Raw genomic sequence first — 55,355 nt, 5'->3', positions numbered from 1 at the left:
CCGAGCGCCTCGGGGGTGACGGCGTCGCGCAGGTGCACCACGAACGGGACCCGCAGCACCGACGCGGTCAGCGCCGTGTACACGGCCGAGCGTGCCGAGTTGGCGTACAGCACGTCCGCGCCGCGGACCTCCCGCTCCGCGACGAGCGCGGCGACCTGACGGAGGACGGCGCCGGCGTTGCGGGCCTGGGCGAGCGCGGCGCCGCCGATCGCTCCGGGCCGGTGCGGCGGCCCGGTCTGCCGCACGACCTGCCCGCCCAGGCCCGCGTACGCGCCCAGCGGTCCCCGCGGGACCACCACCGTCGCGTCCCAGCCGGCTCCGGCGGCCAGGAGCCTCGCCAGGGCGAGCTGGGCACCGCCGTGGCTGGTGGTGTGGTCCAGGAACACCACCCGCAGGGTCATCGCGCCGCCAGGCGGTCGAGCACGGCGCGCATCTCCGTCACCCGGGTGCTCCAGGCACGCACCGACGCCGGCTCGCCGGCGCCCGCGGCCGCCGGGGCGGCCGGGCCGCCGGCCGGGGCCGCCCGGCCGGGAGCCGGAGCGGGCGGGTGGGGAGCCGCCGTGAGGGCGGCACGGACCACCTCCGGGAAGGCCGCGCGGTCCGCGACGGTGACCTGCGGGTCGTCGCTCCCGCGGAAGCCGGCGACCGGCGTGCTGACGACCGGCCGCCCCGCCGCCCGGTACTCGTAGAGCTTGATGGGGTCGAGGCTCTCGGTGAACGGCGTGACCACGTGCGGGACGAGCAGGACGTCGGCGTGCCGCAGGTAACCGGGAACCTCGCGCCGGTCCTTGGCGCCGAGCAGGACGACGCCGGAGCGGACCAGACGCTCCCGGTCGCCGGGCGGGAGCGGGGCCGGGCCCACGAGGACCAGACGGCCCCGGCCGAGCACGCGGGCGACGTCGAGGCACAGGTCGACGTCGATCCGGTCCGTGTGGATGGTGCCGACGTAGACGGCGACCGGCCCGGGCGGCAGGTCCGCCGGCCTGTCCACCGGTGCGCGGTACGGGGCGAGGTCGACCGCGTTCGGCACGAGGGTGACCGGGCGGGCCGTCCCCTTGCCGGCCGCCAGGTGCGCCGAGCACACGACGACCTCCTCGCACGTGAGCAGCAGCGTGGCCTCGTCCTCGCGCAGGCGCCGGGTCTCGGCCGGCGTGCGCACTGCGGCGAGCCAGTCGTCGGTGACGTCGTACAGCGACCGCCACCCGGTGCGCGCGAGCACGCGCGCCCCCGCCGGGTCGTTGATCCACAGCACGGGCTCGTGCATCCGCAGCCGCCGCGCGGCGCGGACCACCGCCCGGGCGCGGCGCCGGTCCCCGCCGGGGTCCGCGGCGCGGGGCAGGACCTTGGTGGGCTGGTAGAGCCAGAGCCGCTCGCGGTCCGTGGCCCCGCGCAGGCCGGCACCGGCCCGGGCCCGCCGCCCGGACCGCAGGGCGTGGAGCGGGTCGGCCGCCGGCTCGACGAACAGCACCCGGAGCCGCTCGTCCTGCTCCAGCAGGCCCGACACGAGGTGCTGGTTGCGTCGCCACACGGCGTCCCAGGCCTCCAGCGAGAGCACCACCAGGTCGGTCACAGCACGCTCCGGTAGACCGCGTCGGTGCCGGCGACCTGGGCGGCCAGGGTGAACCGCGTCCGCTGCGCCAGGCGCAGCTCGGCCGCGTACGCGTCGCGCCGCGCGGGGTCGGCGGCGAGCGCGGCGAGTGCCGCGCTCGCGCCCGCGACCTCCCCCGGCGCGAACAGCGCCGCCCCGTCCACGGTGCCGACGGTCTCGAGGTGGCCGCCGGCGGCCGCGGCCACCACGGGCAGCCCCGCGGCCATCGCCTCCAGCACGGCCAGCCCGAGGCCCTCGACCGGGCACGGGGCCAGGAGGACCCCGGCGCGCGCCATGAGCTCGCCGACGTCCGAGCGGGGACCGAGGAAGGTGACGGCATCGGCCACGCCGAGCCGGGCCGCGAGCCGCTCGAGTGTCGCCCGCTCGGTGCCGCGGCCCGCGACGTCGAGGCCCCAGCCCCGCGCGGCCAGGCCGCTGAACGCGAACGCACGCACCGCCGTGGCCCCGTCCTTCTCCGGCGCCAGCCGCTGGGCCAGCAGCACGGTGCGGGCCCGGTCCACGGCGGGCCGGCCGTCCGGACGGTCAGGCACGCCGACGGGGACCACCGTGCTCGGCCCGTCGACGTGGTCGGCGACGTACCGGCTGATCGCGATCTGCGCGGCGATGCGGCGGCGGAGCGCGGGCTCCGCGAGCCGGCCGGCCCGGCTGGCGCCCCGGGTGCCGGCGAAGTGGCGGGTGGCCACGACCGCCCGGGTGGGGGCGGCGAGCGCGACGGCGATCTCCGCCGCCGTCATGTGGGCGTGGACGACGTCGCCGCCCCGCCACCCCCGGACCGCCGCGGCCACCTCGGCGACCGTCGCGGCCGGCCGGTGCGGGATCCGCGGGCCGAGCGCGGCGCGCATGGCCGTGGGATCGCCGCCGACGACGGCGACCCGGTGGCCGGCGCGGGCCTGCGCCGCCGCGAGGGAAGCGACGTGGCGCTCCACCCCGGCGAAGGCGTCCGAGCGCACCGCGTGCAGGATCCTCATCGCGGCCGTCCCGCGCTCACGGCGCGACGCGCCGCGAGCCGGTCCACCACGGCGAGGTACTCCCGCGCCACGCAGGCCCACCCGTGCGCCTCCGCGGTGCGGCGGGCGGCCCGGCCGAGCGCCACCCGGTCGGACCCGAGCAGGGCGAGGACGCGGTCGCGGATCTCGGCGGCGCTGCCGTCGACGACGTAGCCGTTGACGCCCTCGTCCACGACGTCGCCGACGCAGCCGACCCGGGTGGCGATCACCGGCAGGCCGCTCGCCATCGCCTCGAGCACCACCAGCCCGAACGACTCGTACGCGCTGGGGAACACGAGAACGTCGGAGGCGTGGAAGTAGCGCTGCGGCTCGGGGTCGGCGCCGACGGCGTGCAGCCGTCCCTGCACACGGTTCCTGCGGGCGGTGCGGACGAGCGCGGCGACCATGTCCGCCGATCCCCCGACGACGACGAGGTGGACCTGCGGCGGGAGCTCCGCCAGGGCGGCGAGGACGGCGGGCAGGCCCTTGCGCTCGAACTCGTGGCCGACGAAGAGCATGGCGACGTCGTCCTCGCCGAGACCCAGCCCCGCCCGCGCCGCGCGTCGTTCGTCGGGGGTGGGCGGCGCGAAGCGGTCGAGGTCGACGCCGTTGCCGATGACGACGGTGCCCGGCCGCAGGCCCGGGTAGGTGCCGCGCAGGTCGCGGTCCTCCTGGCGGGTCAGGTTGACCACGAGGCGGTGGGTGCCGGAGCGGTAGCGCAGATGGTCGCGGAGCGCGGTGAACAGGTGCAGCGGGTTGCGCACCATGCGCCCCGCGTAGCGGCCGCGGGCCCGCATGGCGACCTGGAGGATGCCGTGGTTGACGTAGACGTCTCCGGTGAGGGCGTCGTTGTGGCAGATGGCGACGGCGCCGGGGTTGCGGGCCAGGTAGCGGCGGGCGAGGACGGTGCCCACGGTCGAGAACCAGGCCACCCGGAGGGCGTGGCCGGCGCGGCCCCTCATCCCGCCCCGGGGCTCGGGGAGCCAGTCGCCGCCGGCGTCGGACAGCGTGAACCTGTCGACCCGTGCGCCGGCTCGCCGGAACTCCCGCTCGAGGTGGTGCGCCACGGCCTCGACGCCGCGGCCCGGCTCGATCGCCGGGGCGATCTGGACGATGTGTCTCACGGATGCACCGCCGTCGTCGCCCGCTCCGCCGCCTGCCGCTGCGCCGCCTGCCGCTCACCGGCCTCCCGTTCCGCGTGCCACGCCTGCGCGCCGAGGCACACCCCGGCCACGGCGAACGGGACCGAGACCTGGACCGCCGACCAGAACAGGTCGAACTGGGCCTGGACGATGCGGACCAGCACCACGGAGAACGCGAGCGTCCCGAACGCCGGGTCGAGCCGCCACAGGACCACCAGCACGCCCACGACCAGGACGAGGAAGCCCGCGAGCCCGACCACCCCGGCGGAGGTCAGCACCTCGAGCTCGGCGTTGGGAGGCTGCACGCCGGCGCCGCCGTTCCACCACCGCAGCCCGCGGCCGAAGAGGGGGTCGGCGAGCCAGACGTTCCAGGCGTCGGCGAGGTAGCTGATGCGCTGGAAGACGGAGTTGTGGCGGTTCCCGGACTCGACGTCGTCGCGGACCATGGAGGCGACGAACAGGACCACGGGCACGACGAGGAAGAGGACGAGCTTGGACCTGCGACGGTGCAGGTCGCGGCGCAGGGAGACGACCAGCAGCGCGACCCCCAGCCCGACGAGCGCCTGACGGGACTGGGCCAGCAGGATGCCGGCCAGGGCCAGCCAGAACACCGCCAGCGTCCAGCGCCGCGACCACCCGAGCCACACCGGGCGGGCGTAGGCGACGACCGCGGCGAAGGCGAGCACCGTGCCGACGAAGTTCTTGTGCATCTCGTACGGCCACGTGGGGTAGACCGGGCCGAGATCGCCCGCGGCGAGCTGGCCGGCCCCCTGGACGACCGTGCCCACGGCGAGCAGCGCGGCCGTCCCGAGCAGGAGCCCCAGGCCGAGCCGGGCGCACCCGTGCCGCCCGACCGCCCAGCCCACCACGAGCGCGCCGGCCACGAGCAGCCACGCGTGGAACCACTCGACGGTGTTCGCCACCGAGGGGTTGGCGACGACGGTGAACAGGGTGGCCGTCTGGTAGGCGGCGGAGAGCCAGAGCAGCGTGCGCAGCGGCGGCGGGTACGGGCGCGGGGCGAGCAGCACCGCCGGCCAGAACGCCACCGCCAGGACCAGGTCCGACGCCGACAGGTCAACGCCGCCGGCATCCACGCGGGCGACGACCAGCAGCGCCGGCATGGCGATCACCGGCAGGGCGGCCGGCTCGACGAGCGACACCCCGACGCCCAGCACCACGAGCGCCGCACCGACCACGAGCAGCGGCCGGCTCGGCACCGCCAGGCCGGCGAGGACCAGGCCGGCGACGACCGGCGGGCCGACCAGGAGGATGAGCAGGGTGCTCCGCAGGCGGCCGGGAAGGACCGGGCCGTTCATCGCGGCCGCCCGAGGCTTGCCTCGACGCGCACCGGGCCGCGGAGGTAGAGGCGCAGCCGGTCCCGCGCCCCGGCCCGCGCCGTCCCGCCGAGCAGCACGGCGCGTGCCCCGGCGCCGAGCACCTGCCCGGCCCGGGCGAGCTGCCAGCCCGCCGCGCCGTGGTGCTTGCGCAGGTAGCGCTCCTGCGACGCGTGGAAGTGCACCTCGCGGCGTCCGGGGTCCGTGCTGGTGCCGGCGCCCTGGTGCAGCGCGGTGACCGCGGTGACCTCCCGGTGCCGCCAGCCGAGCAGCGAGGCGCGGTACGCCCAGTCGGTCTCCTCGGCGTAGAGGAAGAACCGCTCGTCGAACGCGCCGACCTGCTCGAGCGCCTCGGCGCGCAGGAGGAGGACCGACCCGACGACGAAGCCGGGCCGCCGCCGCAGGCGCCCCAGGCCGACCGCCTCCGCCCAGGTGCCGGCGGGCGAGGGGAACGGCCAGGCGACCCGTGCCCGCCGGCCGGCGGCGTCGACCTGCGCCGGAGCAACGCTCCCGAGCCGCGGGTCCGCCAGAAGGTGGCGGTGCAGCCGGGCGACGGCCTCCGGCGTGACGACGGCGTCGGGGTTGAGCAGCAGGACGTCACCGCCCGGGACGAGCCGGTCCGAGAGCGCGGCGTTGACCCCGGCGGCGAACCCGCCGTTGCGTCCGGGGTCGACGTAGCGGGCCCCCGCCTCCGCCGTGACGGCGGCCACCCGGGGGTCGGAGGAGTTGTCCACCACGGTCACCGGCAGGCCGGCGAGCGGGGCGAGGGCGCGCGCGAGGAGCTCGGGCGCGCCGAACGCGACGACGACGATCTCCGGCCCGTGCTCCGGCCGCCCACCGTCGTGGCGCCGGGCGACCCGTCGGTACATGGCGGCGTACCGGTCCGCCACCGCCTCCCAGTCGCACTCGCGCGCCCGCCGGAGCCCGGCCGCCCGCATCCGGCCCGCGAGCGCGGCGTCCTCCCCCACGCGCACGAGCGCGGCCCGCAGCGCGGCCGGGTCACCCGGCGGGACGAGAAGCCCGGCCCCGCCGACGACGTCCGGCAGGGCGCCGCTGTCGCTCGCGACCACCGGGACGCCGCTCGCCATCGCCTCCACCGCGACCCGGCCGAACTGCTCGAGCCAGGACGGCGTCGTCAGCGACGGGACGGCGAGGATGTCCAGGCCACGGTAGAGGTCCGGGAGCCGCTCGTGCGGGACGTGCCCGGCCATGACCACCCGGTCGGCGAGCCCGAGGGTGGCGATGCGGTCGCGGACCCGCCCGGCGTCCGGGCCCGACCCCGCGATCGTGAGCGTCAGCCGCGGGTCGCCGGCGACCGCGTCGAGCAGGACGTCGACCCCCTTGTGCGGGGCGAGCCGGCCCACGTACCCGGCCCGCACCCGGGGGGCGGCCCCGCCGTCGTCCGGTCCGTCCTCGCCCGGGGCCTCCGCCGGCCCGTCCCCGCCCGGCGCGTCCGCCGGCCCGTCGTCGTGCCCGACGGCGAAGGCTGCGGTGTCCACCCCCAGGGGGACGATGTCCGCCGTGCCCGGGAAACCCTTGCGCCGCACGATCGCTCCGGCGGCGGAGTTGCAGACGCTGACCGCGGACGCGCCTGTCAGCGCGCGGCGTTCGAGCAGCCGGAACGGCAAGGGGTAGCGCTTGTCGATGTTCTGGGCGGAGTAGAGCAGGTACGGCGGCCGGCGGCGCCGCAGCGCACGCAGGAGCAGCACCTCCGCGGTGGCCAGGGCGAACGGCTCCTCGTGGATGTCGAGGACGTCCCAGTGCTCCCCCAGCGCCCGCCACACGGGGCGGGGGTCGTAGAGGAACAGCGCGGGGTGGCGGCCGAGGGTGGCGACTCCTGCCACGTCCTCGCCCGCCCGGGGGCCGAGCGGCACCTGTGCACCGCCCCCGTCCCACCGGCGCGCGGAGAGCAGCCGGACGTCGATCCCCCGGCGGCGGACGGCGCGCTCGCGCTCGCGCCAGGCGTCGACGACGGCACTGTGGGAGATGCGAAGGACCCGCACGGACAGGCCTCCTCCGTCGGTGGCGCGGCGCTCCCGAGGGTAGCGAGGAATGCCTCCGAAAACCGGCCGTTGACGGCCGCCGCCGTGGGACGATTCGGTGACGCACCGCCCCCGACGCGCCAGGAGTTGCGCCATGCAGATCCGAGACTTCCTGGCGGTGCTGCGGGCACGCTGGTTCACCGTCGTCTGCTGCACCCTGATCGTCCTGGCCGCGACCTCGGCCGCCACCCTGACCGTCACGCCGGTGTACACGGCGACCACCCGGGTGTTCTTCTCCGCCGTCGCCCCGGCCGACGACGAGGAGGCCGGCGGCGTCTACGTCATCACGCAGGCCGACCTCGCCACGTACGTCGACGTCGTTGGCTCCCCGGTGGTGCGCGAGCCGCTGGTCGAGGAGCTCGGGATCGACGGCGGCTTCGGGCTCTCTGCGCAGGTTCCGGCCAGCTCGCCCATGCTCGACATCACCGTCACCGCGACCGACCCCGACGTGGCCGCGGAGATCGCCAACGCCGTCGGGCCCCAGCTGGCCGAGGTGGCCGGCGAGTTCTCGCCGCTGCTCGCCAGTGCCGGGCAGGACGTCACCGCGACGACCATCACGCCCGCCACCGCGCCGTCCTCCGCCAGCTCGCCGGACGTGCCCCGCAACCTCGCCCTCGGGCTGCTCGCCGGCCTGGTGCTCGGCGTCGGGATCGCGCTCGCGCGGCACGGCCTCGACACGCGGGTCCGCGGCGAGGCGGACGTCCGGGCCCTCTCGGACCGTCCCATCCTGGCGACCGTCGGGCTCGACCGGGCGGTGCGCCAGCAGCCCGTCGTCATGGAGTCGGACCCGCACGGCGCCCAGGCGGAGGCGGTCCGCCGCCTGCGGACCAACCTGCTCTTCGTCGACGTCACCACCCGCCGGCACTCCTTCGTCATCACCTCCGCCGTCCCGGGCGAGGGCAAGACCACGACGACGGTCAACCTCGCGATCGCCATGGCCGACGCCGGGTCCCGGGTGCTGCTCGTGGACGCCGACCTGCGCAACCCGTCCGTCGCCACGACGATGGGCCTCGAGGGCGGCGCCGGTCTGACGACGGTGCTGCTCGGGCGGGCGAGCGCCGACGAGGTGATCCAGCGCTGGCGCGAGACCTCTCTCGACGTGCTCCCGGCCGGGCAGGTCCCGCCGAACCCCAGCGAGCTGCTCGGGTCCGAGGCCATGCAGGAGCTGTTCACCGAGCTCTCCGCCCGGTACGACTACGTCCTGGTCGACAGCCCCCCGGTGGTGCCGGTGATCGACGCCGTCATCATCGACCGGCTCACCGGCGGGCTCGTCATGGTGGTCGCGGTCGACCAGGTGGGCAAGCGAGAGCTCGGCGCCGCGCTCAGGTCCCTCGAGACGGCCGGCGTCGACGTCGCGGGCTTCGCCCTGAACAAGGTGCAGGGCGTGGCCGGCCGGAACTACGGCTACCACTCCTACGGGTCGGGGAAGACGTCCCCCCGCGGCTCCCGGCGGGCGCCGGGGTCCGGACGGTCCGACGTCGTCGCCAGCATCGCGCTCCCGGACGAGAGCGGGCGACGGGCGGCGCGCGCGGACGAGAGCGTCCCCGGCGGGGTCGGTCACCGCTGACCCCCGGGCGTCGGGAGCGACGCTACGTCGCCTCGGTCGGCACGAGAAGCCCGAGCGAGACCAGCTCGGCGACGCACCGACGGACGTCGCCGGCCACCACGTCGGGGTCCAGAGCGGTGCGCATGGCGACACGCGCCACGAGGCCGGCCTCGTCCTGGCCGCACGCCTCCTGCCAGATGACAGCGGCCGGACCGTCGAGGCGGTAGAGCGGCCCGTCCGGCAGCAGACCGACGTACACCGCGGCCGAGACCTGCTCGTCCGAAGCCGGCTCGTCGTCCACGACCGCGACATGGCTCGGGCGCTGGAGCACCACGGCAGTCACCCTGTCCTCCCCACGCCGCGTCGCTCGCGCCGCACCGTGATCTCCTCGGCGATGCCGCGCACCGGGCGCGCCACGAACTCGCGGAGCACCTCCAGGCGGTTCGGCGTCCGGCCGAGGCGGGCCTCGAGATGAGCGACGTTCACCAGTGGTGCCCTCAGTGCGAGGCGCACCGCCTGCCTGCCCGTCCCCGCCGCAGCGATGCGGGCGCGCCACTCGGCGATGCGGGTTCCGCCCTGGGTCGTGACGCGCCAGAGCGCGTACTCACGGTCGCCGCGGTGGTCCTCCAGAGCGCCCGTGGCCGCGGCGAGGGCGACCTCGGCGCCGAGCTCGCCGACCAGGGCCCTGATCTCCCGGCGCCGCTCCGGCCCGGCGTCCTGCCAGACGGCCTCGAGATCCGCCCGTCCGTGGGCGTGCGAGCGCGCGGCGTTGAGCGTCAGGATCGTCGCCTGCGCGGCCTGGCTCGGCACCGGGCACGACCGTCCGGCGATCACGTGCTCGGCGCGCCCGGACCACAACGTCTCGAACGCCCGGTCCGGCGGTGCGGTGATGCCCGGGAAGATCCGGTGGACGTCCGCGAAACCCCACACGCTGTGCGAGAGGGTGGCCGCGTGCTCGAAGGGCGACCCGTCCCGAAAGGTGGTGCGCAGCACCCAGCCGTGCCGCTGCATCTGCCCGAGCAGCAGGCTCACCTGGGAGGGTCGGACGAGGACGTCGGCGTCCGTACCGGTCCGGCTCTCCACCGGTAGCGCGGGGTCGATCGCGGCGCCCTTGAGATGGAGGATGTCGGCCGCGCACGCGTCGGCGACGTGCTGCACCGCGGCGTGCGCCAGGCGGACCCGCGCGCGCCGGGGCACGTCGGTCGTCGGCTTCACGGCCCGTCGTCGCTCCCGAGGGTGCAGGTACCGGCTCGGCCGCGCGCGGTGGAGCGGCCGGCGAGCACCTGGCCGGCGCTCTGCGGCACGCCGTGCCCGAGGACGCCGGACTCCTGCATCGTCGTGATCGCCGCTCCGACCAGGCGATCTGCGTCCGGGTGCTGCCCGTGGAGCTCGACGACGTGGTCGAGCGCCTCTGCGCGCGACGGTGCGCTCCGGGCCCAGTGCCACAGGGTCCGCCCGATGCCGCTCAGTCGCACCGGTCGCCGGTCGAGGAGCACGAGGGTCTCGTCGCCGACGTCCACCGCGTCGGTGCACGGCACCTGGCGGACCCGGCCGTCGCGCAGGCCCCACGCCACCGCGTCGTCCGTCAGGGGCGGCGGGCTCGGCGTCCAGGGGGCGGCGCCCGTCGGCCGGCCGGCGCCGAGAACCGGGCGCAGGAGGTCCCGGGTGTCCTGGACGTCGCGAAAGGTCAGGCGGAAGACGCCGCAGCGCTCGGTCAGCTCCGCCAGCGCCTGGAGCGGCCGGTCGACGGACGTGAGGAAGGAGGTGTGCGGGACGAGGGCGGTGACAGCGTCGAGCAGCGACAGGCGTTCGAGCCGAGGGGGGTCCCGCCGCTCCGGCACCCGGTGCAGCAGCACGATCGCGCCGAGGGTGAGCTCGTCGGGACACGTCCGGAGCCCCAGCTCGTCAGGCCCACGCTGGGACTTCCCGCCGACCGACTCCGGGTCGGCGACGGCGAGCGGCCGCGGAAAGCCGACGACCCTGCCGTCCCGGTCGACGGCCACGGTCTCGTCCGTGACGTACCCGAAGTCGTCGCTCGCCAGGGCCAGCGCCGCCGTCGTCTTCCCGCTGCCCGAGGCTCCCACGAGGGCGAGGACCCTGCCGGTGCCGTCGGAGAGCCCGCACGCGTGCAGGCTGACGAAGCGGCCGGCGAGGTTCTCGATCGCCCGGTTCGTCAGCCTCGACGTCAGGGGATAGCGGAAGGTGCCGAGACGGGACGGGTCGCTGTCGTCCACCGCGACGGCCGCCGCGCCGTCGGACGAGGGCAGGACACAGCGCGACCAGTGCCGCTGCAGCTCCTCGCGGGCGTGCCCGGCGGCGAAGGTCAGGGCGAACTCCGACTCCAGGAGCCGCAGGAACAAAGGCTCGTGCTGTGCTGTCGATGGCATCCGACGCTCCCCCGTGGTTCGTGCAGGACCGGCCGAGGGCCGGTCCGGCCAGGTGCCTCCTCCGTCCGTCCCGCGGTCAGGGCAGGTTGTTGGCGCAGGGCGGCGTGTTCCGGGCGCCGCCGGTCCCCTGGAAGTACTGGATGCCGTCGATGGTGTAGGCGATCGTCACGTCGGCGTTGGCGCTGTCGGTCGTGCGGCCCACGTGGAACTCGACGATGTAGTCGTTCGCGTTCGCGGGGATCGTGAAGGACAGCGGGTCCACGCCGGTGTCGGTGGGCGACGAGTAGTCGAGCGGGCCGCTGAAGGTCACGCCGTTGACGATGACGTAGTCGATCGTCACGAGCTTGGCGACGTCGAACGTGCTGTCCCACGAGACCGACAGGTGGTACAGGCGGTACTTCGGGTCGTTCTGGTTGTTGCCCGGGTGCTTGCAGAACGGCCCCCACGTGTCGACGAAGACCGGGGGCGACGCCGCCATCGCGGGCGCCGCGCTCGCCACGGCGATCACCGGGACCGACCACGCGGCCGCGGCCACGACCGTGCGCCGGCTGAGCCCCCGCGGGGCCTCCTCCGGCTCCAGACTCGGCTTCTCGGACATCTCGGTCCCCTCTTCAGCGCCTCGCGCGGTACCGCCCGGCGCGCACTGTCGTCGACGTGGTCCCTACCGCTGTCCAAGCACAGCACCGTCCGGCCCGGCTCCGCAGCGTTTCGGAGGTGAAAGGGCGGATGAGGCAGGCCGAAATGCCGCGGGGCGGGGCCGGGGTGAGGGCAGCGGCGTCAGGGTGAGACGGGGAGCGGACGGGGAGCGGTGCCTGCGCCGCGTGGGCATCAGCTGTCGAGCAGCCCCGCCGCCAGGGCCGGCGCGATCGCCGGGGCCACCGGCAGCCGCGGCAGCAGCGTGGCCTGCAGCGCGTGGTAGACGTCCGGCTTGCCCGGCCACGTCCGGGCGCTGGGCGCGTTCCCGGGGTCGAGCTCGTGCCGCCAGGCGCCGGGTGCCTCGATCACGTGCTGCGCGGCGTAGTCCCACCACCGGCGGTACCAGCGTTCGTACCGCTCCTCCCCCGTGACGCGGTGCAGGGCCGCCGCCGCGCCGATCGCCTCGGTGACCACCCAGTGCATCCGCTCGCGCACCACGGGGACGCCGCCGGGGTCGACCGTGTAGACGAACCCGTCCGCGCCGTCGACCGCCCACCCCTCGGCCGCGCCGGCCTCGAACAGCGCGCGGGCGGCGTCGAGCATCCAGGCTCCGGGCCCGCGGCCGCGGGCCGCCAGCGCCTCGCGGGCCTGCAGGATCAGCCGCGCCCACTCGAACCAGTGCCCCACGGTGGCGCCGAACGGGCGGAACGGGTGCGCCGGGTCCTCGCGGTTGTAGTCCGGCAGCGGCCGCCACGCCGGGTCGAAGTGCTCGGGGATGCGCCACGAGGCCGCCTGCGCGAACGCGGCCACGCGCTCGACGATGCGCACGGCCCGGTCGAGCCAGGCCTCCTCGCCGGTGACGTCGGCGGTGGCGAGGTACGCCTCGACCGTGTGCATGTTGGCATTGACGCCGCGGTAGGGCTCCAGCTCGGTGAAGGCGCGGTCCCAGCCCTCGACCGCCATGCCCTCGTCCTCACGCCAGAACCGCTCGAGGGAGACCCGCTGCGCACGGTCGAGGAGGTCGGCCGCACCGGGCCGGCCGGCCGCCGTCGCGGAGGAGGCGGCGAGGAGGACGAACGCGTGCGGGTACGCCTCCTTGCGGTCCGCCGTCGGCCCCTCCGGCCCGACGGCGGGGAACCAGCCGCCGTGCTCGGGATCCTCGAACGCCGTGGTCAGGGCCTCGAGGCCGTGGTCGACCAGCGGGGCGCACCCGGGCCGTCCCAGGAGGGTGCCCAGGGAGAAGGCATGCACCATGCGGCAGGTGATCCACAGCTCGGTCGGCCGGGCCGGGTCCACCGCACCGGCGGCGTCGAGGTAGCCGAAGCCCTGGGGCGTGCGGGCGGCGCGGGCGAAGCGCAGCAGCGCGTCGGACTCGGCCTCCAGCCAGCGCGCGTGCGCGGGTGAACCCAGCCAGCTACCAGCGGTCACGGCGCCCTCCCCGGCCCTCACGTCGCGGACGGGCCGACGGCCCCGTCCGCAGGTCAGCGTATCGACGCCGGCGCGCCCGTCCACGCAGGCGTGGCCGCCCTCACCGGACAGGCCCGGAATGAAGTCCGGGGCGGTCCGGTTGACCCGGGCATGAGCGAACCCATCACCGTGCACGTCTGGTCCGACATCGCCTGCCCGTGGTGCTTCATCGGCAAGCGCCGCTTCGAGAAGGGTGTCGAGCAGTTCGGCGGCGACGTCACGCTCGAGTACCACTCCTTCGAGCTCGCGCCCGACACCCCGGTGGACTTCGAGGGTTCCGAGGTGGACTTCCTCGCCGGACACAAGGGCATGCCCACGGAGCAGGTGGCCCAGATGCTCGACCAGGTCACCGCGCTCGCCGCTGCCGAGGGCCTGGACTACGACTTCGACGCGGTCCGGCACACCAAGACCCTCAAGGCGCACGAGGTCCTCCACCTCGCCAAGGCGAAGGGCCTCCAGCTCGACGTCGTCGAGAGGCTGTTCTCCGCCTACTTCGAGCAGGGCCGGCACGTCGGCCACGACGAGGATCTCGTGGCGATCGCCGTCGAGGCCGGACTCGACGCCGAGGAGGTCCGCACCGCCCTGGCGGACGGGACCTACCGCGACGCGGTCGAGCAGGACATCGCCCAGGCGCGCGCGTACGGCATCAACGGGGTGCCGTTCTACGTCATCGAGAACAAGTACGGCGTCTCCGGAGCACAGGCTCCCGAGACCTTCGCGCAGGTGCTGCAGAAGGTGGCCGAGGAGAAGGCCGGCGCGGCGGAGCCCGCCCGATGACGTCTCCCACGGCAAACCGCGCGGCGGACGGGACGACGGCGGCGCCGACGGCACCGGCGTCCCCGTTCGTTCTCGCCCAGGTCCCGGGGCTGGAGGCGGTCGGGGCGGACGCCGTCGGGTTCTGCGGACCGGACGGGTGCTACCCGGAGCCGAGCGCGACACCGGCCGACTAGGGACGGCACGAGCCTGCGCCGCGCCTCGGGGCCCCGGCGGTCCCGACCGCGCGCCGCCTTCAGGCGTGCGAGGGGGCCGGCGGAGCCCCCACCAGCTCGAACGTCAGGTCGTCCGGGTAGCAGTAGAACCACCCCTCACCCGGCTCGTAGGAGCGGACCACCGGGTGCCCGACCTCCAGGGCGTGCCCGCGGGCGTGCCGGTTCGGTGAGGAGTCGCAGCAGGCGATGTGCCCGCAGGTCTGGCACGCCCGCAGATGCACCCACCGGCCGCCGGCAGCCAGGCACTCCTCGCACCCCGGTGCGTCCGGGTCGACCGCGTCGTAGTCGATGAGGTCGAGGTGGGAGCACAGACTCATTGCCCCATCCCCTCGCATCTGCGCTGGCCCGTCAAGGGGCTCTTCGCCCGAGGTTCGCACCACGTTCGGCCCCCGGACATGTTCACCCGGACGCGATCGGGCCGTTTTCTCTCTCCGGCGGCCCTCCGTGGAATGCTGCACGCACGAGCGACGTGGAGGAGACATGGAGTTTCTGCAGCCGGGCCCCGGCGACGCCGTGGACGCAGCACCCGTCGAGGACCTGCGCGCGCGCCTGCGGGCCCTGCCCACCTTCCCGGAGGACCTGCCCGCGCTCGACCCCGGAGCGGCCCCCGACGACCCTGCCATGCTCTTCCTCCGCTGGCTCGGCGACGCGGCGGCCGACGGGACCCCGGCCCCGCACGCGACGGTCCTGGCGACGGCGGACGCGCAGGGCCGCGTCAGCGCGCGGAACGTCATCCTCACCGACCTCGACGACGACGGCTGGCACTTCTCCACGCACCGGTCCAGCCCGAAGGCGGCCGACCTGGCGGCCAACCCGCGGGCGGCGCTGACGTTCTTCTGGCCGGCGCACGGCCGGCAGGTGCGGCTCACCGGCGTCGTGCGCGACGTGGGTGCCGAGGCCTCGGTGTTCCTCGCCCGGTCGGAGGCGTCGCGGGTGGGCACGCTCGTCGGCCACCAGAGCGAGCCGCTCCCGAGCCTGGAGGACTACGCCGCCGCGTACGCCCGCACCGAGGAACGGGTGCGCGCCGAGCCCGGGCTGGTAGATCCCGACTGGGCGGACCACGCCCTGGCCCCCGACGCCGTGGAGTTCTTCCAGGCGGCGAGGCCGGGGAACATCCGGCTGCGCTACCGGGCCGAGCGCGACCGTGCGACCGACCAGGGCCCCGGTGAGGGCCTTGACCGGCGGGTCCGGCGCGGCGCGGGCAGAGCCCGATGGGTCAGGGAGCTGCTGTGGCCGTGACCGGCGAAGGCGGGCCGCCCCGGCCCGGTGCCAGCGCCTCGCGGCACTGACGCACCGTGCCCCCGGTCACCCGGCGCACGTTTCGGACGGGCACCGGCCGCCGGGAACGTGCTAGGACGGACGCCGACCGAAGGAGGGTCCATGACCCAGACGGGGACCACGCCCCGGGCCGAGCTCGTCCGTCGGCCCGGCCTGCTGCTGCGCGCCTGGATCCGGCACCCGCGCGTCGCGCTGGCCGTCCGCGGCGCGCTGGCCGCATCGATCGCCTGGTACGTCGCGGGACTCCTGCCCGACCCGGCGGGCGAGTATCCCTACTACGCGCCGCTGGGAGCCGTGGTCGCCACCACGTTCACCCTCGCGGGCTCGGTGCGCGAGTCGTTCCAGTCGGTGGCGGCCATCGCGCTGGGCGGGGTCATCGCCTACGTCGGCGACCTCGTGGGCGTCGAGCAGAGCCCGGTCACGGTGGCGGTGGTCGTCGCCCTCGGCGTGCTCGCCACCGGGTGGCGCCCGCTGGGCGCGATGTCCAGCTGGGTGCCCACCGCCGCCCTGTTCACGCTCGTCATCGGCGGCGGGGAGGCGTTCTTCGTCGGCGTGTACGCAGGCCTGGTGCTCCTGGGCGCCGCGATCGGCATCGCGATCAACGCCGCCTTCCCGCCGCTGCTGCTGGCCCCGGCGCAGCGCACCGTCGAGGTGGTGCGCCAGGAGCTGGCCGACCAGCTCTCCGACGTCGCCGACGCGCTGGACCGGGACGAGCCGCTCGACGCGGAGGACTGGGACCGGCGGCTGCACGAGATCTCGCCGAAGCGCTGGCGCATGCGCAACGCCGTGCAGGAGGCGGACGACGCCCGGCGTGGCAACCGCCGCGCCCGCCGCTACGCGGACCAGCTGGACGACCTCGACCGTCAGGCCCGGGCGCTGGACCGCGTCGCGATGCTCGTCGTCGACCTCACCGACGTCCTCTCCACCGAGGAGCGGGCGGACCGGGAGGAGGTGCCGCTCGGGCCCACGCTCCGGCGGCCGGCGGCCGAGGCGCTGCGCCGCCTCGAGGACGTCGTGCGCCATGTGGACCGGGCGAGCATCGACGACGACACGGTCCTCGCCACCCGGGAGGCGCTCGCCGACTACGCGACGGCGGTCGACCGGGCCCGGACCGACGCTCCGGGCGGCGGCACGATGGTCGCCGGCTCGCTGGCCGTGACGATCCGGCGCTGCCTCGACGAGCTCCTGGCCATGCGCGCACCGGTCGACAGGGCCTGACCGGCGCGTTAGGCGCTCACTCGCTGACCGGCGCGTTAGGCGCTCACTCGCTGACCGGCGCGTTGGGCGCTCACTCGCTGACCGGCGCGTTGGGCGCTCACTCGCTGACCGGCGCGCCGTGCGCTCACTCGCGAATCTGCCCGTCGCCCTCCACGATCCAGGTGGTGGTGGTCAGCTCGGCCAGGCCCATCGGCCCGCGGGCGTGCAGCTTCTGGGTCGAGATGCCGATCTCCGCGCCGAGCCCGAACTGACCGCCGTCGGTGAAGCGGGAGGACGCGTTGACGATCAGCGCCGCGGAGTCGAGCTCGGTGGTGAAGCGCTGCACGGACCGCGTGTCCGTGGTGCAGATGACCTCCGTGTGCCCGGACGAGTAGCGCCGGATGTGCTCCAGGGCCTCGTCGAGGGAGTCGACGACCCGCACGGCGAGGTCGAGCGAGAGGTACTCGGTCTCCCAGTCCGTCTCCGTCGCCGGCTCGAACCGCATCCCCTCCGGGACCGTGGCCGCGACAGCGTCGTCACCGTGGACCGTGACGTCCTTGCCCCGCAGCGCCTCGAGCACCGCCGGCAGGAACGTCGGCGCGACCTCGCGGTGCACCAGCAGGGTCTCGGCGGCGTTGCACACCCCGGTGCGCTGGGTCTTGGAGTTGAGCACGATGGGCACGGCCTGGGCGACGTCGGCCGAGGCGTCGACGAACACGTGGCAGTTGCCCACGCCGGTCTCGATGACCGGCACGACGGACTCCGTCACCACGGTGCGGATGAGGTCCGCTCCGCCGCGCGGGACCAGGACGTCCACGAGACCGCGGGCGCGCATGAGCTCGACGGCACCGGCCCGCCCGTAGGCGTCGATGGACTGCACCAGCTCGCGCGGCAGCCCCCGCGCCTCGAGCGCCTCGCCGAGCACGGCGACGATCACCTCGTTCGAGCTCGCCGCCGCCGAGCCGCCGCGCAGGACGACGGCGTTGCCGGACTTCAGCGCGAGGCCGGCCGCGTCGACAGTCACGTTGGGGCGGGCCTCGTAGATCATCCCGACCACGCCCATCGGGACACGGACCTGCCGCAGCCGCAGCCCGTTGGGCAGGGTCGAGCCACGCACGATCTCGCCCACCGGGTCGGGCAGCCCAGCAAGCTCGCGGAGCGCGTCCGCGATGCCGCCGATCCGGCCCTCGTCGAGCGCCAGTCGGTCGAGCAGGGAGTCCTTCATGCCGTTCTCGCGGCCGCGCGCGAGGTCCGCGGCGTTGGCTGCGACGATGCGGCCGGCGTTCGCCACGAGCGCGTCCGCCATCGCGTGCAGCGCGGCGTCCTTGGTCGCCCGCGTCGCCGTCGCCAGGCTCCGCGAGGCGGTCTTGGCCGCCCGGGCGATGGCGCGGACGCCCTCGCGGGCGTCGTCGGCCCCGGAAGGACCCGGCGTCCCGACGGCGAAGGCCCCTTCGCCGGGCCGTGCGTTCGTGGGGTAGGTGATCTCCGTCATGCGGCACAGGGTAGGCCGCGGCGCCCACGTCCGGGAGCCCCGTCCGCCGCGGCTGCACCCTCCGGCCGTGTGCGAGCCCGGCTCCGGCGCGGCGCGGGGCCGGCTCGGCCCGGCGCGGGGCGGGCTCCGGCCCGGCGCGGGGCGGGCGTGCGGTGGCGACCCGGCCCGGACGCCCGTAGCGTCGAAGCCCCCAGTCTCGCGCGGCCGGTGCCGCGCACATCAGAGAAGGAGCAACCCGATGCGACTGTTCCGTGGAGCCCTCAAGGGCGCGCTCGCGGCCAAGGCGATCCAGGTCGTCCGACGCGAGGCCGCCAAGCCGGAGAACCAGCGCAAGGCCCGGGAGTTCGTCCAGAAGCTGCGCACCAGGGGCGCCCGCTGACGGCCCGGTCCCGCGCCCGCTGAGCCGCCGCCTGCGGATGCTGCGCCGCCGTCCCGCACCCGCCGAGCCGCCGGCTGCGCGCCCGCTGCGCCTTGGCCCGCGGCCCGGGCTGCCGGGCGCGCGCGGGGCGCCGACCCCCGGGGGAATGAAACGGTACGCCGGGCGTTGTATCACCAGAGCAGCCACGAGACAGGAGAGACGACACATGGCGACCAAGAACATCACCACCGCAGAGTTCGAGCAGACGATCAGCGGCGAGGGCATCACGCTCGTCGACTTCTGGGCCGACTGGTGCGGCCCGTGCAAGCAGTTCGCGCCGATCTACGAGAAGGTCTCGGAGGCGAACCCGGACATCACCTTCGCCAAGGTGGACACCGAGGCCGAGCAGCAGCTCGCGGCCGAGCTCCAGATCACCGCGATCCCGACCCTCATGGCCTTCCGCGACGGCATCCTGGTCTTCTCCCAGGCGGGTGCGCTGCCGGCGAAGAGCCTCGAGCAGCTCGTCGACGGCGTCAAGGGCCTGGACATGGACGACGTCCGCCGCCAGGTGGCCGAGCACGAGGCCAGCCACCAGCACTGAGCGTCAGGGGCACTGAGCGGGCGCTGAGCCTGCGGGCACCGACCGGGCCGGCCGAGCAGTCGCCGGCGCCGGCGCCGTCGGAGCGTAATCAGCCCCTTGCGCCGACGTGATTTGGTGCCATTGCGTCGGGTGATCGCCCCGTGAGGCGACGTGATCCGGCGCCGGCGCCCCATCCACCGCACGATCCAGGGCCCGCCCCGACGGGGCGGGCCCTGCGGCGTTCACAGCAGCGTCGCCTCGGGACCCTCCAGCCACTCGGTCACGAACGTGTCGTTGGCGTGGATGTTCGTGGACCAGAAGGTCTCCGGGCCGATGACCGCGAACTTGTGCGGCGTGAAGCCGGGCACCACGAGCACCTGGCCGGCCGAGCCGACCAGCTCCTCGTCCCCCACCGTGAACAGCGCGCGGCCGGAGTGGATGACGAACGTCTCCGCGTAGGGATGCTTGTGCAGGTACGGTCCGGAACCCGGTTCGGCACTCCTGGTGAAGATGACGGAGACGCCCGCCTCGCACCCGCGCCCCTCGAGCTGCTGGACCCGCCCGCCGCCGGGGCCGTCCCGGCTGAGGTCGATGACGCGCATGGGAACCTCCTCGTCGAGTCGTCCGCCCCAAGCATGCCGGGTCCACGGGCGCCCGGGGAGGCCCTCAGGAGGCCGAGGACCCCCGGCAGGGCCCCTCAGGATGCGTCGAGGAGCGCGGCACGACGCCGGTGCTCGGCGACCTTGTGCCGGTTGAGGCACGTGGCGGAGCAGAACTTCCTCCGGCCGGCGGGCGAGGCGTCCGCGAAGGCGTCCGCGCACCGGCGCCCGCCGCACACCCCGAGCCGTTCCGCGCCACGGGTGTGCAGCCAGTCCAGGAGCGTCACCCCCAGCGCGCCACGCAACGGGCTGCGCCCCTCCTCGACCTCCCAGACGACGTCACCGTTCGCGCCCAGCACGGGTGTGGGGCCGGCGGGCGCCAGGAGCGCGTTGACCGCGGGGGCGACGTCGCGCCCGTCCGCGGCCGCCACGAAGACCTCGTAGGCCGCGTCGGCGAGCGCCTGCAGCTCCCCCGTCGAGCACTCCCCCACCTGCGGGGCGAGAGAGGCGAGCACCTCGCGGAGCGGGCGGTAGCCCTTCCCCTCGTCGCCCGCGGCGGCGCGTGCACGCACCGCGTAGTGGTTCACGAGGTCCACCACGTCGGAGATGTCCAGCCGAGGCACCGCAACCATGCACAGATGGTAACCCCGATCGCAGCTTGATGAGGTTACGTGCCGGTTCGGACCCTGCGGCCACCAGAGGCAGCCCTCCGGGCGGGTTGATTCCGCCGGACGCAGGTCTATCGTCGATCCCGTCAGCGTGCCGACGACGTGGTGTTGGCGATGGACGGTGCAACGGGTTTCGCGAGGTCCCGGACACACCTTGTCGTGGACCTGGCCGACGTCGGTCCCGCCATGGGAGCGACGGTCGGCGGCAAGGCGGCGAACCTCGGCGCGCTCCTCGCGGCGGGCCTGCCGGTGCCTCCGGGCTTCTGCCTCACGACCGCTCTCTACGACCAGGCCGCGAGGGCCGCGGGCCTCGGGCCGGTTCTGGAGGCGCTGACGGCACGCGCACGCCCCCGTCCGGGCCCGGACCGGGAGGCGGAGCGGCGAGAGCCGGAGCACCCGGAGACGGAGCGGTCGAGCGCGACCCTCACCCAGGAGGCCCGGACACGTCTCACGAACGCTCCCGTCCCGGCGTCCGCCCTCCGCGCCGTCGGGGAGGCGTACGCACGTCTGGGCGATGACGTGCCGGTCGCGGTGCGCTCCTCGGCGACCGCCGAGGACCTGCCCGACGTCAGCTTCGCCGGGCAGCAGGACACCTACCTCGACGTGGTCGGCGCCGACGCCGTGTGGGACGCGGTCCGCCGCTGCTGGGCGTCGTTGTGGACGGACCGGGCCGTGGCCTACCGCGAGGCCCACGGCATCGATCACCGCTCGGTGAGCATGGCCGTCGTCGTCCAGGAGATGGTGGATGCCACGGTCTCCGGGGTGCTCTTCACGGCGAACCCGGTGACCGGGCGGCGCGGGGAGGCCGTGATCGATGCCGCCCCGGGCCTCGGCGCGGCCCTGGTGGGTGGCTCCGTCAACCCCGACCAGTGGGTGGTCGACGTCGCCGCGGGCGCGATCCTGCGCCGCTCGCCGGCCTCGGGGAGCGCCGGCACCGGACCCTGCCTCACCGACGCCCAGGTGCTGGCCGTGGCCGCGCTGGGCGCTCGGGCGGAGAGCCGCGACGGTCAGCCGCAGGACGTGGAGTGGTCCATGGACCGGCGCGGGCAGATCCTGCTGGTGCAGTCCCGGCCGATCACCACGCTGTACCCCCTGCCGGAGCCGGAGAGGTCCGACGACGGCATCCGTGCGTACCTGTGCGCAAGCCTGCTGCAGGGCATCACCCGGCCCCTCACACCGATGGGCCTGTCCCTCTTCGACGTCGTCCTCGCTCGCTATCAGCCACCGGGCGGGGGCCCGGCACCGTTCCGGTACGCCCACCCGGGCCTGCGCCTGTACATGGACCTCACGGGGGCACTGTCCAGCAAGGGTGGCCGCGCCCTCTTCGCCGGTGCCATGCGGGTGGCGGACACCCGCTCCGTCGGGCTCCTCCAGCGCCTCATGGCCGACCCGCGGTTCCCCGCGGCCGAGGGCTGGAGCCCGCGGTCGCTGCTGGGGGTGTACCGGTCCTTGCCGCAGCTGCAGGCGGTGCCCCAGATCGTCGTCGCCATGTTCCGGCCCGCCGCGGCCCTGGAACGCAGCCGGCGCGCCGAGCTCTCCGTCCGGCGCACCGTGGACTCGCTGCCGACGCGTGCCACCGCCCGGGAGCGGCTGGACACGGTCGAGCGCGTGCTCGACCAGCAGCTGATGACCGCCGTCCTGGAACAGCTCCCGCCGGCGGTGGCCGGGTACGTCTGGTTCGGCATCGCCCGGTCGCTGCTGGGGCCGCTGGCCCGTCGCGGTGAGCTGCCCGCGGTGCTCCGCGGGCTGCCGAACAACGTCACCACCGACATGGACCTGGAGCTGTGGCGGACAGCCACGACCCTGCGCGAGGACCCGGAGTCCGCGTCCCTGTTCCGGGGGACCGCCCCGGAGGAGGTCGCCCGGCGCTACGCGGCAGGGTCGCTGCCGGGCACCGCCCAGCGTGCCCTTCGCCAGTTCCTGGACTCGTACGGCCACCGGGCCGTGGCGGAGATCGACCTGGGTGCGCCGCGCTGGTCCGACGACCCCACCCACATCGTCAACGTCCTCGCGAACTACCTGCGGCTGGCCGACCCCGAGCTGGCCCCGGACCGCCAGTTCGCCCGGGCCGCCGCCGAGGCCGAGGCGATGGCCGCGGAGCTGGCCGGGAGAGCGGGGGCCCCACGGCGCCTCCGCGGCCGCGCGGTGGCGTACGGCCTGCGGCGCGCACGGGAGGCGGCCGGCATGCGCGAGCAGCCCAAGTTCGCCTTCATCCTCGTGCTCGCGGGGCTCCGCGACCAGGTGCGCCGCGTGGGCGAGGACCTCGCCGCCGCCGGACGGATCGACGATCCGGAGGACGTGTTCTTCCTCGACCTCACCGAGGCACGGGTGGGTGTGCGCGGCGCGGACCTGCACGCGATCGTGACGGAGCGACGCCGGACCTACGAGCACGAGATGCGCCGTCGGCACGTCCCCCGCCTCCTGCTCTCCGACGGGACCGACGTGGAGGCCGCCTTGGCCGCCGAGGCGGCGGCCTCGCCGGGGGCGGCGCAGCTGCCGCCCGGCACTCTCGCCGGCGCACCCGCCTCCGCCGGATCGGTGACCGCGAGGGCACGCGTCGTCCTCGACCCGGCCACCGCGCGCCTGGAGCCGGGCGAGATCCTCGTCGCCCCGTCCACCGACCCCGGCTGGACGCCGCTCTTCCTTACGGCGGGCGGTCTGGTGATGGAGATGGGGGGCGCGATGTCGCACGGCGCCGTGGTCGCCCGCGAGTACGGGCTGCCGGCGGTCGTCGGCGTCCCGGACGCCACCACCCTGATCCGCACGGGCCAGACGATCACCGTCGACGGCGCGGCCGGGACGGTCACGACGGCGCCGGAGACGGCTCCCCGGTAGCCCTCGCCGTGCCCGGGACGATCGAGCTGCTCGGTGACCGTGGGCGCCGGGCCATAGGCTCAACGGCCATGACGTCCCCCGAGCCGCGCACGGACCCCGGCGCGACCCTTCCCGACGACGCCAGGCGGGCCCGCTCCGCCGTCGCCGCGGTCTTCTTCACCAACGGCGCCCTCTTCGCCAACCTCGTGCCCCGCTATCCGGAGATCAAGGAGGCGCTGGGGCTGAGCAACGCCGTCTACGGCTCGGCCATCGCGGCCTTCCCGCTGGGCGCCCTGCTCGCCGGGCTGCTCGCACCGGCGCTGATCGCACGGTTCCGGTCCTCCCGCGTGGCCACCGTCGGGATCGTCCTGCTCGCGGTCGTCATGCTGTCCGTCTCTTTCGCCCCCTCCGTCGCGGTCCTGGCGGCCGTCCTCCTCGTGGGCGGGGCGGTCGACGCCCTCGTCGACGTCGCCCAGAACGCCCACGGCCTGCGCGTCCAGCGGATCTACCGGCGCTCGATCGTGAACTCGTTCCACGGCCTCTGGAGCGTCGGCGCCGTGACCGGCGGCCTGATGGGCGCCGGCGCGGCCGGCCTGGAGGTTCCCCTCACGATCCACCTGGGCATCTCGGCCGCGCTCTTCTCGGCAGTCGCGCTCGTGGCGCTGCGGTTCATGCTGCCGGGCCCGGAGAGCTCCGAACGCGTGCCGGCGGCGGAGGATTCCTCCGTCCCGGTGCGCAAGGGGCTTCGCGGTGTGCCTCGGGCGACGCTCACGGCCCTGGCCGCGCTGGGCGTCCTGGCCGTGTGCGGCGCGCTGGTCGAGGACGCCGGCAGCTCGTGGGGGGCGCTCTGGCTGTCCGGCTACCTCGGCACGGACGGCGCGACGGCGGGGCTGGCGTTCGTCTCGCTGTCGGTCGCCATGACCGTGGGACGGCTGACCGGGGACCGGGTGGTCGACCGGCTGGGCCAGCGCGCCGTCGTCCGGGGCGGCGGGGGGCTGACGGCCGCCGGGCTGGGCCTGGCGCTGGCGTTCCCGAGCGTCCCCACCACCCTTGTCGGGTTCGCGGCCGCCGGGCTCGGGGTCGCCACCCTCGTCCCCGCGGCGATGCACGCGGCGGACGAGCTGCCAGGGCTGCCCGTCGGCGTCGGGCTGACGGTGGTGAGCTGGGTGCTGCGGGTCGGCTTCCTGCTCTCGCCGCCGGTCGTGGGTCTGGTCGCCGACGCGACGAGCCTGCGGCTGGGGCTGGTCGTCGTCGTCGTCGCGGGGCTCGCGACGGCGCTGTGCGCGGGCGTCCTGGGCGGGCGACGTGCGCAGCCGCACCTCTAGGAGTCGCGGTCAGCTCGTCAGGTAACCATCAGACCCTTGACAGAAGGTTACGGAATATGTAACCTCAGTCATACGTTCAACCGGTTACATCAACTCGAGCAGGCCAGCTCGGTCTGGTTCCGGCGACGCGGACGTCGCCGCACGGAGGGCACCCGGGAGGTGCCGAACGGCCGGCCCACCGCGAGGTGCTGGGCCGGCCGGAGAATCGATCGAAGGATCTGACCGTGAACCCCTACGTCGGCGAGCCGCACGCGGTTCTCGCCCGCATCCGTCACGACGAGCTCATCGCCCAGGCCCAGAGGGCCCATCTGCTGCGCGAGCTGCGCCGGCAGACCTGGGAGAACGGCGGCCGCCCCGCCCCGAAGCTGCTGCGCCGCGCCCACGCTCTCCTCGCCAGGCACACCTACGAGCGTTCGCACGCCCCGCACCTGGCCCGCTGAGGGCGGAGACCGCGCGCACGCCGCACCTACCAGGTGCCGTGCCGGGGTCTCAGGGAGATCTCAGGGTCGGAATCAGGAGAATCTCCGATACCCGCGGGGACGCCGTCGTCGCGAGACTGGGACGGCCGGGCCACGGACGCGCCCGGCCCCCGCCACCGAGCAGAAGAGCCGCCGCACCATGACGACCAGAACCCTCACCGCCACCCTCGGGCTCCTCTCCGCCGTCGCCCTGCTGACGGCCGGGTGCGGCATCGCCGGCCCGACGGGGGCGGTGACCACCGAGAAGCACGACGTCGACGCCTCCGTCACCGCGGTCCGCCTGGACGGGACCGGCGACCTGCGGGTCAGGACCGGCGGCCCGGCCGCGTCCCTGAGCGTCACCGCGCACGAGAGCACGCTGGACGAGCTGACCACCGAGGTGCAGGACGGGGTGCTCGTGCTCGGCGTCCGGCCGGGGATGCGCCTGCGCGACCTCGGCCCTGTCACCTACGACCTCGTGCTGCCCGGGCTCGACGCCATCGGCGTCCAGGGCACGGGCGACGTCGCCGCGAGCCTCACGCCCGGCGACTCCCTCAGGATCGCCGTCGAGGGCACCGGCGAGGTGCGAGCGACCGACGTCGACGTCGACGACCTGCTCGTCGAGATCGACGGTACCGGCTCGGTCGGGCTCGCGGGGACCGCCCGGTCGCAGGAGGTGCGCATCGGCGGCACCGGCAGCTACGAGGGGGCGGCGCTCAGCTCCGAGAACGCGGTGGTGACCCTCAGCGGCACCGGCAGCGCCGACGTGGAGGCCTCCCGGTCCCTCTCCGCCACGGTCGAGGGCACGGGGTCGGTGACCTACGGCGGCGGGGCCGACGTCACCTCGCGCGTGGACGGCCTGGGGACGGTCCGCGAGCGTTGAACGGGCGGTAGCCTCTGGCCACGCAACGAGGAGGCAGCCATGGACGTCGTCACCGATCCCTACGCACCGGTCGTGAAGGTCGTGACCGTGCCCGTGCCCGCCACGGAGGCGTTCCGCGCCTTCACCGAGGGGCTGGAGACCTGGTGGCCGTTCGCGACGCACTCGACGGCGGACGTGGAGCACGGGGCGGTCACCTTCGGCGGCGCCGTGGGCGAGCAGGTGGTGGAGCTGCACCCCGACGGCGGCCGCGAGGTCTGGGGCACCCTCACCCGCTGGTCGCCGCCCGAGCTCCTGGCCATGACGTGGCACCCCGGCAACGACCCGGCCCGCGCCACCGAGCTCGAGGTGCGGTTCTCCGAGACCTCCGACGGCACCCGGGTGCACCTGCGCCACACCGGGTGGGAGGCGCGGGACGACGGCTCAGCCGCCCGGTCCGACTACGACTCGGGCTGGGACAAGGTGCTCGGGCACTACGTGGACAGCCAGAGCTGACGCGTGCGCCTCCGGCGCGCGCGGTGACGCGGTGGCGCGGTGGCGCGGTGGCGCAGTCGCGTGGCGGTCGGTGGCGCGGTGGCGCGGTGGCGCGGTGGCACGGCGGCGCGGTGGCACGGCGGCGCGGTGGCACGGAGGTCCGCGGAGAGCACGCAGGTCCGCGGCCATGGGGAGAAGTCCCCGTGCCCGCCGCTGGCCCAGGTGCGGGTGGCTCCGCCAGAGTTGCCCCGAGCAGCCGCGCGCCGAGCCGACGGCGCCACCAGCCTTGGGGGAAGCATGGCGGACGATCTGAGACTCGACACCGAACTGCTCCTCGCGACCGCCGACTCGTTGTCCGCGGTCCGCGACGAGTTCTCGACCGGCACCATGGGGGGCGACCCGGGTCTGGCCGACGCGATCGGCCACCCCGGCCTCTACGACCGCCTCGACTCCTTCCAGTCCAGCTGGTCGGTGCAGCGCGGCCGCATGGTCGAGAGCATCGACGTCCTCGGCAGGACGATGGTCACCGTGGCGGAGGCGTTCGCCGAGCTCGACACCCAGCTGGCCGACGGACTGGGCGGGGGCGCGAGATGAGCACGCCGCGCCCGACCGGGTGGGAGGTCACCCGCGAGTTCTGGTCCGACCCCGTGCCCGGCGACCCGGGCGAGCTGCACGCCGTCGCCGGCCGGTACCGGGACGTCGCCGAGCACATCTCCGCGGCGGCGCAGGGGCTGCGGGATCTCGGGAACCTGGACATGAGGTCCAAGGCGGTCGAGAAGTTCCGCGAGCGCGCGGCGGAGGTGGCGGACCAGATCGACCGGGCGGAGCCGCTGTACTCGGGGGCGGCCGAGGCTGTCGACGCGTACGCGACCGGGCTCGACGACGCGCAGGGCAAGGCGGACCTCGCCCTCTCGGCCGTGATGGAGACTGCCGGGCAGCTCGAGGCGGCGCGCATCGCCGAGTCGGACGCCGCGCACGCCGCGATCGTCCAGACGCACCGCGAGCTCGCCGGCCTCGACCCCCTCCCCGGTGCTCCCGCGGACCCCGCGGCGGACCTCGCCGCCGCCCGTTCACGCGTCGACGGTCTGCAGGGCGACTTCGACGCGGCCGTCCAGCGCATCCGCGACGCCGTGGCCGACCGTGACGCCGCCGCCATCGCGGCCATCGGTGCGATCGGCGAGCTGGCCGAGACTAACGCGCTCAAGGACAGCTTCTGGGACAAGGTCGGGAACTTCCTCGGCGACGTCGTCGACTTCCTCGACAAGGCGCTGAAGGTCATCTCCGACATCCTCGACAAGTTCGAGATCCTGCTCCTCGTCGCCTCCATCGTGCTGCTGTTCGTCCCCGGCGGCGGGCTGCTCGTGATGGCCCTGCGCGTCCTGAGCGCGCTCGCCAAGATCCAGCGGGTCATCAAGGTGGCGCGGACGACGATCGACGTCATCCAGGTGGTGCGCGGCAAGAAGTCCGCCGTCGAGTTCCTCACCGGCCTCGCCAAGGGCCAGGTGTCGAAGCTCGCCGGCAAGGGCGTCCAGAAGGTCGCCGGCAACGTCCTGGGCCGGGTGCTCAGCCGCACCGGGCAGGGCACCCTGTTCGCCGCCTCCAACCTCGTCCCGCCCCGGTACGAGATCGACGCGGTGCCCGCGACCTTCGCGTCCGGCAACCGCAACTACGTCCAGATGTCGATGCTCAACGACTCCTTCCGCGGCGCCTACAGCAACCGCGAGCTCGCCGGCCTCGCGACCAGGGCCGCGCTGATCGAGGGCGGGGCGCACGTGGCCAAGGAGTATGCCGTCAAGCCGGTCGTCGACGCCGGCGACGACTGGGTGAACAACAAGCTCACCACGTACAGCCTCGCCAACGGCGGCAACCCGTACCTGTTCGACTGGAACGACCCCCTCGGCGAGCCCCAGCCGTTCTCCGACTACCGTCAGCAGATGGACAAGGCCCTGGCCGACGGCGGCGCCAGGTGAGCCGCCTGTACTCCGTCACGGTCCCGCCCGGCTGGGTGCGGCTCGAGATCGACGGCGACGACGGTGCCGAGAGCAAGGTCAGCGCTCTCGTCGACCACCTGACCGCGTCGGTGCCCCGGGACAGCGCCCCGGCCCTGCGGCGCGCTGTCGAGAACCAGCTACGCGGCCTCGTTGCGGACGCACGCGCGCGCGGCGCGATCGATCTCCTGGTGCCCGTCGACCGGGTGGAGGGCCTGACGCTCCCCGCCTCGGTGATGGCCACGGTGGTCACCGTCCCCGAGGCCGGCGAGGCAGCGCACGAGGACGTCCTCGTGGCGATGGTCGCCCGCGGGGCCGGTGAGCCGGTGGCCGTCGGCGAGACGGTCGCCGTCCGTTCGCTCACGCGGCGCGACGTCACGGCCCAGCTCGCGACGGAGGTGGCCCGGGCCGAGCGCGCGCTCCAGGCCGCCGGTGCCCCGGCGGGTCCGCTGGCCGGTGCGTTCGACGACGTCGAGCCCGCCGAGGGCGCGACGAGCCGGCACGTGCGGTACCTGATCGGCATCCCCGGCCGGCCGGCGGAGTTCCTCGCCCTGACCCTCGCCGTCCTCGAGCCCGCGGACGACCCCGAGGCCGAGCTGGGCGACGCGCTGACAGAGCTCTTCGACGCCGTCGTCTCCACCCTGCGATGGTCATGACCGCGCGCGTCCACGTCTCCCCCGACCCGCGCGTCTGGGTCCCCGTCCCGATGGCCTGGCCGACGGCGCAGCATCCCTCCGCCGAGGTGTGGGCGCGCGAGGCCGGCCCTGCCCTCGTCGCCGACCAGGGGATCGACGACCCCGCGCTCGGGGAGCGGCTGGGCATCGTGCTGGCCGCCGTCGCCGCAACGGCCCACCCCGGGCACGTGCAGGCCCGCTTCCTCCACCTGCCCGACGTACTGGCCGGGTTCATGCTGCTCGAGCTCTCCGCCGTCGAGACCGACCCGTCCGCCAACCGGCACCTCGTGCACCGGGGCCTGACCGAGGCCGACCGTGACCCGGACGTGGGCGCCGTGCAGGTGCACGACGTCGCCCTCGCGGACGGGCGCCCGCTGCTGCGGGTTCTGCGCTTCGACCGTCCCTTCCCGACCGGTCCCGTGATCGGGATCCTCCGCCACGCCGTCCGCCTGCCCGCAGCCCCGGGCGTGCCGGGCGCCGTCGACCTGGTCGCGACGATCACCAGCTCGGACGTCGAGGCTCTGCTGCGCACGCTCGGCGACGTCGAGGCGCTGCTCGAGGAGGTCCGCTGGGACACAGACGATGATGGCCGGGGGCGTGACGGACGCGCCCCCGGGACGGCCGAGGAGAAGGAGAAGGCGTGGACGGCGAGCTGAGCACGGGGACCGTCGTGATCCTCGTGGTGATCGTGGCGGTCGTCATCGCCGTGATGGTGGTGGTGCAGGGTCGCCGGCAGTCCGCGTACCAGGAGTCGAAGCGGTCCTTCTCCCGCGGCGGCGGCTGGCACCGGTTCCCGGCGGACATCCTGGCGGAGGACTGGTCGGGCGGCCCGTTCCGTCCCGGCCGCGACGGCTACGCGTCGGACGTCAACGTGGCCGAGCGCGAGGGCCTGCGCACCTTCTTCCTCAAGTACGTGTATCTGACGACGGACCAGATCATGGCCGACGGGCGCAGCACCAAGAAGGAGCACCTGGTGGTCGGCGTCGACCTGCCCGCGTCCCTACCTGAGGTAGCCCTCGAACGTGGCGTGCGGGCCGGCATCGGCGCCGCCGTGGGCAGCCAGGACATCACTGTCGGGCACCCTGAGGTCGATGGTGCGTGGCGGATCACGTCCAGCGACGAGGAGTACGCCCGCGCGCTCGTGCAGGGGGCGTTCGCGCACGCCCTGACCGCGCCCGAGCTGCGGCGCGGCAACCTGCGGCTGAGCGGCTCCACGCTGGTGTGGTGGGAGAAGGGCTTCGAGCTCACCGAGGTGCTCGGGACCGTCCAGCGGGTCGAGCCCGCGCTCGTCGCGCTCGCCCGGGCCGTCCCGGCCGACGTGGTGCGGCGCTACGGCACCGAGCCGCGGCCGCTGCTCCCTCTCACAGGACGATCTGGCGGTTGACGTCCTTGTAGAGGAGGTAACGGAAGTTCGACGGCCCGCCGGCGTAGCAGGCCTGCGGGCAGAACGCGCGCAGCGACATGTAGTCGCCCTCCTGGACCTCGACCCAGTCGCCGTTGAGGCGGTAGACCGCCTTGCCCTCGAGCACGTACAGGCCGTGCTCCATGACGTGCGTCTCGGCGAACGGGATCGAGGCGCCCGGCTCGAACGTCACGATGTTGACGTGCATGTCGTAGGCGAGATCGTCCACCGGCAGCATGCGCGTCGTGCGCCACTTGTTGTCCGTGTCGGGCATGGGGGTGGGCTCGATGTCCTGCTCGTTGCCGAACACGGGTCGGACCACGTAGCCCTCGAGCGGCTCGTAGGCCTTGCGGATCCAGTGGAACTGCACCGGCACGGTGCCCGCGTTGCGCACGTGCCAGCTCGAGCCCGCGGGCGCGTAGGCGAAGCCGCCCGGCGCGAGGACGTGGGTCTCGCCCTCGATCGTCACGGTGAGCTCGCCGTCGACGACGAGCACGAACCCCTCCACGGTGCTCTGCGCCTCGGGGCGGCCGGAGCCGCCGCCGGGCTCGACCTCCATGAGGTACTGCGCGAACGTGGTGGCACCACCGGCCACCGGACGGTTGAGGATCCACGCGCGCGTGTCCGCCCAGTCCGGGATGACGCTGGTGACGATGTCGCGCAGCACGCCGCGCGGGATGACGGTGTAGGCCTCCGTCACGACGGCACGGTCCGTGAGGAGGTCCGTCTGCGGGGGCAGCCCGGCCGGGTTGGCGTAGTAGTGGGTCTGCGACATCCGAGGACCTCCGCTGCGTCGGGAACGTGTTGCCCCCCATCATGGCGCTTTCCGAGTCGCGGAACAAGACTTCCGTTTTGATGGAACCCGGCTCGCGTCCGCGCAACTGCGACCTGGTGTCAGCTCGCTGGCGTCGCCGTCGACCGCCCCTCGCGGGTCCGGGACGTCGACGCCGCGAAGCACAGGCTGAGGTCGGCGATCTCGGCGTAAGGCACGAATGGGGGGATCCGGCGCCAACCCCGTGCCTCGTAGAGCGCGACCGCCTCGGGCTGCAGCGTGCCGGTGTGCAGGACGACGGCGTCGTCGCCGGACCTGCCCGCCGCAGCCCGCAGCTCCTCCAGCACGAGCGTGGCCAGGCCGCGCCGCCGGTGGCCGGGAGCGACGTAGAGCTTCTTCACCTCGTGGCGGGCGGGAGCGCCGTCGACGTCGACCGCCTCAGCGAGGGTGCGCAACGACCCGCAGGCGACGGGCTCGTCGCCGTCCTCGACCACGAGCGTCAGCGCGATCTGCTCGGGCCCGGGTGACAGGAGCGGGCGGAGCCGAGCCTCCTGGTCGGCGTAGCGGGGGTCGAGCTCGGCGCTCATGGCCGCGCGGAGGCCGGCGGCGGCCGGATCCTCCCACGCGACCTCACGGACCTGAAGGGTGCTGGCGTGCCTGGGCATGGTGAAGATGTCTACCATCGCGGCCCGGCGACGCCACCCCCGGTCCACCCGGTGAGCCGCCCGTCCCGCGGTCCTCGCCGTTGCACCCCAGCCTCCCCGGCTGGACCATGGCATCTCCCGATGGTTCTACGAAGGAGTAGCCATGACCGCTTCGGTTGCACGCGTCACCACGATCAGCGTCCGTTCCGACACCAGCTTCGACGACGCCGTGAAGGCGGGCGTCGAGCGCGCGTCCCAGACGCTGCGTCACGTGTCCGGCGCGTGGGTGAAGGAGCAGAAGGTCGAGCTGACCGACGGCAAGGTCACCAGCTACCACGTGGTGCTGGAGGTCACCTTCGTGCTCGACGACTGACCCACGCCGTCTCCACCTCCGCCGTCAGCCGCTCGGCGCGGACCGCCGCTGCGCCCCGCCGTCCGCCGCGCACGCTCACAGCCGCTCGACCACCACGTCGCCGGGGGCCTTGTCCGGGCGCCACCCGCGCCACCGCGGGTGGCGCATCCGGCCGTCCGTCGTCCACTCCGACAGCGCGACCTCGCCCACCCGTGCGGGGGTGACCCAGTGGGCGTCCCGCGCGTCGAGCCGCGGCACGTCGGGGACCGGCGGCGTGCTGCGGGAGATGCGCCGCAGCTGCCCCACCCACTCGCGCGTCTCCCGCTCGGTGAAACCGGAGCCGACGCGGCCGGCGTAGCGGAGCTCGCCGTCGTCACCCGGCACCGCGAGCAGCAGCGACCCGACCGCGCCGTCCCGCGACCCCTGACCCGGCCGCCACCCGATCACGACGGCCTCCTGCGTGAGCAGGTGCTTGATCTTCACCCACGCCCGCGAGCGCCGTCCGGGCGTGTAGCCGGAGTCGCGCCGCTTGGCCATCACACCCTCGAGGCCCCACCGGCGCGAGGCCTCCATCGCCGCCGCGACGTCGCCCTCGAACGCCTCCGGGATCTCCACGCGGGGATGGCGCCTCGGGTCGACCAGGTCGCGCAGGTGCGCGCGCCGCTCGTCGTAGGTCTCGCGCAGGAACGAGTGCCCGTCCGCCTCGAGGATGTCGAAGAGCATGAGGTGCACGGGCGCGCTCTGGGCGAGCCGGGCGATCTCGCGCCCACGCGTGAGGTTGAACCGCTGCTGCAGCCGGGAGAAGCTCGGCCGGCCGCGCTCGTCGAGGGCGACGATCTCGCCATCCAACACCGCCCTGCCCGCGCCGGTCACCGCAACCGCGACGTCCCCCAGCTCGGGGTATAGGGCCGTGACGTCGTTGCCGTTACGGCTGACGAGCCGGACGTCGTCGCCGTCGACCGCGACGATCGCCCGCACCCCGTCCCACTTCATCTCCAGCGCCCAGTCGACGTCCGCGGCGAGGTCGCGCTCCTCCCCCAGCGTCGCCATCATCGGCGACGGCGGAGCCCCGCGCGGTCTCTGCCGCGCCAGGCTTGCGCGACCGTTTCTCTGTGCCACCGGCCCACCATCGCCCGAGCCACCCGGTTCCCTCGCAGCACGTGCACCCCCGGCACCACGCACCCCCGAGCCACCAGGTTCGCTCGCAGCACGTGCACCGGCACCACGCACCCCCGAGCCACCCGGTTCGCCGAGTGCGACGTTTCTACGGTTATGAGCGCCGCTTTCGACGAAAGTCGTCGCACTCGGCGAAGGGTCCGCACCGTCGCGCGCACCACCGCCCCCACCGTCGCGCGGCTCGCCGCCCGCGCCACCGCCCGCACCGTCGCGAGCACCACCACCGCGGCCACCACTGCGCACCGACACCTTGCGGCCGCCGTCCCTCGCGAGCCCCTTCCGTGCGCCCTCACGCTTCGCGACGCGCGCGACCCGGCTGGACTCCATCAGGTGGATGAGCCAGTGGTTCTCCTCCCCCGCGCCCCCGCGCCCGCCCGTGCGGATCAGCGCGACGCGGGCGGCGTCGCCCGGACCGTCCGGGCTCGCGAGGCCGCCGTCCGGCCGACCGGTGAGGGTGACGATGACCTCCTTCCCCTCGTGCCACTTCTCGAGCACGTAGGTGCCCTCGTCCCAGATGCGCACCTCGCCGCCGCCGTACTCCCCCTTGGGGATCGTGCCCTCGAACGAGCCGTACTCCATCGGGTGGTCCTCGGTCTGCACGGCGAGGTGGTTCTCCCGCGGGTCGGCGGGCACCCCCTTGGGCAGGGCCCAGCTGACCAGCACGCCGGCGTGCGCGAGCCGGAAGTCGAGGTGCCACCGGCTCGCGTGGTGCTCCTGGATCACGAAGGACAGCTCCGTCCCGCTGCCGGTGACGGAGGCCGGCACGGGCTCGGGGGTGAGCGAGGGGTCGCGCATGGCGCGGTAGCGGGCCAGCCGGTCCCCCACCGCGAGCGCCGAGCGACCCGGCGCGCCGGCGCCGCCGCCGGCGACGACCTCGCGCTCGGCGTCCGCCCGTCGCGCCGAGTCGGCGGTGCGCTCGCCGGGGTCCGTGTAGGGGACGTCGCCGCCGCTGTACAGCTCGGCCATGGGGTCCCCGCGCCGGCGCACCCGTTCCAGCACCTCCTCGTACTCGAGGTGCCTCAGGTCCTCTCGCTCGAGCTCGTCCCACGTGCGCGGGGCGGCGACGGTGGGCCGGTGGCGGCCGCGGAGCGAGTACGGGGCGATCGTCGTCTTGGACGCGTTGTTCTGGGACCAGTCGACGAGGACCTTCCCACCGCGCAGCGACTTCTTCATGTCGGAGACGACGAGGTCCTTGTGGTCGGCCTCCAGCGCCCGCGCCAGCTCGTGCGCGACGGCGTTGACCTCGTCGGAGGTGTGCGAGCCGTCCAGCGCCGCGTAGAGATGGATGCCCTTGGAGCCCGACGTCACCGGCACCGGGGTCATCCCCATCCCCTCGAGCAGCGGCCGGGCGATGCGCGCGACCTCGGCGCACTGCGCCAGATCCGCGCCGGGGCCGGGGTCGAGGTCCAGCACGAACCGGTCGGGGTTGCGCGGTCGCCCGTCGGATCCGAACCGCCACTGCGGGACGTGGATCTCGAGGGCGGCGACCTGGCCGAGCCAGGCGAGTGTGGCGGCGTCGTCGACCAGCGGGTACGTCTTGGGTCCCGAGGAGTGCTCGATGTCGGCCCGGACCACCCACGCCGGAGCGGAGGACTCGAGGTCCTTGACGAAGAAGAACTCCCCGGGCCCGTCGACGGTGCCGACGCCGTCGGGCCACCGCTTGCGTGTGGCGGGCCGGCCGGTGCAGTGCGGGACCATGACCGGGGCGATCCTGGCGAGGTAGCCGAGGACGTCCGCCTTGGTGGTGCCGGTCTCCGGGTAGAGCACCTTGGTCAGGTTGGTCAGGCGCAGCCGGCGCCCCTCGATCTGCACGGTCTCGGGCTGATCGCGGGTGGGCATGGGCTCATCGTGGCGCGGCGGTGCCGGCCGTGCACGCCGCACGCCGTTGGTTGCAGTTCCGCATCCTGGGACGGTTCTGGTCATTGTTCGTGACGTGGATGTGCTAAACAAGGCCCTCCGAGACGTGGGTCACACCCGCGAGCGGAGAGTGCGCGCACCGCCGCGCGGGGTCGGGTGCACGAGGCGCCCGCCAGAGCAGAAGAGGATGACATGGCAACAGCTGGAACCCGGCGTCGCGCGCTGTGCGCGGTCGGCGCCTCCGCGGCCCTCGCTCTCGTGCTGGCCGCGTGCGCCGAGACGGACGAGCCCGGGACCACCGACGGCACCGACGGCGCGACCGGCGGGAACGGCGGCTCCATCACCGTCGGCACCACCGACGTCATCACGAACCTCGACCCGGCCGGCTCCTACGACAACGGCTCGTTCGCGGTGCAGAACCAGGTGTTCCCGTTCCTGATGAACACCCCGTACGGCAGCCCCGACGTCGAGCCCGACATCGCCGAGTCCGCCGAGTTCACGGCGCCGACGGAGTACACGGTCAAGCTCAAGGAGGGCCTGACCTTCGCCAACGGCAACGAGCTCACAGCCTCGGACGTGAAGTTCTCGTTCGACCGCCAGGTCGCGATCGCCGACCCGAACGGCCCGTCGTCCCTGCTCTACAACCTCGACCGCGTGGAGGTCACCGACGACCTGACCGCGGTTTTCCACCTGAAGAACCCGGACGACCAGATCTTCCCGCAGATCCTGTCCTCGCCCGTCGGGCCGATCGTCGACGAGGACGTCTTCAGCGCCGACGCGGTCACCCCGGCCGACGAGATCGTCTCCGGCAAGGCGTTCGCCGGCCAGTACCAGATCACGGACTACACCGAGAACGAGCTCATCCAGTACGAGGCCTTCGACGGCTACGACGGACTGCTGGGCGCGGCCGAGACCAGCAGCGTCACCGCGCAGTACTTCACGGAGGAGACCTCGCTGAAACTGGCGGTGCAGGAGGGCGACGTCGACGTCGCGTTCCGCTCGCTCAGCCCCACGGACCTCGAGGACCTGCGGGGCGACGACAACGTCACGGTCCACGACGGTCCGGGCGGGGAGATCCGCTACATCGTCTTCAACTTCAACACCCAGCCCTTCGGCGCCGAGACGCCGGAGGCCGACGACGCCAAGGCCCTCGCGGTCCGCCAGGCCGTGGCGCACAGCCTCGACCGCCAGGCCCTCTCCGAGGAGATCTACGCCGGCACGTACACGCCCCTGTACTCCTACGTGCCGGAGGGCCTGACCGGCGCCGTCGAGCCGCTCAAGGAGCTGTACGGCGACGGCGACGGCGGGCCTGACGCCGACGCCGCCGCGAAGGCGCTCCAGGACGCCGGTGTGGAGGTCCCCGTCGAGCTGAACCTGCAGTACAGCCCCGACCACTACGGGAAGTCCTCCGACGAGGAGTACGCCCTCATCGAGAGCCAGCTCGAGGCCGGCGGCCTGTTTGAGGTTAACCTGGCGTCGACGCTGTGGGACACCTACTCCACCGAGCGCCGCGAGGACCTCTACCCGGCCTACCAGCTCGGCTGGTTCCCCGACTACTCCGACGCGGACAACTACCTGACGCCGTTCTTCCTCACCGAGAACTTCCTCGGCAACCACTACGAGGACCAGGAGGTCAACGACCTCATCATCAAGCAGGCGACGACGCCGGACGAGGCGGAGCGCACCGCGCTCCTCGAGGAGATCCAGACCAAGGTCGCCGAGGACCTCTCCACTGTGCCGTACCTGCAGGGCGCCCAGGTCGCGGTGGCCCAGAAGGACGTCCAGGGCGTCACGCTCGACGCGTCGTTCAAGTTCCGTTACGCCACGCTGACGCGCTGACGGCCGGGGTCACGACCCCGTCCGCGCCCGCACGTCGAACGGGGGTGCCGCCACGGCGGCACCCCCGCTCACGTGGTCGAGTTCCTCCGAGCGAAGGAGTCATCACCGGTGACGATCGTCGACGACCGGACCGTCGAGGCGGCCCCCGCGGCCAAGGTCAAGGGCTCCGGCCTCGGGCGCTACGTCCTGGTCCGTTTCTTCCTCATCATCCCCACCGTCTTCATCCTCGTCAGCCTCGTCTTCTTCCTGATGCGCGTGGCGGGCGACCCGATCACCGCGTCCGTCGGCGGACGGCTCACCGAGGCCCAGCTGGCCGAGCGTCTGGCCGCCGCCGGCTACGACCGGCCGATCCTCGTGCAGTACCTGGAGTACCTCGGGCAGATCTTCACGGGCGACTTCGGCCGCACCATCACCGACAACCGGGAGATCAGCGACATCCTTCTCACCTACGGGGCCGCGACCCTGGAGCTGGTGATCTTCGCCCTCATCGTCGCGTTCGCGGTCGGTGTGCCGTTCGGCCGCCTCGCCGCGTACCTGCGTGACCGGTGGCCCGACGCGGTGCTGCGCGTCTTCGCGATCCTCTGCTACGCCACCCCGGTCTTCTTCGCCGGCCTGCTGCTCAAGCTCGTGTTCTCCGTCTGGCTCGGCTGGTTCCCGCTCTCGGGCCGGGCGAGCCCGGACGTGCAGCTGGTCCTCGGGCGGATCTCGGGCTCGACCGGGATCAACATCATCGACGCGCTGCGCACGGGCCGTTGGGACCTCATCAGCGACATCCTGGAGCACGCCGCGCTCCCGGCGATCGCCCTGGGCCTGCTGACCGCGGGGGTGTTCCTGCGCCTGGTCCGGACCAACCTCATCGGCACGCTGGGGCGGGACTACGTCACCGCCGCCCGCTCACGAGGGGTGAGCGAGCGCCGCCTGCTGCGCAAGCACGCGTACAAGCCCGCGCTCATCCCCATCATCACCGTCATGGGCATGCAGATCGCCCTGCTGCTCTCCGGTGCCGTCCTCACCGAGACCACGTTCGAGTGGCGCGGGCTGGGCTTCCAGCTCGCCCAGTACCTCGGCTCCCGGGACTTCGTGGCCGTGCAGGGCATCGTCGCCCTGCTCGCCGTCATCGTCGCGGTGACGAACTTCCTCGTCGACGTCCTCGCCGCGCTGATCGACCCGAGGGTGAGGTACTGACATGGCTGAGACCGTCATCGCCGACAGCGTCGTCCACGGCGCCTCCACCGAGGCCCGCTGGAAGAAGCTGCCGCTGGTCTGGCAGCTGCGCCAGAGCGTAGGCCTGCAGCGCGGCATGCTGATCGCCGGGCTGGCCCTGTGCCTGATGTTCGTCGTCATGGCGGTGCTCGCGCCCGTCATCGCGCCGTACTCCTTCAACCAGCTGTCCGACGACGCAGGCAGCTTCTCGCGCCAGGCGCCGCCGGGCGAGGGGCACCCGTGGGGCACCACGGTCGGCGGCTACGACGTGCTGTCGCGGGTCCTCTGGGGCGCGCAGACGGCGCTGAGCACGGTGGTCATCGCGATCGCCGCCTCGATCTTCGTCGGGATCCTCCTCGGGCTGATCTCGGGCTATCTGGGCGGCTGGCTGGACCGGGTGCTGGTGACGATCGCCGACGCGATCTACGCCTTCCCGACGCTCCTGCTCGCGATCGTCATCTCGATCGTCATCTCGGGGGGACAGTCCTCGAAGTGGGGCGGGATCATGGCCGCCGCACTGTCCATCACGGTCGTCTTCATCCCGCAGTACTTCCGCGTGATCCGCGCCGAGACGGTGCGCCTCAAGGCTGAGCCGTTCGTGGAGAGCGCCCAGGTGATCGGCGCCTCGACCCTGCGGATCATCTTCCGGCACGTGCTGCGCAACGCCACGCGGTCGCTGCCGCTGATCGTGACGCTGAACGCCTCGGAGGCGATCCTCACCCTGGCCGGCCTCGGCTTCCTCGGCTTCGGCATCGTCCCGACGACGGCCGCCGAGTGGGGCTACGACCTCAACCGGGCCATCGCCGACGTCGCCTCGGGCATCTGGTGGACCGGCGTCTTCCCCGGGCTCGCCATCGTGCTGCTGGTCCTGGGCGTCACGCTGGTCGGCGAGAGCCTCAACGACCTGTCCGACCCGCGGCTGCGCATCCGCCGCCGCGTCACGGCTGCCGCCGCGCGGGCCACGGAGGTGCGTCCATGAGCGACGTCGTCGACATCCACGATCTCGAGGTCACCTTCGCCACCGACGCCGAGCCGGTGAAGGCGGTCGACGGCGTGAGCCTGCACGTGAAGCCGGGCGAGGTCCTGGCCATCGTGGGCGAGTCCGGCTCCGGAAAGACGGTCACCGCCAAGTCGATCCTGGGACTGCTGCCCGAGACGGCCACCGTCTCCGGCGCCGTCGTGCTGGCGGGAAACGACGTCGTCCAGCTCGACGCCCGGCAGCTGCGCGACGTGCGCGGGCGTGACGTCGCCATGGTTTTCCAGGAGCCGTCCTCCGCCCTGAACCCCGTGTACACCGTGGGGTGGCAGATCGCCGAGGGCCTGCGCGCGCACGGGCAGGACTCGAGGAAAGCGGCCCGGGCGAAGGCCGTCGAGATCCTGGGCCGGGTCGGCATCCCCGACCCGGAGGTCCGGGTGGACCACTATCCGCACCAGTTCTCGGGCGGGCAGAAGCAGCGCATCGTCATCGCGATGGCGCTCGTGCTCGGCCCGAAGGTGATCGTCGCCGACGAGCCCACCACCGCCCTCGACGTCACCGTGCAGGCCGAGATCCTGGACCTGCTGCGCCGCGTCCGCCGCGAGTTCGGGACCGCCATCGTGCTCATCACGCACAACATGGGCGTCGTGGCCGACCTCGCCGACCGCGTGGCCGTGATGTACCGCGGCAAGGTGGTCGAGGAGGCCGACGTCCGCACGCTCTTCGCCGACCCGCGCCACGAGTACACCCGGGCGCTGCTGGCGGCGGTGCCCAAGCTGCACGAGCAGGCGCCGGCGTTCGGCGGCCGCCCCGCGGCGGTGCCCGCGGGGCTGGACGAGGCCGCCCGCACGGATGAGCGCACCCGGCAGGAGGAGCCAGCCGCACCGGAAGGGCCAGCCGCGCCGGAGGAGCCGCGTGACGTCGACGCCGTCGTCGCCGCCCGGGACCTCGAGATCGTCTACCCGGGCCGGATCGGCCGCAGCGGCTTCCGTGCCGTCGACGGCGTCACGTTCTCGATCGCGCCGGGCGAGGTGCTCGGGCTCGTGGGCGAGTCGGGGTCCGGCAAGACGACGATCGGCCGCGCCATCGCGGGCCTGACCCGCGCCACCGGTGGGTCGCTGCGCGTGCTCGGTCACGAGATGCTCGGCTTCCGTGAGAAGTCCTTCCGCCCGGTGCGTGCGCGCATCGGCTTCGTCTTCCAGGACCCGGCGACCAGCTTCAACCCGCTGCTCACCATCGCCGAGTGCGTGGCGGAGCCGCTGCTCGTCCACGGCCGCGCCAAGGACGTGCGCGGGGCACGCCGCCGCGTGGACGAGCTGCTCGACGCCGTGCATCTGCCCACCTCCTACGGCGAGCGCTACCCGCACGAGCTCTCCGGCGGGCAGCGGCAGCGGGCGAGCCTCGCCCGCGCGCTCGCGCTCGACCCGGAGCTGCTGATCGCGGACGAGCCGACCTCCGCCCTGGACGTCTCCGTGCAGGCGAAGGTCCTCGAGGTCTTCACCGAGCTGCAGCAGCGCCTCGGCTTCGCCACGCTGTTCATCAGCCACGACCTCGCGGTGGTCGGCATGCTGGCGGACCGGATCGCGGTGCTCTACCGCGGCCGGCTGGTGGAGATGGGTGAGAGCGCCCAGGTCCTGCAGGATCCGCGGGATCCCTACACCCGGCGGCTGCTGGCCTCGGTGCCGGTCCCGGACCCGGTGGAGCAGGAACGCCGGCGGGAGGCGCTGCGGGCGCTGCAGACCTGACGGACCGAGACACCCCGAGCGGGACGTCGCTGCCCGGGTGGACGGCAGGGTCGGCGGCGGCTCCTGCCGCAGGGACGACGAAAGGCCGCACCCGCGGGGCACGGCCTTTCGTCGGGGCGGCTGACGCCCGCCCGGGCGGATCAGGCGCCGATCACCTTCACGCCGGTGCTCCAGGTGTTGCCCAGCTGGCCCTGAAGGGTCATGTGGACGAAGCCGATGCCCTCGAGCTGGTGAGCCCGCTTGAGCGGTCCGGCGTCGAGCGCGCGCATCCCGGAGGACTCGATCAGAGCGACGACGGCGGCCTTGGCGTCGGCGTCGTCGGCCGCGATGAGGACGTCGAGCTTCTCCCCGGCGACCTCGCCGCCGACGAGCGTGCCTGCGAAGGTGGTGTTGAAGGCCTTGACGACGTTGGAGGCGGGGACGACCTTGGCGATCTCCTCGGCGGCCGAGGAGTCGGCCGGGGTGACGAGCCGGTCGAAGGTGGCGAAGTCGACCGGGTTGGTGATGTCGACGACCACCTTGCCGGCGAGGGCGTCGCGCAGCTCCTCGGCGACGGCGAGGGCGGCGTCGTAGGGCAGCGCCAGGACGACGATCTCGCCCGTGAGGGCGTCACCGATGCCGCCGGTGGCGACGTCGCCGCCGAGCTCGCCGGCGAGCTTCGCCGCCGCCTCGGTGTCGCGGGCCAGGATCTGCACGCCGTGGCCGCCGGCCACTGCGCGGGCTGCGATGCCGCGGGCCATGTTGCCCGAGCCGATGATCGTGATGCTGGTCATGTTCGTACTCCTCGTGGTAGCGGTGGGCGCCTGGACCGGCGCCGGGGTGCTGCTGGTCGTGCTGGTCACGGGCGCCGACGCGTCCTGCGACGGTGCCGCGGACGTCGCCTTGCGGCGGAACAGGTCGAACAGGCCCATTGGGCTCCTTCTTGTCGGCGACCGGAGGCCGGTAGTTGAACGAACAACAATCAACCTACGCGTGATTACTTGATGCGTCAACCACTTGATAGAGTGAGGTCCATGGACGACACGCGGTGGCTCACCGCCGACCAGGAGGACGCCTGGCGCTCCATGATGGCGGTCATCATGCTGCTGCCGGGCGCGCTCGACGCCCAGCTCCAGCGCGACGCGCGGCTCACGCACGGGGGCTACGTCGTCCTCTCCGCCCTGTCCGAGGCGCCCGAGCGCACCATCCGGATGAGCCGCCTCGCGATGATGGCGAACATGAGCATGTCGCGCCTCTCCCACCTCGTCGACCGCCTCAGCGGCCAGGGCTGGGTGGAGCGGCGGCCCGACCCCGAGGACGGCCGCAGCACGATGGCGGTGCTCACCGAGGCGGGCTGGGAGAAGGTCGTCGACACGGCCCCGGGGCACGTGGAGAACGTGCGCACCCTGATCTTCGACGCCCTCACGTCCGAGCAGGTCTCCGAGCTCAAGGGCATCTCCGCGTCCATCGCGGGCCGGCTCGATCCCGAGAACAAGCTCGGCAGCTGCAGCGGCGGGGTCCGCCGCACGGGCTGACCCGTCTCCACGCTCCGAACCGGAGCCGGAGAGCCGGTTCGGGGTCCCGGGCTCGCCCGTCGTGAGTCGGCCCGGGAAAACAGGAAGATCTCCCGCCGGGTCCGCCGTACGGTGGCTGCACGGGCACCGACGCCCCGACCCCGCGGGAGGGACCATGGACGGCTCCACGCAGCGCGTCACCTCGGCCGACGGCACGACCCTCGCCTACGAGTCGTACGGCTCGGGGCCCGCGGTCATCCTCGTGGCCGCGGCGATGAACGACGTCTCCGGCCTGCGGCCGCTGGCGCAGGCGCTCGCGGAGGCAGGGGTCCGCGCGGTCACGTACGACCGTCGTGGCCGTGGCGCCAGCGACGACGCCGCCGCCGTCGGCGACCGCACGCCGGTCACCGGCGCGGTGGAGCGCGAGCTCGACGACCTCGACGCCCTGCTCGCCGCCGTCGGCGGCCGCGCTGCCGTGCTCGGCTACTCCTCGGGCGGGCACCTCGCGCTGCTCGCGACGATCCGCAACCCCGGCTTCATCGCGCTCGCGATGTTCGAGCCTCCGTTCGCCTTCGAGGGAGAGTCGACGGAGCCGACGACGGCGGAGGCCGAGGTGCTCTCCGCCCTGGTCGCGGAGGGACGGCGGGCGGACGCGGTCATCAGCTTCCAGCGCGCCATCGGCCTCGACGAGGAGATGCTCGAGCAGATCCGCCACGCGCCGTTCTTCCCGGCACTCGAGGCCCTGGCGAACAGCCTCGTGTACGACGCCGCCGTCACGGGCCTCTACCCCGACCCCGGTCTGCTCGGGTCTGAGGTACGTGTCCCGGCGACCGTCATGCACGGGCGGGACACCTGGCCGGACCTGGCCGCGGCGTCCCGGCGGGCGGCCGAGGCGATACCAGGTGCCGAGCTGCGCCCCGTCGAGGGCGCGAACCACCGCATCGTGCCCCACGCCGTCGCGGCCGAGGTGCTGAAGCTGCTCGCCCGGGTGCCGGCAGCGTTCGACCCGACCTCACCGACCGCTCGACCGCTTCGCTCGCACCGACCCGCCACCCCGCACGGCTGACGAAGGAGCAGGCATGTACACCCACGCGTTCAGCGGGTTCTCGGTGGACGACACCGAGCGCGCCCGTAACTTCTACACCCGCGTCCTCGGCCTGGAGGTCACCGACGGCGGCATGCAGGGCATCATCACCCTGCACCTCCCCGGCGGCGCCGAGGTGATCGTCTACCCGAAGGGCGCGGCGCACACCCCGGCGTCGTTCACCGTGCTGAACCTGGTGGTGCCGGACATCGACGCCGGCGTCGCCGAGCTCAGCCGCCGCGGCGTCACCTTCGAGCGGTACGAGGGCACGGAGATGGAGACGGACGCGACCGGTGTGTTCAGGCGCGGCGGACCGCCGATCGCCTGGTTCAGCGACCCGGCGGGCAACGTCTTCTCGCTGATCCAGGACGACGCCGGCACGACGGCGGGGTGACACGGTGCGCACCGGTTCTCGCGACGTGCCGAGGACGACCTTCGCGATCGTGCACGGCGCCGGCGGGTCGGCCTGGGAGTGGCACCTGGTCCGCGCGGAGCTGATCGCCCGCGGTCACGACGTGGTGGCGGTCGACCTGCCGGGCGACGACGAGTCCGCCGGCCTGGAGCAGTACGCCGAGACCGTGGTGGCGGCCGTCAACGCCGCGACCGGTTCCGCCGGGGCCGGGGCCGCTTCCGGCGGTGACGGGGCCGGGAGCGCCACCGGTGCCGCGGGGTTCGGGAATGTCACCGGTGCCGCAGGGTCCCGGACGGCACCCGGCGACGTCGTCCTGGTGGCGCACTCCCTCGGCGGGTTCGTGGCGCCGCTGGTCGCCGCACGCATCCCGGTCCGGCGCCTCGTCCTCGTGGCGGCCATGGTGCCGGCGCCCGGCGAGACCGCCGGCGAGTGGTGGGAGACGAGCGGCTACCGGGCGGCGGTCGGCGAGCGCGACGCGGCTCACGACGACGGAGCGGGTCGCGACGACAGAGCCGGTCACGACGATGCTAGTCGCGACGACGACGCCGGTGTCGACCGAGCCGGCGCGGACGAGGATCCGCGCGCGGCGGAGATCGCCACCTTCATGCACGACCTCGATCCCGCCCTCGCGGCCGAGGCCCTGCGCCGCTCACGCGACCAGGCCGGCCGGGTCATGTCCGAGCCGTGGCCGCTGAGCGCATGGCCGGACGTGCCCACGTCCTTCCTCCTGCTGGCCGACGACAGGGTCTTCCCGCCGTCGTTCCTCCGAGGTCTCGCGCGCGAGCGGCTCGGGGTCGAGGCGGACGAGATGCCGGGCAGCCACTGCGCCTACCTCTCCCGGCCGGCCGAGCTCGCCGAGCGCCTGGTGGCCTACGCGGAGCTGCCGTCGCGCAGGTAGCGCAGCATCAGCATGTCGCCGGCGGTGAGGACGTGGCCCAGCCGCATCCGCCGGGTCGCCTGCGCACCGCCCGCCGCGATGCGCCCGGCCGCGCCGCCCTCGAGGACGGGGCTGAGCGTCAGGCACAGCTCGTCCACGGCGTCGGCCTCGATGAGCGCGCCGAGCAGGCGCGGGCCGCCCTCGCACAGCACCTGGGACAGACCGCGCCGTTCCAGCGCCGCCCGGACGAGACCGACGTCCACGGCGTCCTCCCCGCACGGCACGACGTCGGCCACCTCCGACAGCGCCAGCCGCGCGCCGGCCGGGGACGCCTCGTGGGTGAGGACGAGCGGCCGGACCGGCGCGTCCGCGAGCGCCGCGTGGTCCGGCGCGAGCGCGAGACGGGAGGAGACGACGGCGAGGACCGGGTGGGCGGGCAGGCCGTGCGCCACCCGCCAGGCCACGGCGTCGTCGTCCAGGCGCATCGCCCCGTACCCCTCGGCTCGCAGCGTCCCCGCACCGAGCAGGACGACGTCGGCGAGCATGCGCAGGGTGTCGAAGACCTGCTTGTCGTCGGCGTTGTTGAGGCCGCCGGACAGGCCCTCGTGGGTGGCCGCGCCGTCGAGGCTGGCGATGAAGTTCACGCGCAGGTGCCACGCTGCGCGGTCCGCGACCGCGTAGCGGCGCACCAGCTCCTCGGGATCGAACACTCTTGCTCCTCATGTGGTGTGCCGGTCTTCGCGGCGGTGTCCCTCAGCGGTTGTGCCGGTGCTCGACCGGCGCGCGCCGCCCGAGCACCGCCTCGGTGAGCCGGACGGCGTCGACGGTCGCGGCGACGTCGTGGGTGCGGACCACGCGCGCCCCGGCCGCCACGCACAGCGCCGCGGCGGCGAGCGAGCCGGCCAGGCGGTCCTCCTTCGGGCGCCCCAGGGCCTCCCCCACGAAGTCCTTGCGGGAGAGCGCCACGAGCGTGGGCCACCCGAGCGCGGCGATCTCGCGGAGCCGCCGGGTCAGCTCGAGCGAGTGGTCGGTGTTCTTGTTGAGGTCGTGCCCCGGGTCGACCACGATCCGGTCGCCCGCGACACCGGCGGCCAGCGCTCGCTCGACCCGGCCACGCAGGAAGTCGGCGACCTCGGTGACGACGTCGCCGTACACCGGCCGGGGGTGAGGGGTGTGCGGCGCGGCGAGGGAGTGTGCGACGACGACGTTCGCGCCGGTGGCGGCGACCACCTCGACCATCGCCGCGTCGCGCAGCCCGGAGGTGTCGTTGACGACGTCGGCGCCGGCGGCGACGCACGCGGCGGCGACCTCGGGCCGGGCGGTGTCGACGGAGACGACGACGTCGGAGACGGCGCGCACGGCCGCCACGACCGGCAGCACCCGGTCCAGCTCCTCGGCGAGGGGTACGGGCGGCGTGTCCGGGGAGAAGGGCACGCCCCCGACGTCGACCCAGTCGGCCCCGTCCGCCACGGCGCGCAGAGCCGCGGCGACGGCGGCGTCGAGGGCGAAGGTGCGGCCGCCGTCGTAGAAGGAGTCCGGCGTGCGGTTGATAATCGCCATCACCGCGACGTGGTCGTCGAGGTGGAGGTCGCGGGGCCGGTGCACGTGACGACTCCCGTCAGGCCGCGGGCTGCGGAGCGAGATCGTCCAGCGGGACTGCAGCGTCCGCCAGCATCCCGCGGTCGACCGGGGCGCCGGACCGGACGAGCCGCTCGATCGCCGGGCTGACGTCCCAGACGTTGACGTTCATGCCGGCGACCACCGTCTCCCCCACCAGCCAGAACGCGACGAACGCCCCGCCGCCCGGGTCGCCGCGGTAGACCACCTCCGCGTGCCGGGCCAGGTCGAAGTACCCCGAGTACTCCATCGAGAGGTCGTACTGGTCGGTGTAGAAGTAGGGCACGAGGTCGTCCACCACGTCCTGGCCGAGCATCGCCCGGGCGGCGATCGGCGCGGCGTTGAGGGCGTTGGCCCAGTGCTCCACGCGCAGGTGCCGGCCGAGCGCGGGGTGGTAGGCCCTGGCGACGTCGCCGACGGCGAAGACGTCGGCGTGGGAGGAACGCAGGTGCTCGTCGACGACGACCCCGCCGTCGACCTGCAGACCCGCCTCCGTCGCCAGCTCGTCGTTCGGGACGGCGCCGATCCCGACCACGACGACGTCGGCCGGGACGGTCTCGCCGCCCGCGAGCTCGACGCCGGTGACCCGGCCGGACGCGCCGGAGATCCCGGCGACGGCGGTGCGCATGCGCAGGTCCACCCCGTGGCGGCGGTGCAGGTCTCCGAAGACGGCTCCGAGCTCGTCGCCGAGCGCGGCGTTCAGCGGCACGGTCTCCCGGCCGAGGACGGCCACGTCGTTGCCGTAGGTGCGGGCCGCGGCAGCCACCTCGAGCCCGATCCAGCCGGCTCCGACGACGACGACCCGGCGGCCGCCGTCGGCGATCTCCGCGCGCAGCGCGTCCGACTCGACGCGGGTGCGCAGGTAGTGCACCCCGGCGAGCCCCTCTCCCGACCCGGGACCGTGCAGGCGCCGCGAGCGGGCGCCGGTGGCCAGAAGCACCCGGTCGAACGGCAGGCGCGCGCCGCCCCCGAGGGCCACTGTGCGGCCGGCGAGATCGAGCGCGGTGGCGCGGTGGGCGAGGTGGAGCTCGACGTCGTGCTCGGCGTACCAGCCCTCCGGGTGGACGAAGCCGGCCTCCCGCTCGGCGGTGCCGCTCAGGTACTCCTTTGACAGCGGCGGGCGTTCGTAGGGCCGCTCCTGCTCCTCGCCCACGAGGTGGACCGGCCCGCCGTAGCCCTCCTCGCGCAGGGTCTGCGCGGCGCGGGCGCCGGCGAGCCCCGCACCCACGATGACGATCCCTCGGTGCGACATGACGACTTCCTCTCGGATCACCGGCCGGCAGGCCGGAGCTCAGCGGGGGTACGACCGGACGGCGGTGCCCGCCCCGACCAGGGCGAGGAACTCCGCCCGCGAGCGCGGGTCCTCCCGCAGGGTGCCGCGCAGGGCGGAGGTGACGGTGCGCGAGCCGGTGACGGCGACGCCGCGCAGGGACATGCACAGGTGCTCGGCCTCCAGCACGACGCCGACGCCGCGCGGGCGCAGGCGCTGCTGGAGGAGGTCGGCCACCTGCTGGGTGAGACGTTCCTGGACCTGCAGGTCCCGGGAGAAGTGCTCGAGGACGCGCGCGAGCTTGGAGAGCCCGACGATCCGCTCGCCGGGCAGGTACGCCAGGTGGGCGACGCCGTGGAACGGCAGCAGGTGGTGCTCGCACAGGGAGTGGAACGGGACGTCGCGGACGAGGACCAGCTCGTCGTAGCCCTCGTCGTTGGGGAAGGTGGTCAGCTCGAACGGCCGGGGCGTGAGGAGCTCCGCCAGGGCGTCGGCCACCCGGCGCGGCGTGTCGGCGAGGTGCTCGGAGTCGGTGCCGCGGCCCAGCGCCTCCAGGAGCTCGGCGACGGCGGTGCGTGCCCGCACGAGGTCGATCTCCCGGGGCGGGGGCGGAGCCGTGACCGCCGTCGTCATGGGCGCCGTCCTCACGAAGGTTGCAGGGCCCGGCGCCTCGGTCGCGAGCGTGATCGCGGCCATCAGAGCTCACCGCCCGGCACGGAGCTGCGTGTCGTCATCGTCAGCCACCTCCTTGGTCCTGGTTCGACCGTAGGAGCGGCAACAGTCTTACGTCAAGCAATCTTGTTTTTAGAAGCGTATGATGGAGGGGTGCCGCAGAAGCCACGCACCGACCGTGCCGCCGCCGTCTCCGCTGTCGGGGACCCCACCCCGCGAGCGCTCTACAACCTCGTCGGCAGCCGGGACGCCCCGACGAGCCGGGACGACGCCGCCGCGGCACTGGGCATCAGCCGGAGCACCGCGGCCTTCCACCTCGACAGGCTCGCCGAGGCCGGTCTGCTCACGGTGGAGTTCCGCCGGCCCGCCGGCCGCTCAGGCCCCGGTGCAGGCCGACCGACGAAGTACTACGTCCGCTCTGCCGCCGAGGTGACGGTCTCGGTCCCCGAACGGAACTACGAGCTGGCCGCGGACATCTTCGCCCGCGCCATCGCCGAGGCCGCCGAGAGCCGGCGTCCCGTGCGCGACGTGCTGCGGCGTGTGGCCGCCGAGACTGGGCGCGAGGCCGGGCAGCGCGCGGGCGACTTCGACGCCGCGCTCGTCGCGGGCGGCTACGAGCCGCGGCCGGACGCCGCGGGCGGCGTCGTCATGGGCAACTGCCCGTTCCACCGCCTCGCCCAGCAGCACACGGAGCTGGTCTGCGAGCTCAACTACCAGCTGCTCGACGGCGTCGCGCAGGGGGTGCCGGGCTGCGGACGGCGGATCGTCGCGGACCCCGGGGCGGGTCGCTGCTGCATCCGGGTCTTCGCGGACCAGCCCGGCCCGACGGACCAGCCCGGCCCGACGGACCAGCCCAGCCCGACGGACCAGCCGGCGGACGACGCCGGACGGACGGCGGGCCACTGACCCGCCCCGTGGTCACAGCTGCGACGTCCGCGGCCCGCGGGGCGGGTTGAACCGTGCGGATCCCGCACGCCATGGCTCACGCCGGCTCACCCGGACCTCCCGCGACCTCATTGCCTCCGCCATCAGGTCCCGGCTCCGGTACCCGTGCAGCTCCCACCACATCTCCACGCCCTGCTCCGTCCGTCCCGCGACGGCCTCGTGCCGTCGCGTCGAGCATGCAAGGTGAAGTCGACTTGAGGTCAACTACGCTGCGGGCGTGCCCCCCGCCCTGCTGACCATCGGCCAGCTCGCCGAGCGATCGGGCGCCGCGCCGTCGGCCCTGCGCTACTACGAGAGCCTCGGCCTGATCCGGTCCGAGCGGACGGCCGGAAACCAGCGCCGGTATCGGCGGGCGATGCTGCGGCGTGTGGCGTTCGTCCGCACGGCGCAGCGGGTCGGCCTCTCGCTCGACGAGATCGCCGAGGCCCTGACGACGCTCCCCGGTGACCGCGCCCCCACGCGGGAGGAGTGGGCCCGGCTCTCACGCGGCTGGCGCCCCCGCCTCGACGCACGTATCGCCCAGCTCGAGCGGCTTCGCGACAAGCTGGACAGCTGCATCGGCTGCGGCTGCCTGAGCCTGGACCTCTGCGCGCTGTCCAACCCCGACGACGAGGTGTCGGCCCGCGGACCGGGCGCTGCGTTCCTCTGACCGGCACCATTCCGGTAGCCAGAACGTCACGCCACGGGTTGACTGTCACCAGTGGTCAGCCGGTCGTCGGAGGGAGCTGTCGTGCGCGCGATCTGGAAGGGTGCCATCACCTTCGGCCTCGTCAACGTGCCCGTGAAGCTCTACAGCGCCACCGAGAGCCACGACGTCCCGCTGCACCAGGTGCACGACGCCGACGGCGGCCGGATCCGCTACCAGCGCCGGTGCGAGATCTGCGGGAACGTCGTCGACTACGAGAACATCGACAAGGCCTACGACGACGGGCAGCAGACCGTCGTGCTCACCAAGGAGGACTTCGAGGCGCTGCCGGTCGAGCGGAACCGCGAGATCGACGTGCAGGAGTTCGTCCCGTCCGACCAGGTCGACCCGATCATGATGGGCAGCGCCTACTACCTGGCGCCGGACTCGAAGTCCACGAAGTCCTACGCGCTCCTGCGCCAGACCCTCGAACAGACCGAGCGCACCGCGATCGTGACCTTCACCCTGCGGCAGAAGACGCGCCTGGCCGCCCTGCGCGTACGCGACGACGTCCTCGTGCTGCAGACGCTCCTGTGGGAGGACGAGGTCCGCGAGGCGGAGTTCCCGGGGCTGGACGAGAAGGTCAACATCACCAGCAAGGAGCTCGAGATGTCCTCGGCGCTCGTGAAGAGCTTCGAGTCGGACTTCACCCCGGAACGGTTCACCGACGAGTACCAGGAGCAGCTCCGCCAGCTCGTCACCGCCAAGCTCGAGCAGGGCGAGGCGCTCGACACCGAGGCCACCTTCGGCGAGGCGGCGGAGGCCGAGGAGGGCGGGCAGGTCCTGGACCTGATGGAGGCGCTGCGCCGGTCCGTCGAGCAGTCGCGGAAGAAGGGCGGCAAGTCGGCCGAGGAGCCCGCCGAGGAGGAGAGCGACGAGTCGGGGCCCAGGAGGAGGAGACGGAGACGGCCGTGGAGGAGAAGACGCCCGCGCGCCGCCGCTCGTCCTCGGCCCGGTCCCGCGCCGGCTCGGGCGCCTCCGAGACGAAGTCCGGGAAGAAGGAGCTTGAGGAGAAGGAGGCCGAGAAGGAGGCGAAGCCCGCCGCCCGCACGACGGCGAAGAAGGCCCCCGCCAAGAAGCCGGCGACTCGGGCGACGGCCGAGAAGAAGCCTGCCTCGCGATCCTCGTCGGAGAAGAAGACGGCCACGCGTGCGACGGCGGAGAAGAAGACGGCCGCTCGGTCCGCTGCCGCGGAATCCCCGAAGAAGCCAGCGTCGGAGAAGGCGACGACCCGCAAGACGACGACCCGCAGGACACCGGCCAAGAAGACGGCCTGACCGCTGCCGCGGCGCCGTCAGCGCCGCACCCGCGCGGGCCCCGTCACCCGCGGGCCCGGTCACCCTCGCGGGCCCGGTCACCCGCGAGGCCTCCTGCGCGTCAGCTCGCGCTGCACGTCACCTCGCGGCGGAGCGAAGCTTCTCGAGCAACGGCTCGGCCGCCGTCGCCAGGAAGTCGTCCTGGCTCTCCCCGCCCACCTGGACGAGGGCGACGTCGGTGAACCCGGCCTCCCAGAACGGGGCCACGGCCTCCACCATCGCGTCCAGGTCGGGGCCGCAGACGATGTCCTCGGCGACGTCCTCCGGCCGGACCGCCGCCGTCGCCGCCTCGAACGCGTCGGTGGTGGGCAGGTCCGCGTTGACGGACCACCCGAGCCCCGACCACCGGAACAGCTCGTGCGCCCGGGCCACCGCCGCGTCGGCGTCGGGGTCCCAGCACACGGGCACCTGGCCGATCGCGCGCCCCTCCGGCAGGCCCTCCTCCCGTCGCTGCTCGCGCCATGCCGCGACGACGTCGGCGTCGGGGGTTGTCGTCACGAGGTGGTCGGCCATGCCGGAGAAGCGCGAGACCGACTGGGCCCCGGACACGGCGACGGCGATCTCGACAGCCTCGTCGGGCAGGTCCCACAGCTTCGCCTGGTCGACGCGGAAGTGCTCGCCCGCCCAGGTCACCCGCTCGCCGTCGAGCAGGTCACGGATGATGACCAGGGCCTCCTCGAGCATGTCGTGCCGCTCCCCCACCGCCGGCCAGCGCTCCCCCACGACGTGCTCGTTCAGGCTCTCGCCCGCCCCCAGCCCGAGGGTGAAGCGGCCGTCGGAGAGCACCCCGAGGGTGGCCGCCTTCTGGGCGACGACGGCGGGGTGGTACCGCAGGATCGGGCAGGTCACGTAAGTCATCAGATCGACCCGCTCCGTCACCTGGGCGACGGCGCCGAGGACGGTCCACGCGTACGGCGAGTGCCCCATGGAGTCCAGCCACGGGAAGTAGTGGTCGGAGCAGACCTCGAAGTCGAACCCGCGACGCTCCGCCTCCTGGGCGTGGCGCACGAGCTCCTTCGGACCGGCCTGCTCGGTCATGAGGGTGTAGCCGAATCGGGTCATGCGATCCAGGCTGGCACCAGCCGGGGTGGCAGGCATCCCGGGACGGCGGGCGTGAGCTGGCGGCCGCGGGTCCGGAGTGGGCCGCCGTCGTACGGTCAGGCGTCGTCGGAAATACCGCGCGTCCGCGGGTCCACCGCTGCCAGACTTCGGCGCGTGCACCCCGTCCTCGTCCTCACCGCCGCGATCCTGTACGTCCTCACGGTCGCGCTCTTCACCCTCGTGGTCCGGCGCCTCCTCGGCGTACGGGTCTCACTGCTGCGCGCCGTCGTCGCCACCCTGGTCGCGCTGGCCGTCACCCGTCCGGTCCTGGACGCGCTCGTGGCCGAGCCGGAGGTCGGCACCACCGTCACCACCGAGGCTCTGCTGTACGTGGCCCTGCTCGGCGCGGCGACGTTCGTCGTCGCGATGGTCCTCGTGGTCGCCGCCGAGGTCCTCGTGCCCGACGGCTCGATCCCGGGGCCGATCGACCTGTGGCGGGGCGGGCGCTCGCGGCTGAGCCGGTCGGGGCGCTACCTGGAGATCCTGCGCATCGCGTGGCGGCACGGGCTGAGCCGGTTCCTCCGGGGTCGTCGCCATCTCGCGCTGGGCAGCGTGGCGGAGCGCCGCGATCTGGCCCGGTCCCTGCGGAGGGCCCTCGAGGACGGCGGCGTCACCTTCGTCAAGCTCGGGCAGCAGCTCTCGACGCGGCAGGACCTGCTGCCTCCCGAGTTCGTCGAGGAGCTCGCGCTGCTGCAGGACCAGGCCGCTCCCGTCGGCTGGGAGCTCGCGGCCGCACGCATCCGCACGGAGATCGGCCACGACCTGGGGAAGACGTTCGTCGAGATCGACGAGCAGCCGCTGGCGTCCGCCTCGGTGGCCCAGGTGCACGCGGCGCGGCTGGCCAGCGGGGAGAGCGTCGTCGTCAAGGTCCAGCGGCCGGAGATCGAGCACGACGTCGAACGGGACCTCGACATCCTGGTCCGGCTCGCCTCGGTGCTCGACGCCCGCACCGACTGGGGGCGCAGCATCGGCCTGCGCGACCTGGCGGAGGGGTTCGCCGCGGCACTGACCGAGGAGCTCGACTTCACCGTCGAGCGGGACAACATGCGCGGCGTGGCGGCCGCCCTCGAGCGCGCCGGCAGCGACGGGATCCGCGTCCCGACGCCCGTGCCCGGGCTGTGCACCGCGCGGGTGCTGGTGATGGACCGGCTCGACGGCGTCCCGCTCACCGGGGCGGAGCACACCCTTGCGCGTCTGGGGCCCGACGTGCGTGCGCAGCTCGCGGGCACCCTGCTGCAGACCGTCATGGACCAGCTGCTGGAGAGCGGGATCTTCCACGTCGACCTCCATCCCGGGAACGTTCTCGTGGCCGACGACGGCACGCTCGGCATGCTGGACCTCGGCTCGGTCGGCCGGCTCGGCGCCCAGACCCGCCGCGCCATGGGGCAGTTCCTCGCCGGCGTCGGCACGGGGGACTCCATGGCCGCGGCCGACGCGCTGCTCGAGCTGGTGGAGCGACCCGAGGAGATCGACGAGCGCGCCCTCGAGCAGGCCATCGGTGTTCTCATCCTCCGCTACACGAGCGGAGGTCCGACCGACGGGACCGCCGCGTTCGCGTCGCTGTTCACGCTCATCAACGCCTTCCGCCTCGGTGTGCCTCCTGAGGTCGCGGCGGTGTTCCGGGCGATGGCCACGCTCGACGGCACGCTGCGTGCGCTCGATCCCGGCTACGACCTCGTGTCCGAGGCGAAGGCGATGAGCCGGGCACGGTTGACGGGCATCTCCGACCCCTCCCGCCTGAGGGAGACGGTCGAGCAGGAGCTGACCGCCCTCCTGCCCATCGTGAGACGGCTCCCCCACCGGATCGATCGCCTGGCCGACGCCGCGGAGCACGGGCGGCTGAACGCGAACGTGCGCCTGCTGGCGGACCCCCGGGACCGGCGGATGGTGACCAACCTGGTGCACCGCTCCCTGCTCACCGTCCTCGCAGCGACGACCGGGCTGATGTCGGTGGTGCTCTTCACGGTCCGCGGCGGGCCCATGGTCACCGACGAGGCGAGCGTCTACACCGTCCTGGCGACGGGTCTCTTCGTGGTCTCTGTGGTGCTGGGCCTGCGCGTGCTGATCATCGTCTTCCGGCGCGAGGAGCCGTAGGCGGGGGCTGCACACGCCACCCGGGTCCCGTAGATGAATGACGGGTCCGGTCACGGCCGTCGAACGACGGGTCCGGTCACGGCCCTCGAACGACGGGTCCGGTCACGGCCCTCGAACGACGGCTCCGGTCGCGGCCGATCTCCACACGCGACGGAGATGCCACCCCGTCCACAGATTTGGCGGAATAACGCCATTCCTATTGCTGCTTCGAACGTCCGTTCGATATTCTGGCTACATGCCCGGACCGCCGGCCCGAGCATCAGCCCCGGACGACGACGACGAAGGAGGCCCGCCGCGATGACGACACCCCCGCCCGCCCCCGCGCCGGGCCCAGGACGGAACCCAGGCCCCATGTCGGACCCCCGCCCGCTCGCCAACCCAGGTGCTGGCCCGCTCACCAACCCTGGTGCCGGCCCGCTCGCCGACCCTGGTTCCGGCCCGCTCGCCAACGCTGGTGCCGGCCCGCTCGCCGAGGCATCGGTGCCCGTGCTAGCGGCACTGGCCGCGGCCACCGCGCACCTCGACACCCTCGCCGGGGCCGACCTGGCCGCCCTGCCCCCCGCCGACCTCCTCGCCGCCGTCGACGCCACCGAGGCCCTGCACCGCCGCGTCCAGGCGCTCACCGCCCGCGTCCTGACCGCCGCCGAGACCGACGGCATGTGGGCCACCACCGGCGCCCGCACCTTCCCAGCCTGGTACCGCGCCCGCACCGGCCGCCACCACAGCACCGCCCACAGCGCCGTGCGCACCGCCCGCCGCCTGCGCGACCACCTCCCGGGAACCACCGCTGCCCTGGGTGCCGGGCGTATCAGCGCCGACCACGCCACCGCCCTGACCACCCACGCTGCCGCCACCCCCGCCACCCGTGCCCGCCTGACCGACCCCGAACTCGGCGAGGAA

At 74.0% G+C, this 55,355-nt stretch carries 55 protein-coding genes and 1 pseudogene (2 of these 56 cut by a window edge); 32 read left to right on the top strand and 24 right to left on the bottom strand.

The genetic code is table 11. The features are described from left to right. The 6 genes in view from ABD774_RS09135 to ABD774_RS09110 are tightly spaced (each overlapping or abutting the next) and all read right to left on the bottom strand, a layout consistent with a single transcriptional unit that may run on beyond the window. A protein-coding gene (locus ABD774_RS09135; protein WP_345040113.1) for a glycosyltransferase family 4 protein crosses the window boundary here: on the bottom strand, positions 1-401 show its start. Its footprint begins 838 nt before the window's first position; only the first 401 of its 1,239 coding nucleotides appear in the window; it begins with the start codon at positions 399-401; its stop codon lies beyond the left edge, outside the window. After that, positions 398-1,570, bottom strand: a complete 1,173-nt coding sequence (locus ABD774_RS09130; RefSeq protein WP_345040112.1) for a glycosyltransferase — start codon at positions 1,568-1,570, stop codon at positions 398-400. Before ABD774_RS09130 ends, ABD774_RS09135 begins: the two co-directional genes overlap by 4 nt. Next, positions 1,567-2,577 (bottom strand): glycosyltransferase family 4 protein, encoded by a 1,011-nt coding sequence (locus tag ABD774_RS09125; RefSeq protein WP_345040110.1) that lies wholly within the window; start codon positions 2,575-2,577, stop codon positions 1,567-1,569. The genes ABD774_RS09130 and ABD774_RS09125 overlap by 4 nt, the downstream gene beginning before the upstream one ends. After that, positions 2,574-3,719, bottom strand: a complete 1,146-nt coding sequence (locus tag ABD774_RS09120) for a glycosyltransferase family 4 protein (RefSeq protein ID WP_345040108.1) — start codon at positions 3,717-3,719, stop codon at positions 2,574-2,576. The genes ABD774_RS09125 and ABD774_RS09120 overlap by 4 nt, the downstream gene beginning before the upstream one ends. Continuing rightward, positions 3,716-5,053, bottom strand: coding sequence for an O-antigen ligase family protein (locus ABD774_RS09115; protein ID WP_345040106.1), 1,338 nt, complete (start codon positions 5,051-5,053; stop codon positions 3,716-3,718). The genes ABD774_RS09120 and ABD774_RS09115 overlap by 4 nt, the downstream gene beginning before the upstream one ends. After that, positions 5,050-7,074, bottom strand: a complete 2,025-nt coding sequence (locus ABD774_RS09110; protein WP_345040104.1) for a glycosyltransferase — start codon at positions 7,072-7,074, stop codon at positions 5,050-5,052. Before ABD774_RS09110 ends, ABD774_RS09115 begins: the two co-directional genes overlap by 4 nt. Before the next feature lie 133 nt (positions 7,075-7,207). Between ABD774_RS09110 and ABD774_RS09105 the strand changes: the two genes are divergently transcribed. After that, positions 7,208-8,680 carry a tyrosine-protein kinase domain-containing protein gene (locus tag ABD774_RS09105; RefSeq protein WP_345040102.1) on the top strand — a complete coding sequence of 491 codons (1,473 nt, stop codon included), beginning with the start codon at positions 7,208-7,210 and terminating at the stop codon, positions 8,678-8,680. A gap of 22 nt (positions 8,681-8,702) precedes the next feature. On the opposite strand, the gene ABD774_RS09100 is transcribed toward ABD774_RS09105, so the two are convergent. The 5 genes from ABD774_RS09100 to ABD774_RS09080 form a co-directional block, all read right to left on the bottom strand. Further along, positions 8,703-9,002 (bottom strand): PqqD family peptide modification chaperone, encoded by a 300-nt coding sequence (locus ABD774_RS09100; protein ID WP_345040100.1) that lies wholly within the window; start codon positions 9,000-9,002, stop codon positions 8,703-8,705. Next, positions 8,999-9,874 (bottom strand): nucleotidyltransferase family protein, encoded by an 876-nt coding sequence (locus ABD774_RS09095; protein WP_345040097.1) that lies wholly within the window; start codon positions 9,872-9,874, stop codon positions 8,999-9,001. Before ABD774_RS09095 ends, ABD774_RS09100 begins: the two co-directional genes overlap by 4 nt. Continuing rightward, the gene (locus ABD774_RS09090) at positions 9,871-11,046 is read right to left on the bottom strand and encodes a hypothetical protein (RefSeq protein WP_345040095.1); all 1,176 of its coding nucleotides are present in this window, start codon (positions 11,044-11,046) and stop codon (positions 9,871-9,873) included. Before ABD774_RS09090 ends, ABD774_RS09095 begins: the two co-directional genes overlap by 4 nt. Positions 11,047-11,122: 76 nt before the next feature. Then, the gene (locus tag ABD774_RS09085) at positions 11,123-11,644 is read right to left on the bottom strand and encodes a hypothetical protein (RefSeq protein WP_345040093.1); all 522 of its coding nucleotides are present in this window, start codon (positions 11,642-11,644) and stop codon (positions 11,123-11,125) included. Between the two features lie 230 nt (positions 11,645-11,874). Beyond that, a complete protein-coding gene (locus ABD774_RS09080; RefSeq protein WP_345040091.1) occupies positions 11,875-13,110 on the bottom strand; it encodes an AGE family epimerase/isomerase in 1,236 nt (411 codons plus the stop codon). A 150-nt stretch (positions 13,111-13,260) separates the two neighbouring features. Here ABD774_RS09080 and ABD774_RS09075 point away from each other — a divergent pair, with 150 nt between their 5' ends. Continuing rightward, complete coding sequence (locus tag ABD774_RS09075; protein WP_345040088.1) at positions 13,261-13,926, top strand: DsbA family oxidoreductase; 666 nt, start codon at positions 13,261-13,263, stop codon at positions 13,924-13,926. Further along, positions 13,923-14,099: a hypothetical protein gene (locus ABD774_RS09070; protein WP_345040086.1), complete on the top strand. Its 177-nt coding sequence runs from the start codon at positions 13,923-13,925 to the stop codon at positions 14,097-14,099. The genes ABD774_RS09075 and ABD774_RS09070 overlap by 4 nt, the downstream gene beginning before the upstream one ends. 59 nt (positions 14,100-14,158) lie before the next feature. Here ABD774_RS09070 and ABD774_RS09065 read toward each other — a convergent pair whose 3' ends face one another. Continuing rightward, positions 14,159-14,455 carry a UBP-type zinc finger domain-containing protein gene (locus tag ABD774_RS09065; protein ID WP_345040083.1) on the bottom strand — a complete coding sequence of 99 codons (297 nt, stop codon included), beginning with the start codon at positions 14,453-14,455 and terminating at the stop codon, positions 14,159-14,161. Positions 14,456-14,618: 163 nt separating this feature from the next. On the opposite strand from ABD774_RS09065, the gene ABD774_RS09060 reads away from it, so the two are divergent. Next, positions 14,619-15,377, top strand: coding sequence for a pyridoxine/pyridoxamine 5'-phosphate oxidase (locus tag ABD774_RS09060; RefSeq protein ID WP_345040081.1), 759 nt, complete (start codon positions 14,619-14,621; stop codon positions 15,375-15,377). A 141-nt stretch (positions 15,378-15,518) separates the two neighbouring features. After that, a complete protein-coding gene (locus ABD774_RS09055) occupies positions 15,519-16,634 on the top strand; it encodes an aromatic acid exporter family protein (RefSeq protein WP_345040079.1) in 1,116 nt (371 codons plus the stop codon). 124 nt (positions 16,635-16,758) lie between these two features. Here the strand turns inward: ABD774_RS09055 and ABD774_RS09050 are convergent, their stop codons facing one another. Beyond that, on the bottom strand, positions 16,759-18,105 hold the full coding sequence (locus ABD774_RS09050) for a glutamate-5-semialdehyde dehydrogenase (protein WP_345040077.1): 1,347 nt from the start codon (positions 18,103-18,105) through the stop codon (positions 16,759-16,761). A gap of 238 nt (positions 18,106-18,343) precedes the next feature. On the opposite strand from ABD774_RS09050, the gene ABD774_RS09045 reads away from it, so the two are divergent. Next, positions 18,344-18,484, top strand: coding sequence for a hypothetical protein (locus tag ABD774_RS09045; protein ID WP_345040075.1), 141 nt, complete (start codon positions 18,344-18,346; stop codon positions 18,482-18,484). 205 nt (positions 18,485-18,689) lie between these two features. Next, positions 18,690-19,064, top strand: a complete 375-nt coding sequence (gene trxA / locus ABD774_RS09040; RefSeq protein WP_345040074.1) for a thioredoxin — start codon at positions 18,690-18,692, stop codon at positions 19,062-19,064. Between the two features lie 221 nt (positions 19,065-19,285). On the opposite strand, the gene ABD774_RS09035 is transcribed toward trxA, so the two are convergent. Together ABD774_RS09035 and ABD774_RS09030 are read right to left on the bottom strand one after the other, a co-directional pair. After that, positions 19,286-19,645, bottom strand: coding sequence for a cupin domain-containing protein (locus ABD774_RS09035; RefSeq protein WP_345040072.1), 360 nt, complete (start codon positions 19,643-19,645; stop codon positions 19,286-19,288). A 95-nt stretch (positions 19,646-19,740) separates the two neighbouring features. Further along, positions 19,741-20,274, bottom strand: coding sequence for a CGNR zinc finger domain-containing protein (locus tag ABD774_RS09030; RefSeq protein ID WP_345040070.1), 534 nt, complete (start codon positions 20,272-20,274; stop codon positions 19,741-19,743). Between the two features lie 195 nt (positions 20,275-20,469). On the opposite strand from ABD774_RS09030, the gene ABD774_RS09025 reads away from it, so the two are divergent. The 10 genes from ABD774_RS09025 (at position 20,470) to ABD774_RS08980 (ending at position 30,307) form a co-directional block, all read left to right on the top strand. After that, positions 20,470-23,145 (top strand): PEP/pyruvate-binding domain-containing protein, encoded by a 2,676-nt coding sequence (locus ABD774_RS09025; RefSeq protein WP_345040068.1) that lies wholly within the window; start codon positions 20,470-20,472, stop codon positions 23,143-23,145. A gap of 68 nt (positions 23,146-23,213) precedes the next feature. Then, positions 23,214-24,449: an MFS transporter gene (locus tag ABD774_RS09020; RefSeq protein ID WP_345040066.1), complete on the top strand. Its 1,236-nt coding sequence runs from the start codon at positions 23,214-23,216 to the stop codon at positions 24,447-24,449. Between the two features lie 224 nt (positions 24,450-24,673). Next, positions 24,674-24,889, top strand: a complete 216-nt coding sequence (locus ABD774_RS09015) for a hypothetical protein (RefSeq protein ID WP_345040064.1) — start codon at positions 24,674-24,676, stop codon at positions 24,887-24,889. 178 nt (positions 24,890-25,067) lie between these two features. Continuing rightward, the gene (locus ABD774_RS09010) at positions 25,068-25,790 is read left to right on the top strand and encodes a GIN domain-containing protein (RefSeq protein ID WP_345040062.1); all 723 of its coding nucleotides are present in this window, start codon (positions 25,068-25,070) and stop codon (positions 25,788-25,790) included. Positions 25,791-25,829: 39 nt separating this feature from the next. Further along, positions 25,830-26,282 carry an SRPBCC domain-containing protein gene (locus ABD774_RS09005; protein WP_345040060.1) on the top strand — a complete coding sequence of 151 codons (453 nt, stop codon included), beginning with the start codon at positions 25,830-25,832 and terminating at the stop codon, positions 26,280-26,282. Positions 26,283-26,558: 276 nt separating this feature from the next. Then, on the top strand, positions 26,559-26,855 hold the full coding sequence (locus ABD774_RS09000; RefSeq protein ID WP_345040058.1) for a hypothetical protein: 297 nt from the start codon (positions 26,559-26,561) through the stop codon (positions 26,853-26,855). Then, the gene (locus ABD774_RS08995; RefSeq protein WP_345040055.1) at positions 26,852-28,231 is read left to right on the top strand and encodes a putative T7SS-secreted protein; all 1,380 of its coding nucleotides are present in this window, start codon (positions 26,852-26,854) and stop codon (positions 28,229-28,231) included. Before ABD774_RS09000 ends, ABD774_RS08995 begins: the two co-directional genes overlap by 4 nt. Continuing rightward, positions 28,228-28,905 (top strand): hypothetical protein, encoded by a 678-nt coding sequence (locus ABD774_RS08990; protein WP_345040053.1) that lies wholly within the window; start codon positions 28,228-28,230, stop codon positions 28,903-28,905. The genes ABD774_RS08995 and ABD774_RS08990 overlap by 4 nt, the downstream gene beginning before the upstream one ends. Beyond that, positions 28,902-29,579 (top strand): hypothetical protein, encoded by a 678-nt coding sequence (locus ABD774_RS08985; RefSeq protein ID WP_345040051.1) that lies wholly within the window; start codon positions 28,902-28,904, stop codon positions 29,577-29,579. Before ABD774_RS08990 ends, ABD774_RS08985 begins: the two co-directional genes overlap by 4 nt. Further along, a complete protein-coding gene (locus ABD774_RS08980; protein ID WP_345040050.1) occupies positions 29,564-30,307 on the top strand; it encodes a hypothetical protein in 744 nt (247 codons plus the stop codon). The genes ABD774_RS08985 and ABD774_RS08980 overlap by 16 nt, the downstream gene beginning before the upstream one ends. On the opposite strand, the gene ABD774_RS08975 is transcribed toward ABD774_RS08980, so the two are convergent. Beyond that, the gene (locus ABD774_RS08975) at positions 30,285-31,100 is read right to left on the bottom strand and encodes a bifunctional allantoicase/(S)-ureidoglycine aminohydrolase (RefSeq protein ID WP_345040048.1); all 816 of its coding nucleotides are present in this window, start codon (positions 31,098-31,100) and stop codon (positions 30,285-30,287) included. The genes ABD774_RS08980 and ABD774_RS08975 overlap by 23 nt on opposite strands. 119 nt (positions 31,101-31,219) lie before the next feature. Next, positions 31,220-31,762, bottom strand: a complete 543-nt coding sequence (locus ABD774_RS08970) for a GNAT family N-acetyltransferase (protein WP_345040045.1) — start codon at positions 31,760-31,762, stop codon at positions 31,220-31,222. Between the two features lie 142 nt (positions 31,763-31,904). Here ABD774_RS08970 and ABD774_RS08965 point away from each other — a divergent pair, with 142 nt between their 5' ends. Then, complete coding sequence (locus ABD774_RS08965; RefSeq protein WP_345040043.1) at positions 31,905-32,114, top strand: dodecin family protein; 210 nt, start codon at positions 31,905-31,907, stop codon at positions 32,112-32,114. A gap of 75 nt (positions 32,115-32,189) precedes the next feature. Here the strand turns inward: ABD774_RS08965 and ligD are convergent, their stop codons facing one another. After that, positions 32,190-35,108 carry a non-homologous end-joining DNA ligase gene (ligD, locus tag ABD774_RS08960; protein ID WP_345040041.1) on the bottom strand — a complete coding sequence of 973 codons (2,919 nt, stop codon included), beginning with the start codon at positions 35,106-35,108 and terminating at the stop codon, positions 32,190-32,192. A gap of 210 nt (positions 35,109-35,318) precedes the next feature. On the opposite strand from ligD, the gene ABD774_RS08955 reads away from it, so the two are divergent. The 4 genes from ABD774_RS08955 (at position 35,319) to ABD774_RS08940 (ending at position 40,889) form a co-directional block, all read left to right on the top strand. After that, a complete protein-coding gene (locus tag ABD774_RS08955; RefSeq protein ID WP_345040039.1) occupies positions 35,319-36,965 on the top strand; it encodes an ABC transporter substrate-binding protein in 1,647 nt (548 codons plus the stop codon). A 108-nt stretch (positions 36,966-37,073) separates the two neighbouring features. Beyond that, positions 37,074-38,150, top strand: a complete 1,077-nt coding sequence (locus tag ABD774_RS08950) for an ABC transporter permease (RefSeq protein ID WP_425554518.1) — start codon at positions 37,074-37,076, stop codon at positions 38,148-38,150. Between the two features lies 1 nt (position 38,151). After that, a complete protein-coding gene (locus tag ABD774_RS08945; protein ID WP_345040036.1) occupies positions 38,152-39,147 on the top strand; it encodes an ABC transporter permease in 996 nt (331 codons plus the stop codon). Further along, positions 39,144-40,889 carry a dipeptide ABC transporter ATP-binding protein gene (locus ABD774_RS08940; RefSeq protein WP_345040034.1) on the top strand — a complete coding sequence of 582 codons (1,746 nt, stop codon included), beginning with the start codon at positions 39,144-39,146 and terminating at the stop codon, positions 40,887-40,889. Before ABD774_RS08945 ends, ABD774_RS08940 begins: the two co-directional genes overlap by 4 nt. A 140-nt stretch (positions 40,890-41,029) precedes the next feature. Here ABD774_RS08940 and ABD774_RS08935 read toward each other — a convergent pair whose 3' ends face one another. Further along, entirely contained in the window at positions 41,030-41,662 is a 633-nt protein-coding gene (locus ABD774_RS08935) for an NADPH-dependent F420 reductase (protein WP_345040032.1), read from the bottom strand. A 240-nt stretch (positions 41,663-41,902) separates the two neighbouring features. On the opposite strand from ABD774_RS08935, the gene ABD774_RS08930 reads away from it, so the two are divergent. From ABD774_RS08930 to ABD774_RS08915, 4 genes are all read left to right on the top strand, one after another. Beyond that, positions 41,903-42,403, top strand: coding sequence for a MarR family winged helix-turn-helix transcriptional regulator (locus ABD774_RS08930; RefSeq protein ID WP_345040030.1), 501 nt, complete (start codon positions 41,903-41,905; stop codon positions 42,401-42,403). 154 nt (positions 42,404-42,557) lie between these two features. Further along, positions 42,558-43,448: an alpha/beta fold hydrolase gene (locus ABD774_RS08925; RefSeq protein WP_345040027.1), complete on the top strand. Its 891-nt coding sequence runs from the start codon at positions 42,558-42,560 to the stop codon at positions 43,446-43,448. Positions 43,449-43,461: 13 nt separating this feature from the next. Next, on the top strand, positions 43,462-43,860 hold the full coding sequence (locus ABD774_RS08920; RefSeq protein ID WP_345040025.1) for a VOC family protein: 399 nt from the start codon (positions 43,462-43,464) through the stop codon (positions 43,858-43,860). A 4-nt stretch (positions 43,861-43,864) separates the two neighbouring features. Next, a complete protein-coding gene (locus ABD774_RS08915; RefSeq protein ID WP_345040023.1) occupies positions 43,865-44,776 on the top strand; it encodes an alpha/beta fold hydrolase in 912 nt (303 codons plus the stop codon). Here ABD774_RS08915 and ABD774_RS08910 read toward each other — a convergent pair. From ABD774_RS08910 to folE, 4 genes are read right to left on the bottom strand one after another with little or no spacing between them, the layout of a single operon-like run. Then, complete coding sequence (locus ABD774_RS08910; protein ID WP_345040020.1) at positions 44,749-45,465, bottom strand: pyrimidine reductase family protein; 717 nt, start codon at positions 45,463-45,465, stop codon at positions 44,749-44,751. The genes ABD774_RS08915 and ABD774_RS08910 overlap by 28 nt on opposite strands. 43 nt (positions 45,466-45,508) lie before the next feature. Further along, entirely contained in the window at positions 45,509-46,315 is an 807-nt protein-coding gene (gene folP / locus ABD774_RS08905; RefSeq protein WP_486327288.1) for a dihydropteroate synthase, read from the bottom strand. A gap of 58 nt (positions 46,316-46,373) precedes the next feature. Then, positions 46,374-47,624: an NAD(P)/FAD-dependent oxidoreductase gene (locus ABD774_RS08900; protein WP_345040016.1), complete on the bottom strand. Its 1,251-nt coding sequence runs from the start codon at positions 47,622-47,624 to the stop codon at positions 46,374-46,376. Positions 47,625-47,663: 39 nt separating this feature from the next. After that, positions 47,664-48,275, bottom strand: coding sequence for a GTP cyclohydrolase I FolE (gene folE / locus ABD774_RS08895; RefSeq protein ID WP_345040014.1), 612 nt, complete (start codon positions 48,273-48,275; stop codon positions 47,664-47,666). Between the two features lie 192 nt (positions 48,276-48,467). Between folE and ABD774_RS08890 the strand changes: the two genes are divergently transcribed. From ABD774_RS08890 to ABD774_RS08875, 4 genes and pseudogenes are all read left to right on the top strand, one after another. Continuing rightward, complete coding sequence (locus ABD774_RS08890) at positions 48,468-49,220, top strand: helix-turn-helix transcriptional regulator (RefSeq protein WP_345040013.1); 753 nt, start codon at positions 48,468-48,470, stop codon at positions 49,218-49,220. Positions 49,221-49,476: 256 nt separating this feature from the next. Continuing rightward, positions 49,477-49,908, top strand: coding sequence for a redox-sensitive transcriptional activator SoxR (gene soxR / locus ABD774_RS08885; protein WP_345040010.1), 432 nt, complete (start codon positions 49,477-49,479; stop codon positions 49,906-49,908). Positions 49,909-49,959: 51 nt separating this feature from the next. Next, positions 49,960-50,700 (top strand): annotated as a pseudogene (gene ku, locus ABD774_RS08880) (non-homologous end joining protein Ku); the annotation flags it as partial. Between the two features lie 155 nt (positions 50,701-50,855). After that, on the top strand, positions 50,856-51,221 hold the full coding sequence (locus ABD774_RS08875) for a hypothetical protein (RefSeq protein WP_345040008.1): 366 nt from the start codon (positions 50,856-50,858) through the stop codon (positions 51,219-51,221). A gap of 117 nt (positions 51,222-51,338) precedes the next feature. Here ABD774_RS08875 and ABD774_RS08870 read toward each other — a convergent pair whose 3' ends face one another. Continuing rightward, complete coding sequence (locus ABD774_RS08870; RefSeq protein WP_345040007.1) at positions 51,339-52,322, bottom strand: TIGR03557 family F420-dependent LLM class oxidoreductase; 984 nt, start codon at positions 52,320-52,322, stop codon at positions 51,339-51,341. 153 nt (positions 52,323-52,475) lie between these two features. Between ABD774_RS08870 and ABD774_RS08865 the strand changes: the two genes are divergently transcribed. Then, positions 52,476-54,455 carry an ABC1 kinase family protein gene (locus ABD774_RS08865; RefSeq protein ID WP_345040005.1) on the top strand — a complete coding sequence of 660 codons (1,980 nt, stop codon included), beginning with the start codon at positions 52,476-52,478 and terminating at the stop codon, positions 54,453-54,455. Between the two features lie 351 nt (positions 54,456-54,806). Continuing rightward, positions 54,807-55,355, top strand: the beginning of a protein-coding gene (locus ABD774_RS08860) for an HNH endonuclease signature motif containing protein (RefSeq protein ID WP_345040002.1). It continues 978 nt past the right edge of the window; 549 of the gene's 1,527 nt are visible here — the first part of the coding sequence; its start codon is at positions 54,807-54,809; its stop codon lies off the right edge, out of view.

Origin of the sequence: Georgenia daeguensis, from assembly GCF_039537705.1 — a bacterium.
GTDB classification, from domain to species: domain Bacteria; phylum Actinomycetota; class Actinomycetes; order Actinomycetales; family Actinomycetaceae; genus Georgenia; species Georgenia daeguensis.
This window is presented reverse-complemented; position numbering and strand designations above follow the sequence as displayed.

What these genes read in the sequence shown, in the direction of transcription:
- ABD774_RS08930 (WP_345040030.1), top strand. Translation starts at nt 41,903, where the DNA reads ATGGACGACACGCGGTGGCTCACCGCCGACCAGGAGGACGCCTGGCGC.
- ABD774_RS09065 (WP_345040083.1), bottom strand. Translation starts at nt 14,455, where the DNA reads ATGAGTCTGTGCTCCCACCTCGACCTCATCGACTACGACGCGGTCGAC.
- ABD774_RS09020 (WP_345040066.1), top strand. Translation starts at nt 23,214, where the DNA reads ATGACGTCCCCCGAGCCGCGCACGGACCCCGGCGCGACCCTTCCCGAC.
- trxA (WP_345040074.1), top strand. Translation starts at nt 18,690, where the DNA reads ATGGCGACCAAGAACATCACCACCGCAGAGTTCGAGCAGACGATCAGC.
- ABD774_RS08935 (WP_345040032.1), bottom strand. Translation starts at nt 41,662, where the DNA reads ATGACCAGCATCACGATCATCGGCTCGGGCAACATGGCCCGCGGCATC.
- ABD774_RS09000 (WP_345040058.1), top strand. Translation starts at nt 26,559, where the DNA reads ATGGCGGACGATCTGAGACTCGACACCGAACTGCTCCTCGCGACCGCC.
- ABD774_RS09010 (WP_345040062.1), top strand. Translation starts at nt 25,068, where the DNA reads ATGACGACCAGAACCCTCACCGCCACCCTCGGGCTCCTCTCCGCCGTC.
- ABD774_RS09035 (WP_345040072.1), bottom strand. Translation starts at nt 19,645, where the DNA reads ATGCGCGTCATCGACCTCAGCCGGGACGGCCCCGGCGGCGGGCGGGTC.
- folP (WP_486327288.1), bottom strand. Translation starts at nt 46,315, where the DNA reads ATGGCGATTATCAACCGCACGCCGGACTCCTTCTACGACGGCGGCCGC.
- ABD774_RS09085 (WP_345040093.1), bottom strand. Translation starts at nt 11,644, where the DNA reads ATGTCCGAGAAGCCGAGTCTGGAGCCGGAGGAGGCCCCGCGGGGGCTC.
- ABD774_RS08940 (WP_345040034.1), top strand. Translation starts at nt 39,144, where the DNA reads ATGAGCGACGTCGTCGACATCCACGATCTCGAGGTCACCTTCGCCACC.
- folE (WP_345040014.1), bottom strand. Translation starts at nt 48,275, where the DNA reads ATGACGACGGCGGTCACGGCTCCGCCCCCGCCCCGGGAGATCGACCTC.
- ABD774_RS08985 (WP_345040051.1), top strand. Translation starts at nt 28,902, where the DNA reads ATGACCGCGCGCGTCCACGTCTCCCCCGACCCGCGCGTCTGGGTCCCC.
- ABD774_RS09045 (WP_345040075.1), top strand. Translation starts at nt 18,344, where the DNA reads ATGCGACTGTTCCGTGGAGCCCTCAAGGGCGCGCTCGCGGCCAAGGCG.
- ABD774_RS08995 (WP_345040055.1), top strand. Translation starts at nt 26,852, where the DNA reads ATGAGCACGCCGCGCCCGACCGGGTGGGAGGTCACCCGCGAGTTCTGG.
- ABD774_RS09055 (WP_345040079.1), top strand. Translation starts at nt 15,519, where the DNA reads ATGACCCAGACGGGGACCACGCCCCGGGCCGAGCTCGTCCGTCGGCCC.
- ABD774_RS08955 (WP_345040039.1), top strand. Translation starts at nt 35,319, where the DNA reads ATGGCAACAGCTGGAACCCGGCGTCGCGCGCTGTGCGCGGTCGGCGCC.
- ligD (WP_345040041.1), bottom strand. Translation starts at nt 35,108, where the DNA reads ATGCCCACCCGCGATCAGCCCGAGACCGTGCAGATCGAGGGGCGCCGG.
- ABD774_RS08975 (WP_345040048.1), bottom strand. Translation starts at nt 31,100, where the DNA reads ATGTCGCAGACCCACTACTACGCCAACCCGGCCGGGCTGCCCCCGCAG.
- ABD774_RS09050 (WP_345040077.1), bottom strand. Translation starts at nt 18,105, where the DNA reads ATGACGGAGATCACCTACCCCACGAACGCACGGCCCGGCGAAGGGGCC.
- ABD774_RS09125 (WP_345040110.1), bottom strand. Translation starts at nt 2,577, where the DNA reads ATGAGGATCCTGCACGCGGTGCGCTCGGACGCCTTCGCCGGGGTGGAG.
- ABD774_RS08945 (WP_345040036.1), top strand. Translation starts at nt 38,152, where the DNA reads ATGGCTGAGACCGTCATCGCCGACAGCGTCGTCCACGGCGCCTCCACC.
- ABD774_RS08920 (WP_345040025.1), top strand. Translation starts at nt 43,462, where the DNA reads ATGTACACCCACGCGTTCAGCGGGTTCTCGGTGGACGACACCGAGCGC.
- ABD774_RS08970 (WP_345040045.1), bottom strand. Translation starts at nt 31,762, where the DNA reads ATGCCCAGGCACGCCAGCACCCTTCAGGTCCGTGAGGTCGCGTGGGAG.
- ABD774_RS08900 (WP_345040016.1), bottom strand. Translation starts at nt 47,624, where the DNA reads ATGTCGCACCGAGGGATCGTCATCGTGGGTGCGGGGCTCGCCGGCGCC.
- ABD774_RS09005 (WP_345040060.1), top strand. Translation starts at nt 25,830, where the DNA reads ATGGACGTCGTCACCGATCCCTACGCACCGGTCGTGAAGGTCGTGACC.
- ABD774_RS09090 (WP_345040095.1), bottom strand. Translation starts at nt 11,046, where the DNA reads ATGCCATCGACAGCACAGCACGAGCCTTTGTTCCTGCGGCTCCTGGAG.
- ABD774_RS08965 (WP_345040043.1), top strand. Translation starts at nt 31,905, where the DNA reads ATGACCGCTTCGGTTGCACGCGTCACCACGATCAGCGTCCGTTCCGAC.
- ABD774_RS09115 (WP_345040106.1), bottom strand. Translation starts at nt 5,053, where the DNA reads ATGAACGGCCCGGTCCTTCCCGGCCGCCTGCGGAGCACCCTGCTCATC.
- ABD774_RS08925 (WP_345040027.1), top strand. Translation starts at nt 42,558, where the DNA reads ATGGACGGCTCCACGCAGCGCGTCACCTCGGCCGACGGCACGACCCTC.
- ABD774_RS08870 (WP_345040007.1), bottom strand. Translation starts at nt 52,322, where the DNA reads ATGACCCGATTCGGCTACACCCTCATGACCGAGCAGGCCGGTCCGAAG.
- ABD774_RS09075 (WP_345040088.1), top strand. Translation starts at nt 13,261, where the DNA reads ATGAGCGAACCCATCACCGTGCACGTCTGGTCCGACATCGCCTGCCCG.
- ABD774_RS09105 (WP_345040102.1), top strand. Translation starts at nt 7,208, where the DNA reads ATGCAGATCCGAGACTTCCTGGCGGTGCTGCGGGCACGCTGGTTCACC.
- ABD774_RS09060 (WP_345040081.1), top strand. Translation starts at nt 14,619, where the DNA reads ATGGAGTTTCTGCAGCCGGGCCCCGGCGACGCCGTGGACGCAGCACCC.
- ABD774_RS09030 (WP_345040070.1), bottom strand. Translation starts at nt 20,274, where the DNA reads ATGGTTGCGGTGCCTCGGCTGGACATCTCCGACGTGGTGGACCTCGTG.
- ABD774_RS09070 (WP_345040086.1), top strand. Translation starts at nt 13,923, where the DNA reads ATGACGTCTCCCACGGCAAACCGCGCGGCGGACGGGACGACGGCGGCG.